Annotated in this window: 49 protein-coding genes; 25 read left to right on the top strand and 24 right to left on the bottom strand. The window is 44.2% G+C overall.

Going from position 1 to position 49,320, the window contains the following annotated elements; genetic code table 11:
• The first annotated feature begins 187 nt into the window (after positions 1 to 187).
• From proP to JK188_RS02585, 3 genes are all read left to right on the top strand, one after another.
• Positions 188 to 1,690, top strand: a complete 1,503-nt coding sequence (gene proP, locus JK188_RS02595; RefSeq protein WP_108478692.1) for a glycine betaine/L-proline transporter ProP — start codon at positions 188 to 190, stop codon at positions 1,688 to 1,690.
• A 25-nt stretch (positions 1,691 to 1,715) separates the two neighbouring features.
• Positions 1,716 to 3,140, top strand: coding sequence for a deoxyribodipyrimidine photo-lyase (phrB, locus tag JK188_RS02590; RefSeq protein ID WP_211887115.1), 1,425 nt, complete (start codon positions 1,716 to 1,718; stop codon positions 3,138 to 3,140).
• Positions 3,141 to 3,226: 86 nt separating this feature from the next.
• Positions 3,227 to 3,538, top strand: a complete 312-nt coding sequence (locus JK188_RS02585) for a monooxygenase (RefSeq protein ID WP_154638557.1) — start codon at positions 3,227 to 3,229, stop codon at positions 3,536 to 3,538.
• A gap of 45 nt (positions 3,539 to 3,583) precedes the next feature.
• Here JK188_RS02585 and JK188_RS02580 read toward each other — a convergent pair whose 3' ends face one another.
• From JK188_RS02580 to paaZ, 3 genes are all read right to left on the bottom strand, one after another.
• A complete protein-coding gene (locus JK188_RS02580) occupies positions 3,584 to 3,877 on the bottom strand; it encodes a type II toxin-antitoxin system RelE/ParE family toxin (protein WP_154638556.1) in 294 nt (97 codons plus the stop codon).
• On the bottom strand, positions 3,870 to 4,112 hold the full coding sequence (locus JK188_RS02575) for a type II toxin-antitoxin system ParD family antitoxin (protein WP_006663118.1): 243 nt from the start codon (positions 4,110 to 4,112) through the stop codon (positions 3,870 to 3,872). The genes JK188_RS02580 and JK188_RS02575 overlap by 8 nt, the downstream gene beginning before the upstream one ends.
• Before the next feature lie 128 nt (positions 4,113 to 4,240).
• Positions 4,241 to 6,301 (bottom strand): phenylacetic acid degradation bifunctional protein PaaZ, encoded by a 2,061-nt coding sequence (gene paaZ, locus JK188_RS02570; RefSeq protein WP_211887114.1) that lies wholly within the window; start codon positions 6,299 to 6,301, stop codon positions 4,241 to 4,243.
• Between the two features lie 326 nt (positions 6,302 to 6,627).
• On the opposite strand from paaZ, the gene paaA reads away from it, so the two are divergent.
• The 13 genes from paaA to paaY all read left to right on the top strand — a co-directional run bounded on the left by paaA (position 6,628) and on the right by paaY (position 18,128).
• Positions 6,628 to 7,566 carry a 1,2-phenylacetyl-CoA epoxidase subunit PaaA gene (paaA, locus tag JK188_RS02565; RefSeq protein WP_249215489.1) on the top strand — a complete coding sequence of 313 codons (939 nt, stop codon included), beginning with the start codon at positions 6,628 to 6,630 and terminating at the stop codon, positions 7,564 to 7,566.
• A 20-nt stretch (positions 7,567 to 7,586) separates the two neighbouring features.
• Positions 7,587 to 7,874, top strand: a complete 288-nt coding sequence (paaB, locus tag JK188_RS02560) for a 1,2-phenylacetyl-CoA epoxidase subunit PaaB (RefSeq protein WP_211887113.1) — start codon at positions 7,587 to 7,589, stop codon at positions 7,872 to 7,874.
• A 10-nt stretch (positions 7,875 to 7,884) separates the two neighbouring features.
• Positions 7,885 to 8,643 carry a 1,2-phenylacetyl-CoA epoxidase subunit PaaC gene (gene paaC, locus JK188_RS02555; protein WP_211887112.1) on the top strand — a complete coding sequence of 253 codons (759 nt, stop codon included), beginning with the start codon at positions 7,885 to 7,887 and terminating at the stop codon, positions 8,641 to 8,643.
• 5 nt (positions 8,644 to 8,648) lie between these two features.
• Positions 8,649 to 9,149, top strand: coding sequence for a 1,2-phenylacetyl-CoA epoxidase subunit PaaD (gene paaD, locus JK188_RS02550; protein WP_211887110.1), 501 nt, complete (start codon positions 8,649 to 8,651; stop codon positions 9,147 to 9,149).
• A gap of 10 nt (positions 9,150 to 9,159) precedes the next feature.
• Positions 9,160 to 10,215 (top strand): 1,2-phenylacetyl-CoA epoxidase subunit PaaE, encoded by a 1,056-nt coding sequence (gene paaE / locus JK188_RS02545; protein ID WP_211887108.1) that lies wholly within the window; start codon positions 9,160 to 9,162, stop codon positions 10,213 to 10,215.
• Positions 10,216 to 10,224: 9 nt separating this feature from the next.
• Positions 10,225 to 10,998: a 2,3-dehydroadipyl-CoA hydratase PaaF gene (gene paaF, locus JK188_RS02540; RefSeq protein ID WP_211887106.1), complete on the top strand. Its 774-nt coding sequence runs from the start codon at positions 10,225 to 10,227 to the stop codon at positions 10,996 to 10,998.
• A gap of 2 nt (positions 10,999 to 11,000) precedes the next feature.
• Positions 11,001 to 11,810 carry a 2-(1,2-epoxy-1,2-dihydrophenyl)acetyl-CoA isomerase PaaG gene (paaG, locus tag JK188_RS02535; protein WP_211887104.1) on the top strand — a complete coding sequence of 270 codons (810 nt, stop codon included), beginning with the start codon at positions 11,001 to 11,003 and terminating at the stop codon, positions 11,808 to 11,810.
• 2 nt (positions 11,811 to 11,812) lie between these two features.
• Positions 11,813 to 13,381: a 3-hydroxyacyl-CoA dehydrogenase gene (locus JK188_RS02530; protein WP_211887102.1), complete on the top strand. Its 1,569-nt coding sequence runs from the start codon at positions 11,813 to 11,815 to the stop codon at positions 13,379 to 13,381.
• Positions 13,378 to 13,836: a hydroxyphenylacetyl-CoA thioesterase PaaI gene (gene paaI, locus JK188_RS02525; protein WP_249215490.1), complete on the top strand. Its 459-nt coding sequence runs from the start codon at positions 13,378 to 13,380 to the stop codon at positions 13,834 to 13,836. The genes JK188_RS02530 and paaI overlap by 4 nt, the downstream gene beginning before the upstream one ends.
• A complete protein-coding gene (gene pcaF, locus JK188_RS02520; RefSeq protein ID WP_036948369.1) occupies positions 13,833 to 15,035 on the top strand; it encodes a 3-oxoadipyl-CoA thiolase in 1,203 nt (400 codons plus the stop codon). Before paaI ends, pcaF begins: the two co-directional genes overlap by 4 nt.
• A gap of 68 nt (positions 15,036 to 15,103) precedes the next feature.
• Positions 15,104 to 16,417, top strand: coding sequence for a phenylacetate--CoA ligase PaaK (gene paaK, locus JK188_RS02515; protein WP_211887100.1), 1,314 nt, complete (start codon positions 15,104 to 15,106; stop codon positions 16,415 to 16,417).
• Between the two features lie 153 nt (positions 16,418 to 16,570).
• Positions 16,571 to 17,512, top strand: coding sequence for a phenylacetic acid degradation operon negative regulatory protein PaaX (paaX, locus tag JK188_RS02510; RefSeq protein WP_036983814.1), 942 nt, complete (start codon positions 16,571 to 16,573; stop codon positions 17,510 to 17,512).
• A gap of 22 nt (positions 17,513 to 17,534) precedes the next feature.
• Positions 17,535 to 18,128 (top strand): phenylacetic acid degradation protein PaaY, encoded by a 594-nt coding sequence (paaY, locus tag JK188_RS02505; RefSeq protein WP_211887098.1) that lies wholly within the window; start codon positions 17,535 to 17,537, stop codon positions 18,126 to 18,128.
• Positions 18,129 to 18,225: 97 nt separating this feature from the next.
• Here paaY and JK188_RS02500 read toward each other — a convergent pair whose 3' ends face one another.
• Positions 18,226 to 19,755, bottom strand: a complete 1,530-nt coding sequence (locus tag JK188_RS02500; protein WP_036949968.1) for a DHA2 family efflux MFS transporter permease subunit — start codon at positions 19,753 to 19,755, stop codon at positions 18,226 to 18,228.
• A 4-nt stretch (positions 19,756 to 19,759) separates the two neighbouring features.
• A complete protein-coding gene (emrA, locus tag JK188_RS02495) occupies positions 19,760 to 20,932 on the bottom strand; it encodes a multidrug efflux MFS transporter periplasmic adaptor subunit EmrA (protein WP_132496857.1) in 1,173 nt (390 codons plus the stop codon).
• A gap of 476 nt (positions 20,933 to 21,408) precedes the next feature.
• Between emrA and JK188_RS02490 the strand changes: the two genes are divergently transcribed.
• Both JK188_RS02490 and JK188_RS02485 read left to right on the top strand, forming a co-directional pair.
• Entirely contained in the window at positions 21,409 to 23,460 is a 2,052-nt protein-coding gene (locus JK188_RS02490) for a TonB-dependent receptor domain-containing protein (RefSeq protein ID WP_211887096.1), read from the top strand.
• A gap of 15 nt (positions 23,461 to 23,475) precedes the next feature.
• Positions 23,476 to 24,411 carry an alpha/beta hydrolase gene (locus tag JK188_RS02485; RefSeq protein ID WP_211887094.1) on the top strand — a complete coding sequence of 312 codons (936 nt, stop codon included), beginning with the start codon at positions 23,476 to 23,478 and terminating at the stop codon, positions 24,409 to 24,411.
• Between the two features lie 64 nt (positions 24,412 to 24,475).
• On the opposite strand, the gene JK188_RS02480 is transcribed toward JK188_RS02485, so the two are convergent.
• The 19 genes from JK188_RS02480 to JK188_RS02390 form a co-directional block, all read right to left on the bottom strand.
• Positions 24,476 to 24,736, bottom strand: coding sequence for an acyl carrier protein (locus tag JK188_RS02480; RefSeq protein WP_187128592.1), 261 nt, complete (start codon positions 24,734 to 24,736; stop codon positions 24,476 to 24,478).
• A gap of 9 nt (positions 24,737 to 24,745) precedes the next feature.
• The gene (locus JK188_RS02475) at positions 24,746 to 26,431 is read right to left on the bottom strand and encodes a hypothetical protein (protein WP_211887092.1); all 1,686 of its coding nucleotides are present in this window, start codon (positions 26,429 to 26,431) and stop codon (positions 24,746 to 24,748) included.
• Between the two features lie 53 nt (positions 26,432 to 26,484).
• Positions 26,485 to 27,594 carry a hypothetical protein gene (locus JK188_RS02470; RefSeq protein WP_211887090.1) on the bottom strand — a complete coding sequence of 370 codons (1,110 nt, stop codon included), beginning with the start codon at positions 27,592 to 27,594 and terminating at the stop codon, positions 26,485 to 26,487.
• A gap of 5 nt (positions 27,595 to 27,599) precedes the next feature.
• Positions 27,600 to 28,907, bottom strand: coding sequence for an IpaC/SipC family type III secretion system effector (locus tag JK188_RS02465; protein ID WP_211887088.1), 1,308 nt, complete (start codon positions 28,905 to 28,907; stop codon positions 27,600 to 27,602).
• Between the two features lie 18 nt (positions 28,908 to 28,925).
• A complete protein-coding gene (gene sctE, locus JK188_RS02460; protein ID WP_211887086.1) occupies positions 28,926 to 31,070 on the bottom strand; it encodes a type III secretion system translocon subunit SctE in 2,145 nt (714 codons plus the stop codon).
• A gap of 13 nt (positions 31,071 to 31,083) precedes the next feature.
• Positions 31,084 to 31,617, bottom strand: a complete 534-nt coding sequence (sicA, locus tag JK188_RS02455; RefSeq protein ID WP_442959110.1) for a type III secretion system translocator chaperone SicA — start codon at positions 31,615 to 31,617, stop codon at positions 31,084 to 31,086.
• A 128-nt stretch (positions 31,618 to 31,745) separates the two neighbouring features.
• Positions 31,746 to 32,819: an EscU/YscU/HrcU family type III secretion system export apparatus switch protein gene (locus JK188_RS02450; protein WP_211887084.1), complete on the bottom strand. Its 1,074-nt coding sequence runs from the start codon at positions 32,817 to 32,819 to the stop codon at positions 31,746 to 31,748.
• 32 nt (positions 32,820 to 32,851) lie between these two features.
• Positions 32,852 to 33,646 (bottom strand): type III secretion system export apparatus subunit SctT, encoded by a 795-nt coding sequence (gene sctT / locus JK188_RS02445; protein ID WP_211887082.1) that lies wholly within the window; start codon positions 33,644 to 33,646, stop codon positions 32,852 to 32,854.
• Positions 33,643 to 33,915, bottom strand: a complete 273-nt coding sequence (gene sctS / locus JK188_RS02440; RefSeq protein WP_036949954.1) for a type III secretion system export apparatus subunit SctS — start codon at positions 33,913 to 33,915, stop codon at positions 33,643 to 33,645. Before sctS ends, sctT begins: the two co-directional genes overlap by 4 nt.
• Positions 33,916 to 33,931: 16 nt before the next feature.
• Positions 33,932 to 34,597 (bottom strand): EscR/YscR/HrcR family type III secretion system export apparatus protein, encoded by a 666-nt coding sequence (locus tag JK188_RS02435; protein ID WP_036949952.1) that lies wholly within the window; start codon positions 34,595 to 34,597, stop codon positions 33,932 to 33,934.
• 2 nt (positions 34,598 to 34,599) lie between these two features.
• Positions 34,600 to 35,529, bottom strand: a complete 930-nt coding sequence (locus JK188_RS02430; protein WP_211887080.1) for a FliM/FliN family flagellar motor switch protein — start codon at positions 35,527 to 35,529, stop codon at positions 34,600 to 34,602.
• Complete coding sequence (locus tag JK188_RS02425) at positions 35,529 to 36,779, bottom strand: SpaN/EivJ family type III secretion system needle length determinant (protein WP_211887078.1); 1,251 nt, start codon at positions 36,777 to 36,779, stop codon at positions 35,529 to 35,531. The genes JK188_RS02430 and JK188_RS02425 overlap by 1 nt, the downstream gene beginning before the upstream one ends.
• Positions 36,751 to 37,206, bottom strand: coding sequence for a hypothetical protein (locus JK188_RS02420; protein WP_211887076.1), 456 nt, complete (start codon positions 37,204 to 37,206; stop codon positions 36,751 to 36,753). Before JK188_RS02420 ends, JK188_RS02425 begins: the two co-directional genes overlap by 29 nt.
• Complete coding sequence (gene sctN / locus JK188_RS02415) at positions 37,206 to 38,498, bottom strand: type III secretion system ATPase SctN (RefSeq protein ID WP_211887278.1); 1,293 nt, start codon at positions 38,496 to 38,498, stop codon at positions 37,206 to 37,208. The genes JK188_RS02420 and sctN overlap by 1 nt, the downstream gene beginning before the upstream one ends.
• Before the next feature lie 6 nt (positions 38,499 to 38,504).
• Positions 38,505 to 38,909: a type III secretion system protein gene (locus JK188_RS02410; protein ID WP_211887074.1), complete on the bottom strand. Its 405-nt coding sequence runs from the start codon at positions 38,907 to 38,909 to the stop codon at positions 38,505 to 38,507.
• A gap of 11 nt (positions 38,910 to 38,920) precedes the next feature.
• Positions 38,921 to 40,987: an EscV/YscV/HrcV family type III secretion system export apparatus protein gene (locus JK188_RS02405; RefSeq protein ID WP_211887072.1), complete on the bottom strand. Its 2,067-nt coding sequence runs from the start codon at positions 40,985 to 40,987 to the stop codon at positions 38,921 to 38,923.
• Between the two features lie 23 nt (positions 40,988 to 41,010).
• Positions 41,011 to 42,138 (bottom strand): type III secretion system gatekeeper subunit SctW, encoded by a 1,128-nt coding sequence (gene sctW, locus JK188_RS02400; RefSeq protein WP_211887070.1) that lies wholly within the window; start codon positions 42,136 to 42,138, stop codon positions 41,011 to 41,013.
• The gene (sctC, locus tag JK188_RS02395; RefSeq protein ID WP_211887068.1) at positions 42,129 to 43,829 is read right to left on the bottom strand and encodes a type III secretion system outer membrane ring subunit SctC; all 1,701 of its coding nucleotides are present in this window, start codon (positions 43,827 to 43,829) and stop codon (positions 42,129 to 42,131) included. Before sctC ends, sctW begins: the two co-directional genes overlap by 10 nt.
• A complete protein-coding gene (locus JK188_RS02390; protein ID WP_211887066.1) occupies positions 43,819 to 44,634 on the bottom strand; it encodes an AraC family transcriptional regulator in 816 nt (271 codons plus the stop codon). Before JK188_RS02390 ends, sctC begins: the two co-directional genes overlap by 11 nt.
• A gap of 218 nt (positions 44,635 to 44,852) precedes the next feature.
• Here JK188_RS02390 and JK188_RS02385 point away from each other — a divergent pair, with 218 nt between their 5' ends.
• The 7 genes from JK188_RS02385 (at position 44,853) to JK188_RS02355 (ending at position 49,156) form a co-directional block, all read left to right on the top strand.
• Complete coding sequence (locus tag JK188_RS02385; RefSeq protein WP_211887064.1) at positions 44,853 to 46,046, top strand: PrgH/EprH family type III secretion apparatus protein; 1,194 nt, start codon at positions 44,853 to 44,855, stop codon at positions 46,044 to 46,046.
• A 13-nt stretch (positions 46,047 to 46,059) separates the two neighbouring features.
• Positions 46,060 to 46,371, top strand: coding sequence for an EscF/YscF/HrpA family type III secretion system needle major subunit (locus tag JK188_RS02380; RefSeq protein ID WP_211887063.1), 312 nt, complete (start codon positions 46,060 to 46,062; stop codon positions 46,369 to 46,371).
• Between the two features lie 67 nt (positions 46,372 to 46,438).
• Positions 46,439 to 46,735 (top strand): type III secretion system inner rod subunit SctI, encoded by a 297-nt coding sequence (gene sctI, locus JK188_RS02375; protein ID WP_211887061.1) that lies wholly within the window; start codon positions 46,439 to 46,441, stop codon positions 46,733 to 46,735.
• Between the two features lie 3 nt (positions 46,736 to 46,738).
• Entirely contained in the window at positions 46,739 to 47,488 is a 750-nt protein-coding gene (gene sctJ / locus JK188_RS02370) for a type III secretion system inner membrane ring lipoprotein SctJ (RefSeq protein WP_211887059.1), read from the top strand.
• Positions 47,472 to 48,023: a hypothetical protein gene (locus JK188_RS02365; protein WP_211887058.1), complete on the top strand. Its 552-nt coding sequence runs from the start codon at positions 47,472 to 47,474 to the stop codon at positions 48,021 to 48,023. The genes sctJ and JK188_RS02365 overlap by 17 nt, the downstream gene beginning before the upstream one ends.
• On the top strand, positions 48,001 to 48,681 hold the full coding sequence (locus tag JK188_RS02360) for a hypothetical protein (protein ID WP_211887056.1): 681 nt from the start codon (positions 48,001 to 48,003) through the stop codon (positions 48,679 to 48,681). Before JK188_RS02365 ends, JK188_RS02360 begins: the two co-directional genes overlap by 23 nt.
• The gene (locus tag JK188_RS02355; protein ID WP_036949915.1) at positions 48,671 to 49,156 is read left to right on the top strand and encodes a hypothetical protein; all 486 of its coding nucleotides are present in this window, start codon (positions 48,671 to 48,673) and stop codon (positions 49,154 to 49,156) included. Before JK188_RS02360 ends, JK188_RS02355 begins: the two co-directional genes overlap by 11 nt.
• Positions 49,157 to 49,320: the final 164 nt, after the last annotated feature.

Raw genomic sequence — 49,320 nt, 5'->3', positions numbered from 1 at the left:
CAATCTACCCCTGCATTATTGATATAGTTATTTTGCTGTAACATTAAATAGCTTATTCGTTACTCTCCATTCAATTAGTTTAGATACTGCATTTAATTATCCATACTAATTTTCATTATTTGCAGATTGTCCGAGCAAATCGGATCGGGAAACCCACATCTTAAAATTCAAATAAGAGGATGGTTCCATGAAGATCAGAAAGAAAAAAGAAAAACCATTAAATATCAACGACATTACAATTATTGATGATGGAAAATTGAAAAAAGCAATCACAGCGGCTTCGCTGGGTAATGCGATGGAATGGTTCGACTTCGGTGTTTACGGCTTCTTAGCCTATGTACTGGGTCAAGTCTTCTTTCCGGACGCATCACCGAGCGTTCAGATGATTGCGGCGTTAGCCACTTTCTCCGTGCCTTTCTTGGTTAGACCCCTTGGGGGCGTTGTCTTCGGTATTCTCGGAGATAAATACGGCCGACAAAAAGTGTTGTCCATGACCATTATTATTATGGCAATCAGTACCTTCTGTATCGGTCTGATCCCATCATACGAGAGAATTGGTATTTGGGCGCCTATCTTATTACTGCTCGCTAAACTGGCTCAAGGTTTCTCCGTGGGTGGTGAATACTCTGGTGCTGCTATCTTTGTTGCTGAGTATTCCCCAGACCGTAAACGTGGCTTTATGGGCAGCTGGTTAGACTTCGGTTCTATCGCAGGTTTTGTGATGGGTGCGGGTGTCGTCGTGCTGATTTCAAGCCTTGTCGGTGAAGCTAACTTCCACGATTGGGGATGGAGAATTCCGTTCTTCTTAGCCTTACCGCTAGGTATTATCGGTCTCTATTTACGTCATTCATTGGAAGAAACCCCTGCATTCCAGCAACATATTGAAAGTTTAGAGCAGCAAGACAAAGCCAATATCCAGAATCCACCGAAAGTCTCTTTCCGTGAAGTTGCATCTAAATATTGGAAAAGCTTGATGATTTGTGTCGGCTTAGTTATCGCCACTAACGTGACGTACTATATGCTGCTGACCTATATGCCGAGCTATTTGTCCCATAATTTGAACTACTCAACCGACCACGGCGTGTTGATTATTATCGCCATTATGATTGGTATGCTGTTTGTACAGCCAATCATTGGTTTAGCCAGTGACAAAATTGGTCGCCGACCTTTCGTTATCATGGGCAGCGTGGGGTTAATTGTGTTGGCTTACCCCGCATTTATGATGATTAATAGCGGCTCTGTTGGCTTAATTTTTGTCGGATTGTTGATTCTTGCGGTATTACTCAACTGCTTTACAGGGGTGATGGCATCGATTTTACCGGCTATTTTCCCTACCCATATTCGTTATAGCGCATTAGCCATCGCTTTTAATATCTCGGTATTAATTGCGGGTGCAACACCAACAGCGGCGGCATGGTTAGTTGAAGCGACTAATGACTTGTATATGCCTGCATATTATCTGATAGTCATTGCATTAATTGGTCTGTATACCGGTATTAGAATGCCAGAAACAGCTAATAAGCCACTACGTGGTGCAACGCCTGCAGCCTCAGATAAAGCGGAAGCAAAAGAAATTTTGAGTGAGCATTTTGACAATATCGAACAGAAAGTTGAAGATATCGAACAACAAATTGCTGAGCTGGAAAAACAGCGTCAATCGCTAATCAACCAGCACCCAAAATTAGATTAACCCTTAAAAAATAGCGAGGAAAGCGATGTCGGCTTGTCACTTAGTTTGGTTTCGCAACGATCTACGAGTCACCGATAATAAAGCGCTTACCTTTGCTTGTGAGGATCCTACTGCCACTGTGATTGGCGTCTATACTGCGACGCCAGAACAGTGGGCAACTCACAACGTATCACCAAGGCAAATTGCCTTCTTACATCAAAACCTTGTGGAACTACAACACGCTTTAGCGAAACGAGGTATTCCCCTGATTTGCCATACCACTGCGACCTTTGCGGATTCCGTGAAATGGTTGCTGGATTTTGCCCAACAGCAAAATGCCACAGGGTTATATTTCAATCACCAGTACGAGTTAAATGAACGCTTGCGAGATGAACAGTTACGCCAGCAAGCGCAACATCTGAATATTTTCACCTATGATGATGCGCTATTACTTCCGCCAGGTTCAGTGACGACGCAAAAAGGGGATATGTACCAAGTCTATACCCCGTTTCGCCGCGCCTTTTTGAGCCAATTGATGATGAGTGATTTTCGCTCGTTTCCCGCCCCCAAATCACGGGGGGCGGCATTAGCCGTTGAAAATACACCTCCACTTTTTGCTCACCAACCTGTTGAAATTTCACCGCAATTTATTGCCGGAGAACAAGCTGCATTAGCGAAGTTACGGCAATTTTGCAGCGAGCGCGTACAAGATTACCAACGCGACCGAGATATTCCCGCCATTGATGGTACTAGCCAATTATCCCCCTATTTAGCCCTTGGGGTGCTTTCGCCTCGACAATGTGTGAATCGCTTATTGGCAGAAAACCCGCAGGTTTTTGACTCACAAGAAAGTGGCGGTTTTAGCTGGCTAAATGAATTAATTTGGCGAGAATTTTATAATCATCTATTGGTCGCTTTTCCGCGCCTTTGTCGTCACCAACCATTTATTGAATGGACGCAGCATATTCAATGGAACCCCGATGAAACCGGATTTACCGCATGGAAAAACGGGCAAACAGGCTACCCGATAGTAGATGCAGCCATGCGCCAACTCAATCAAACGGGCTGGATGCATAACCGGCTACGGATGATTGTGGCAAGTTTTTTAGTCAAAGATTTGCTGGTCGATTGGCGTAAAGGCGAACGCTACTTTATGAGCCAGTTAATCGATGGCACTTTGGCGGCGAATAACGGCGGCTGGCAATGGTCAGCGTCAACGGGGGTTGATGCCTCGCCGTGGTTCCGAATTTTTAACCCAACCACCCAAGGGAAAAAATTCGACCCACAAGGCACGTTTATCCGCGAGTGGCTCCCCGAACTTCGCGATGTTCCCGAGAAGTTTATTCACGAACCCCACACATGGGCTGAATCTCACCAAGTCTCTCTGAATTATCCAACGCCCATTGTTGACCATAAGCAAGCAAGGTTGATGACGTTAGAAGCGTTTGAGGCAGGGAAGCAGAATAAATAAAATTCATTCCCCCAATCCCCAATTTGATCAATCCTAAATAAAAATTACTGGTTATGATAACCAGACAACAACAATAGGAGGCAATAATGCAGGTAATTTTACAGGTTGATTTCCCATACCAAGGCCCATGGGGTGAAGAGATGACGGCGGCAATGGAGGGATTAGCGCAATCCATTAACCAAGAGCCGGGGTTTATTTGGAAGATTTGGACTGAAAACCAACAGACCCAAAGGGCAGGGGGCATTTACTTATTTGCTAACCAAGCCGATGCGCAAGCGTATCTCGAAATGCACAGTGCGCGGCTCAAATCCTTTGGCGTACCAGAAGTGAGCGGGCAAATTTTTAGTGTGAATACCGCACTCAGCCAACTGAACCAAGCGCAATTTATTCAAAAATAGTTTCAATGGAGAGGGCATTTTTGCCTTCTCTTATCCCGTTAAAATTTACTCAGCAAAATCCAATTCATCGACATCCACAGATTGATGAATAACGCGGGAGATAAAAATAAATGGGGTCTGGGGCATGTAATATATGGAATGTTTTTTAAACTCAAATCGCCTCATCCCTTTACATACCCAATGACACTCTTTACCTATCCATGGCGAACTAGCCAGTAACTCAAACGTTTTTTTTAATTCATTGTGATATTTTTTCGCCTGATTAACACCGAACTGCCGTATTGTGTAACGAGCAATTTGATAAATATCTTCTTCCGCAATTTGAGAAATTTTATACATTTAAATCCTTTTCCGCTCTGGCAAAAATGTCATCCATGCTGCTTTCACTTTCCGGTGAATTCAGTCCATCCAATACCATTTTTCTCACATATTCAAGCCGTTGCTCTCTCTCTTCCATCATACGCAATGCGTCCCTTATCACTTCTGATGTATTGCCATAGCGACCAGACTGGATCATATCGCCAATAAAACGGTTGAAGTGCTCCCCCAATGTCACACTTGTTACTCTCGCCATAAACTCACCTGTCATCGCATTGTATTACTCAGTCATACAACTATAGCAATGAATTTCTGTTGCTTCCAGCCAACGAAAACAGAAAGGGCATTTTGCCCTCTCTGATAACTTTGCCCTCTACCACAGCATCAAAAATCCCCGTGGCGACGCTCCACCAGCGTTAAAATACTGTATAGCGCCACGATATCGTTGTGCTGATTAAACACTTGGACATCCCACTCGATAACCCCATTTGGCTTATCTTCGGCTTTTTTCTGGGCTTTTTTGATCTTTTTCTTGCACGTTAAGCGCACTTGGATGGTATCGCCAATTTTGACTGGCTCGATAAAACGCAAGTTTTCCATCCCATAATTAGCGATAACAGGCCCAACTCCCGCATCCACAAACAGCCCCGCCGCTGCTGATACCACAAAATAACCGTGGGCGATGCGCTCGCCAAACATCGATTGCTCGGCGCCAAGTTTATCCACATGCACATAGAAATTATCCCCGCTGAGACAGGCAAAATTCACAATATCCGCTTCAGTTACTGTGCGTCTCGCGGTCAGTAACGTGTCGCCAATCACTAACTCTTCGAAATATTTACGGAACGGGTGCACCACATCAGCAATAGCCTCAGCGCCGCGCATCCACTGCTTACTAATCGCAGTCAACATGGATGGGCTGCCTTGCAGTGCCGTGCGCTGCATATAATGTTTTACTGCTCGCAAGCCGCCCAGCTCTTCACCGCCCCCGGCACGCCCCGGTCCACCATGTACCAACATTGGCAAAGGTGAGCCGTGCCCTGTGGATTCTTTTGATGCCGCTTCATCCAGAATAAACATCCGCCCATGCGCCCGTGCCGTTGCGCGGATCGCCGTCTGCGCTACTTGGCTATCGGCAGTCACCAGCGAACCGACTAAGCTTCCGCCTCCTAGCGCCGCCAATTGCACCGCTTGATCTAACCCGTCATAACTCATTAATGTCGCCACGGGACCAAACGCTTCGGTTTCGTGTACCGCTTGATGCACAAATGGCTCGGCACAGTACAGCAATGTCGGTGGGAAAAATGCCCCTTTTTCGCTATCGCCACCTACCACCTGCATATTAGCAAAGCTACCACCACATAAGCGTTCGCAGCCATTTGCGAGCAGATAATTCACTTTGTCCTGCACGTCTCGGCGTTGTTCAAGGTTAATCAATGCCCCCATTCGAACCCCTTCCACGGCAGGATCGCCCACCGTGACGTTCGAGATGCGTTTTAGTAGGGCATTTTTCACATTTTCCAACTGAGTTTTCGGGACGATAATCCGGCGGATAGAAGTACATTTTTGCCCTGCTTTCATGGTCATTTCATTGACCACTTCTTTGATAAACAGCGCAAATTCTGGTTGTTCAGGCTGAACATCCAAACCTAAAATGGCGCAGTTTAATGAGTCCGCTTCCATGGTAAAAGGCACAGATTTTTGATTAATACGTGGGTGAGATTTGAGTTTTTGTCCAGTTCCTGCTGAGCCGGTAAAGGTCACCACATCTTCGAAATCCAAGTGGTCGAACATATCCCCAACGCCGCCACAAATTAATTGAATCGCCCCTTCGGGAACTAACCCGCTCTCCATCATCAACTTCACCATCGCGTGAGTCAGTTGCGCGGATGCAGTGGCGGGTTTGATAATGGCAGGCATTCCCGCTAGCCACGTTGGCGCCAGTTTTTCTAGCATACCCCAGCACGGAAAGTTGAACGCATTGATGTGCAAAGCCACGCCACGGCGCGACGTCAAAATATGGCGGGCAACAAACTGCCCCTGTTTTGATAGCGGGATCATCTCGTCTTCTGACCACACAGTATCATCCGGCAGCTCACGGCTTGCCAGACCCGCGTAGGAAAATAGGGTGCCGATTCCCCCTTCAATATCTACCCAACTGTCTGATTTAGTGGCGCCTGTCTGGGCAGAAATGACATATAACGCCTCTTTATGGGCAAGCAAATGTCGAGCAACTGCTTTAAGCATCTCTCCACGCTGTTGAAACGTTAATTTTCCTAGCGCCTCGCCACCGACATCACGCCCGTATTGTAGGCTTTGCGCTAATGGCAGCCCTTCAGAGGTCACTGCATAGAGTGCTTCATTGGTTAGTGCATGAAAAATCGGACGACCTTCCCCTGCTCCCGTTGCCCACTTCCCCATAATGTAACTTGTTAAATGTTGCATGTTCCATCTCCAGAAAAACGACAATAAACCATTTTTAGATGTTAAATATGTATCACATAAACAATCATAGATGCCAATCTAAATTTAACAAATAAAATACAAGTAGAGTTAATTTGAGTATTTAGGGAAAGAATCACACAAAAAACGATGACTTCATCACATTGATTTATATGAACATAGTTTAATTACTTGTGAGGTGAATCGCAAAAACCCTACAAACAGCATTGATCTTATTGTTAACCATTCCTAGCATTAATGTTAAATAAATGTGTTTCATATTTTTATATTAACTTAATTTTTATGAATCACTTTAACGGAAGATAACAATGAACGAGCAAAATAAAATCCACTTCGATGCCAAAATCGAAGCTGACATCGCCATCGAGCCCAAAGATTGGATGCCCGATGCTTACCGACAAAACCTCATTCGCCAGATTGGGCAGCACGCCCATTCAGAAGTGATTGGCATGCTGCCGGAAGCCAATTGGCTCACTCGCGCTCCAACCCTACGCCGTAAGGCCGTTCTGCTAGCAAAAATTCAAGATGAAGCGGGGCACGGTTTATACCTCTATAGCGCCGCAGAAACCTTGGGGTGCACTCGCCAAGACATCTACCAAAAGATGCTCGACGAAAAGATGAAATACTCCTCCATTTTCAATTATCCGACGCTCAATTGGGCGGATGTGGGCGTGATTGGCTGGCTGGTTGATGGCGCAGCAATTGTCAACCAAGTGGCACTGTGCCGTGCCTCTTATGGGCCTTATGCCCGTGCGATGGTGAAAATTTGCAAAGAGGAGAGTTTTCACCAACGCCAAGGTTATGAAGCTGTCATGGCATTGGCTGAAGGCACCGACGAGCAAAAAGCCATGTTGCAAGACTCTATCAACCGCTTTTGGTGGCCAGTATTAATGATGTTTGGTCCGAATGATTCTGACTCCCCTCATAGCGCGCAAAGTATGGCGTGGAAAATCAAGCGCTTCAGTAATGACGAGCTGCGCCAGAAATTTGTGGATAACACAGTACCGCAGGTGGAAGCCCTCGGCATGACCATCCCCGACCCTGACCTGCACTGGGATGACGCGCTAGGTCACTACCGTTTTGGTGAGATTGATTGGGAAGAGTTCTACCAAGTGATTAAAGGGCAAGGGATCTGCAACCAAGAACGCCTTGATGCGAAGCGCAAAGGTTGGGAAGAAGGAGCTTGGGTGCGCGAAGGCGCAATGGCTCACAGTCAAAAACAAAAAGCCATTAAATCTGCGGCTTAGCCACCAATAAGGAAAAGACAATGAACAATCAAGATTGGCCACTGTATGAAGTGTTTGTTCGCAGTAAACAAGGTTTAGCCCATCGCCATGTGGGAAGTTTGCACGCCGCCGATGACCAAATGGCGCTGGAAAATGCTCGCGATGCTTACACTCGCCGTAGTGAAGGTTGCTCCATTTGGGTCGTCAAAGCTGCCCATTTGATCGCCTCTCAACCTGATGAAAAAGAGCAATTTTTTGACCCTGCGGACAGCAAGGTTTACCGCCACCCAACTTTTTACACCATCCCTGATGGCATCAAAAACATGTAAGGAGCTTGAAATGACCGAAAAACAGCAGCTCCAACATTATGTGTTACGTCTCGGAGACACCCCACTGATTCTGGCACAGCGCCTATGTGAGTGGTGTGGTCATGCTCCAGAAATCGAAATCGACCTTGCGCTGTCGAACATCGGCTTAGATTTACTGGGACAAGCGCGCAATTTCCTCAGCTATGCCGCTGAACTGAAAGGCGCGGGTTACAACGAAGATAAGCTGGCTTACCTGCGTGATGAGCGTGAATTCAGCAATTTGTTGCTTGTTGAGCAACCCAATGATGGCTTCAACGATACCCTCGTGCGCCAGTTTTTTATCGATGCCTACCATGTGCCGCTTTACAGCGCACTGACCCATAGCCGCGACCCGCAGCTCGCCGCCATTGCCGCAAAATCCCTTAAAGAAGCCCTATACCACCTGCGTTTTAGCCGTGGCTGGATGATTCGATTAGGGGATGGCACCGCACTGAGCCAGCAGAAATTGCAGCAATCTATCAACCGATTATGGCGCTTTACGGGCGAATTGTTCCATGCGGATGAAATTGAAATTACGTTAAGCGAGGCGGGTATTGCCGTTGATCCGCGCACACTGCGCAATGCTTGGCTACAAACTGTGAACGAAATCTTTGAAGAAGCCACTCTCAGCCTACCTGAGCAAGCTGCTTATCGATTAGGTGGCAAACAAGGCAGCCACACTGAGCACCTCGGTTTAATTCTCACGCAGCTGCAATTTGTGCAACGCGCTTACCCCAACAGCCAGTGGTGATAGTGATGGAACAGAGAATGCAACTTCAATCCCCCGATATTCATCAGATCTGGCAGCAGCTTCAGCAGATCCCTGACCCTGAATTGCCGGCTCTGTCTATTACTGATCTTGGTATGGTGCGCCATGTGAAGCCGACCGAACAAGGCTGGCAAATTGGGTTTACCCCAACCTATTCAGGCTGCCCTGCCACCGAATTTTTAATCAATGAAATCAAAATGGTTCTCGATAGCGCGGGTTTCTCACCTGTGGATGTAGAAGTGGTATTAACCCCCGCATGGACGACGGACTGGATGAACCAAGATGCCAAACGGCGCTTACGTGAATTTGGTATTGCCCCCCCACAAGGCACCGCCTGTGAGCATCCTGAACATACGGGGGCAATTTGTTGCCCTCGTTGTGACAGCGAAAAGACGGAAAAAATTAGCGAGTTTGGCTCTACCGCCTGCAAAGCGCTGTATCGCTGCAATGAATGCTTAGAACCGTTTGATTACTTTAAATGTATTTAAGGGCACACTCATGACTGTCTTTCACCGTTTAAGTATTGCCGCTATTGACCGTGACACGCCCGATGCCGTGGCGGTCACTTTTCATATTCCTGAATCTCTGCAAGCGCAGTATCGTTACCGCCCAGGTCAACATTTGACGCTAAAAGCCGCGATTAATGGCGAAAATCTTCGTCGCTGCTACTCCATTTGTAGCGCCCCCGATGAAAACGGGCTAAAAATTGGCGTTAAGGCTATCTACGAAGGGCGATTTTCTAACTTTATCAACCAACAGCTGAATGTTGGGGATAGCTTAGAAGTGATGATCCCCCAAGGGCAATTTGGCTACCAGCCCGATAGCCAGCAACAAGGGCGCTATTTAGCCGTGGCGGCAGGTTCGGGTATTACCCCGCTGTTATCCATCATCAAAACTACGTTGCAAACCGAGCCAAATAGCCGCTTTGTGCTGATTTACGGTAATCGCAATAGCCGCTCAGTGATGTTCAAAGAAGCCATTGCTGACTTAAAAAACCGCTTTGCCACCCGTTTTCAAGTGCTGTATCTGTTTAGCCAAGAGCCGCAAGAAAGCGCGTTACTTAGTGGGCGTATTGATGCGCAACAACTTAGTGCCTTAGGGAAATCCCTGCTCAATTTTAGCCAATTCGACCGCGCTTTCATTTGTGGTCCAGAGTCCATGATGGATGAGGTTCAAGAAACCTTAATTCATCACGGTATGGCGCAAGAGCGTGTTCACACTGAGCGCTTTAATACCTCTGGCGCGAAATTCAAACCGACCCTTGCCACCAGCGAAAACCGTCAAGTCACCCTTCAATTAGATGGGCGCACCTTAAATATCAATATGGATGGGCAAGATGACAGCATCCTCGATGCCGCACTGCGCCAAGGAGCAGACCTGCCTTACGCCTGCAAAGGCGGCGTATGCGCCACCTGCAAATGCAAACTGCGCTCAGGGGAAGTGGAAATGGGGGTGAACTACAGCCTCGAACCTGACCAAATCGCCGCCGGTTATATCCTCAGCTGCCAAGCATGGCCAAAAGGGGATGGCGTGGTATTGGACTTTGATGTGTAGGGATGAGCAATGGAAAATAATTGGATTTTATCTCAACAACATCATCGCGTTCTGACGCTGACGCTTAATCGCCCCGATGTGCGCAACGCGCTGAGCACACCGTGCCTTGAATTACTGGTTAAGCATCTTGAACATGCGCAAACCGACGACAATATCGGCGCTATCGTCATCACCGGCAACCCGCGTTTCTTTGCCGCAGGGGCTGATCTTAAAGAGCTTCAGCAGCAAACCGTTGCCAGCGCTATCACCGATAAACGTCCGCAAGTTTGGCGCCGCTTTGCGCAAATCAGCAAACCGATTATTTGTGCCGCCAATGGCTACGCGTTAGGGGCTGGGTTCGAGTTACTGCTCGTCAGCGACATCATTATTGCGGGGGAATCCGCCCGCTTTGGTCTACCGGAAATTACCCTTGGAATGATCCCCGGTGCGGGCGGTACTCAGCGCCTAATTCGCGCAGTGGGCAAATCCCTTGCCATGCAGATGGTACTCACCGGAGAAACCCTCAGTGCTGAGCAAGCCAAACAAGCCGGATTAGTCAGTGAAGTGTGCGTGGACGCACTCACCCTTGAACGCGCTCAAGCCATCGCCAAACGCATTGCAGGACATGCGCCTTTAGCCGTGAATGCCGCCAAAGCTGCGCTAGTAAGCGCCCAAGAAACTCACCTGACCGAAGGCTTAAAACTGGAGCGCCAGTATTTTGCCAGCCTTGCGGGTACGGACGATCGCCAAGAGGGGATCGCCGCCTTTTTCGAAAAACGATCCCCCCAATTTACAGGACGCTAATCATGATAAATGACACCGTGATCACCGAAGAGATGATCCTTACAACGCTGGAAGATGGGGTGCTCACGATTACCTTAAACCGCCCTGACCGTCTAAATAGCTTTAACGATGAGATGCATCGCCAGCTAAGCGCGGCCATTAAAATCGCCGAACGAGACGAAACCGTCCGTTGCTTAGTGATCACCGGCGCGGGTCGTGGATTCTGTGCGGGGCAAGATCTGAACGATCGTAATGTCGCTGTCGGATCCGAAGCCCCTGATCTGGGCTTTTCCGTCGAAACTTACTACAACCCGCTGATCCGCCGTTTAGTCGCATTACCAAAACCGATTATTTGTGCCGTGAACGGCGTTGCCGCAGGCGCGGGGGCGGCGATTGCCCTTGCGGGAGATATTGTCATCGCCGCGAAAAGTGCCAGTTTTATTCAATCATTTTGCCGCCTCGGGCTGGTGCCTGATTCCGGTGGAAGCTGGTTTTTACCGCAATTAGTCGGTCGTGCCCGTGCTATGGGCATGGCGATGCTAGGGGATAAAATTAGCGCAGAGCAAGCATTGCAGTGGGGCATGATTTGGCAAGTCACGGAAAATAACCAACTCGCCACCACCGTCAACAACCTCGCGAAGCACCTTGCAACTCAACCGACCTATGGGTTGGGGCTGATCAAAAAAGCGATTCACAGTGCCGCCACCAATACCCTTGATGAGCAGCTCAATTTAGAGCGAGATTTACAGCGCTTAGGCGGGCGCAGCCATGATTACCGTGAAGGCGTCGATGCTTTTTTAAATAAACGTGAGCCGACGTTTCAAGGGAAATAACCATGAAGACTTCACTAAGCTCATCAATACAAAATGTCGCAGTGATTGGCGCAGGCACTATGGGCATTGGGATTGCGCAAGTCGCTGCGAGTGCGGGTCTACAAGTGCACATTTTTGACGTGAACGCCCCAGTGTTGCAGCAATCTTTAGCGGCACTCACCACCCGTTTACGCAAACGGGTTGAACAAGGCAAAGCCGACGCCAAAAGCACGGAAGAAACTCTTGCTCGCCTCCATGTTGCCGACAGCCTTGCCGCCCTTGCTGACGCCGATTTAGTGATTGAAGCCGTCGCAGAGAAACTTGCCATTAAGCAGGCTATTTTCAGTGAACTTGAAGACATTTGCCGCGAAAATACTATTTTTTCCAGCAACACCTCGTCATTATCTATCACGGCGATTGCCAGCGTACTCAAGCACCCTGAACGTCTGGCTGGATTGCACTTTTTTAACCCTGCCCCCGTGATGAAGTTGGTAGAAGTGATCCGCGGGCTCGAAACCGCGGAAAACGTGATTGAAACCCTAAAAGCCCTGACACTGTCATTCAATAAAATTCCGGTGATTTGCCACTCCACGCCAGGCTTTATTGTTAATCGTGTAGCAAGACCTTTTTATGCAGAAGCCTTACGCGCATTAGAAGAGCAAGTGGGCAACCCCGCCACATTAGACAGTGTCATGCGTGATGCTGGAGGCTTTTCCATGGGTCCTTTGCAGCTCACCGATTTAATCGGGCATGATGTTAATTACGCCGTGACAGAATCCATGTTCCAAGCATTTGGCTATGACCCGCGTTTCCAAACCGCCTTTGCGCAATTGGCATTAGTACAAGCAGGGCACCTAGGACGTAAATCAGGTCGCGGATTTTATGATTACACCGCCGATAATCATGATGATCATAATAAATCCGCATCTCGGGTCGATATTGCGCCTGCCGTGACACAGCCTCGCCAGCTCGACATCAAAGCCTATGGAAATTGGCAAATATTTCCTGAACTTAAGCAACTCTTACAGCAAAACGGGATCTGCCTCGAAGAAGTTGAACAAAAAACGCGCCCGTCACCCTCACTGGTTGTTAACGGAGTTATTATTATGTTAACAAATGGTGAAATGACATCCACCCTTGCGCAAAAACTTGATAAGCCCGTAGTGCAATTTGATTTATCCGCCAACTACGTTGCGGCAACCACTATCGCTATCAGTTGCGCAGTACAAAATAGCCACCAGCAAAACCAAGATGCGATTGCCTTTTTTCAGTCCCTCGGTAAGCAAGTGATTGTGCTGCCGGACTACCCTGCGCTGTTAACCCTACGCACCGTTGCCATGTTGTGTAATGAGGCTTTGGATGTTGTGAATAAGGGTGTCGCAAGCGCCCAAGATACTGATCTGGCGATGCGTTTCGGCGTGAATTACCCAAAAGGGCCATTAGCATGGGGCGCGCAAATCGGTTGGTCGCATATTTTGCATACCCTTGAACATTTAACTGATTTCTATGGGGACACGCGTTATCGCCCCAACCCATTACTCCGCCAGCTTGCCGCCGGTTTTCAGTCACTCTCATTGGAGGCATTGCCATGAATTCACTGCCCAACATTAATTCACTGCCCAACGTCACCCTCGCTCAGCAAGCGGCACATGCTATGTACCGCGATGACACTTGCGCCAAAGCCATGGGAATGGTGATTGAAGATGTGGCCGAAGGCTATGCGCAACTCACCATGGTGGTTACGCCCAACATGTTGAACGGGCACAAAACTTGCCACGGCGGGCAGTTGTTTAGTCTGGCAGATACCGCGTTTGCCTATGCCTGCAACAGCCAAGGTTATGCCGCCGTCGCCTCTATGTGCTCTATCGATTTTTTGCGCCCCGGTTTTGAAGGGGATGTACTGACTGCCACCGCAAAAATGCAGCACCAAGGTAAGCGCAGCGGGCTGTATGAAGTAGAGATCATCAACCAAGATGGCAAGCCACTGGCGCTGTTTCAAGGCCGTTCCCACCGTTTAGGTCACCGTTTAGTTGGAGAAGCCTCATGAATGACGCCTATATTTGCGATGGTATTCGCACCCCGATTGGTCGCTATGGCGGCGCATTATCCTCACTGCGTCCCGATGACCTTTCTGCCGTCACTCTTAAAGCATTGATGGCACGTAACCCACAACTGGACTGGACCCTGACCGATGACATTATCCTCGGTTGCGCCAACCAAGCGGGGGAAGATAACCGCAATGTCGCGCGAATGGCGGGGCTACTGTCTGGCTTACCAATTTCAGTTTCCGGCACCACCATCAATCGCCTGTGTGGCTCTGGCTTAGATGCCATAGCTCTTGCCGCTCGCAGTATCAAAGCAGGGGAATCGGGATTGATGATTGCCGGTGGTGTAGAATCCATGAGCCGCGCGCCGTTCGTGATGGGAAAACAAGATTCTGCCTTTTCTCGCCAAGCGCAAATTTTTGATACCACTATTGGCTGGCGGTTTATCAACCCATTAATGGAGCAGCAATTCTCCACCGACTCCATGCCAGAAACCGCGGAAAACGTGGCGCACACCTACAATATCAGCCGCGAAGACCAAGATGCCTTTGCCCTGCGCAGCCAACAGCGCACCGAAGCGGCTCGCCTTAAAGGTATCTTTGCCGAAGAGATTGTTCCCGTCACCGTGACATTGCGCAAAGCACAGAAGCAAGTCACTGAAGATGAGCACCCACGCCCTGAAACCACACACGAACAGCTGCAAAAACTAAAAACACCGTTTCGTGAAAATGGCAGCGTCACCGCAGGCAATGCTTCTGGAGTCAATGATGGCGCCGCAGCCTTGATTATCGCCTCCGAAGCGGTTGCCAAGCAGCAAGGATTAACCCCACGAGCGCGAGTGATTGCCACTGCCACCTGTGGCGTCGAACCGCGTTTAATGGGTATCGGCCCTCTGCCTGCCACTCAAAAAGTGTTGAAAATGGCAGGGCTGACTATCGAACAAATGGATGTGATTGAACTTAACGAAGCCTTTGCCGCTCAAGCACTGGCTGTATTACGGGGCTTAGGTCTGCCAGATGACGCCCCACAGGTTAACCCCAATGGTGGGGCTATCTCCTTAGGGCATCCGCTGGGTATGAGCGGGTCTCGCTTGGTGATTTCCGCCATGAATGAACTGCACCGCAAGCAAGGTCGCTACGGGTTATGCACCATGTGCATCGGTGTGGGTCAAGGTATTGCAATGATTATTGAACGCGTCTGAATAACAAAACTGCCTGACTCCCCTACACCTGTTCAGGCAAGTATCAATAATAATAAGGATTGGCAATTATGAGCATGACACAACACGATAATATCGACCCGATCGAGTTTGCTTCCCGCGATGAGATCGAGGCGTTGCAGTTCTCACGAATGAAGTGGACACTTACTCACGCATACGAAAATGTGCCAATGTACCGCAAAAAATTCGATGCCGCGGGCGTACACCCTGACGATTTTAAACAGCTTAGCGACATCGAAAAATTTCCCTATACCACTAAGCAAGATTTACGTGAAAATTACCCATTCGACACCTTTGCTGTGCCAATGGAACAAATTACCCGCATTCACGCCTCTTCCGGTACCACAGGGCGTCCGACGGTTGTCGGTTATACCCAACAAGATATTGATAACTGGGCGGATTTAATCGCTCGTAGCCTGCGCTCTGCGGGTGCCACTCGCGGGGATAAAGTCCACGTTGCTTACGGTTACGGGCTATTTACTGGCGGACTCGGGGCGCACTATGGTGCTGAGCGCCTTGGCGCGGCAGTTATTCCTATGTCCGGCGGGCAAACCGAGAAACAAGCGCAGCTAATTGTCGATTTTAAACCCGATATCATCATGGTAACGCCATCTTACTGCCTTAGTATTATCGACGAACTTGAGAAAATCATGGGCGGAGACGCTAGTAAGTGCTCACTAAGAATTGGTGTCTTTGGTGCAGAACCGTGGACAGAATCCCTCAGAGCTGAAATTGAAACTCGCTTGGGGATCAAAGCCTTAGATATTTATGGCTTATCTGAAGTGATGGGACCTGGCGTTGCCATGGAGTGCGCAGACTCCGGCGAAAGCGGTCCAACTATCTGGGAAGACCACTTTTACCCTGAAATTATCTGCCCAAATAGCCTAAAAACCCTCGGTCATGGGGAGCATGGTGAGTTAGTGTTCACTACCCTTACAAAAGAAGCCATGCCAGTGATCCGCTACCGAACCCGCGACCTTACTCACCTAAAATCTGGTGGAAATCGCCAGATGCGCAGTATCGGAAAAATCACGGGGCGCTCCGATGATATGATGATTATCCGTGGCGTGAACGTTTTCCCGTCTCAAATTGAAGAGCAAATTATGCAATTCAAAGAGTTATCTCCACACTACCAGTTGGAAATCGGTCGCCAAGGCAATATGGATAACCTCTCCGTTCGTGTTGAGCTCAAACACCCTGAGCAACTCACATTCGATGAGCGCTGTAATATCTGCCACAACCTCAAACACCGTATTAAATCCATGGTAGGGATCAGCACCCGCGTGAGCATCGTCAACTGTGGGGATATCCCCCGTTCACAAGGTAAAGCTCAACGAGTGATTGATACACGAATTGCCATTTAATCTCCGAGAATGAGGTGTATTCATAATGAATACGCCTCTCGGCAGGTTTCCTCACGGTGCTCACACTCTTTGGTATGAAAACAAGACAACCTTCTGGTTTTTGTCTAAGATTTGCCAAGTACCTGATACATAAATTTTAGGGATAAAAGCATAATGGAAACCAAACTCAGCCAATTTATACACTACGCCATCGAGAGCCAACCTATCAGCGGAACATCGCTTATCAGCTCCCTATATGGGGATGCCCTGCACCACCGCGGGGGCGAGGTTTGGCTAGGTAGCCTGACCAAATTGCTTGAGCCAATGGGTTTTTCCGACCGCTTTGTGCGTACTTCCGTATTTCGTCTACAAAAAGAAAACTGGCTGGATGTCGAAAAAATAGGACGCCGTAGCTATTACCGTATTTCAGAGCGTGGGCAAAATCGCTTTCGTCGAGCGGAAAGCAAGATTTACCTCAGCGAACAACCTGAATGGGATGGAACATGGGATTTATTGCTGCTGGAAAGCGCAGATAAAGATGAAAAGATTCGCCTTAAAAAAGAGTTTGGTTGGCTCGGGTTTGGGCAATTTAATAGCGGCTTGATGGCAGCGCCAAGCCGGACACAAAGCGACATTCCCGCCTTACTGGGGGAGTTAAACGCGGCTGATCAAGTCATTTACTTCCGTGCCGATTATCCCTTCAACCGCTCCGAGAAAAAATTAAAAGAGTTAGTGTTTGATGCCTGGTCTCTCCCTGAAATTTCAGAGCATTATCATCAATTTATCAGCTTATTCCGCCCAGTCGCATTATTACTGAAAGAGCATGGAGAACAGGCGATTTCCCCTGAATTATGCTTCCAGCTACGCCTATTACTGATCCATTTTTATCGCCGCGTGATATTAAAAGACCCGTTGCTGCCCGATGAGCTGCTTCCAGCACAGTGGGAAGGGCATATTGCGCGCCATTTGTGCACCAATATTTACCAGCGTATCGACCAAGGTGCCACCCAGTACGTCACTGGCTTGTGTGAAACCACCGTTGGGGAACTTCCACAACCCTCCAGCGCCTATTATCGACGTTTTGGCGGTATTCTTCGGGAGCTAGCAGCCGCATAATCATTATGCTAAAGGAACCTTTATGCCATTTTATCAAATTGACGGTATTACCCCTGTAGTCAGCCCTGAAAGTTTTGTTCACCCTACCGCCGTGATCATTGGCGATGTCGTGATTGGAAAACGTGTTTATATTGGACCTAACGCCAGTTTACGTGGGGACTTTGGGCGACTGATTATTAAAGATGGGGCGAATGTGCAGGATAACTGCGTGATGCACGGTTTTCCGCAATTCGATACTATCATTGAAGAAGATGGACATATCGGTCATGGGGCTATTTTGCATGGCTGCCATATTAAACGTAATGCACTGATAGGCATGAACAGCGTGGTGATGGATGGCGCGGTAGTGGGCGAAAATTCTATTGTTGGCGCCTGTGCATTTATCAAAGCGGATGCACAATTCCCCGATAACAGTTTGATTGTTGGAACACCCGCTAAAGTACTGCGTAGCCTGTCAGAACAAGAAATTGAATGGAAAAGCAAGGGAACACTGGATTACCAAACCTTAGTGACCCGCTGCCTCAATACGTTCCAAGAAGTGACGCCGCTGACGGAGGAAGAGCCTAACCGCCCGAAACTGGTCTTTGACGATGTTGTTCCAAAGTCCAGACTGTAAAAAACCATTCTGTAAAAACTACTGTGTAAAAACCTGCCATAAAAAAGCGCGTGCCAATCACTCACGCGCCCTTATTTCCATCAATGACTCGCCGTATTTATGATTTATTAGCTTTGCTGCCAAACGGCGGCTTCGCAAACCACACCGTCACAATCAACGCGATAAACACCCAGCCACATAACCAGAAAATCTCATTCGCCGCGATAATCAGCCCTTGGCTAGTGATCTGCTGAGCAATAAAGCCGGAGGTTTGCTCCGTGGTCATGCCATGCGCCGCCATCCCTTGGTACATATCGAGGGATTCTGGGTTGTAATCCGTAATAAATTCAGTGAGCTGGCTATGATGCACTGCCTCCCTATCACTCCACAGTGTGGTGGTGATCGATGTCCCAATTGAGCCCGCCAACGTACGGAAAAAGTTCGCCAAGCTGGAAGCTGAGGCTAATTTTTCAGGAGGCAGCCCCGACAGCGTCAAGGTGGTCAACGGCATAAAGAAACAGGCTACCGCCATCCCCTGCACCAACTGCGGCCAGACAACGGCATCGAACCCCATGGATGGCTCAAAAGTATAAGCGCGCCAGAAGAAGCAAATGGCATAAAACACGAAGCTAAAGGTGACTATCCAGCGAATATCTAAAAAGTCAGAGAGTTTTGCGACAGGTGCTGAGAACAAGACTGGCAAAAGACCGATTGGCGCGAGTGCTAACCCCGCCCATGTTGCGGTATAGCCGTACACTTCTTGCAGTAACTGCGGCAACAGTACGATCGCCCCAAAATATGCCATATACGCCAAACTGACCGAAATCGTCCCGATGGTAAAATTGCGGGATTTAAACAGTGATAATTCGACAATTGGGTTTTTGGAGGTCAGTTCCCAAATAACCATAAACACCAGCGCAATCGTGGAAATCACGGCAAGAATCACAATCTCATTGGACGCTAACCAACCGAGCTCTTTCCCTTTATCCAGCAATACCTGCAAGCAGCCAACACCGACAGATAACAACGCTAAACCGATCACATTGAATGGCACTTTAACCACTGTCGATTCCATTCCCTTGAGGATGATCGAGCCAACAATGATCACGAAGATCCCAAGAGGGATATTCATAAAGAAGATCCAGCTCCAATGGAAGTTATCGCTAATATAGCCGCCAAAAATAGGTCCAAAAACAGGGGCTAAAATAATGGTCATCGACCAAAATGCCAATGCCATATTCTGCATTTTAGGCGGATAACACCGCATGATGAGACTTTGCGAGAGCGGAATAACAGGCCCAGCAACCGCCCCTTGTAGCACACGGAATAAAATCAACATGCCAAGGCTATCGGAAAATCCACACAGTAATGAAAACAGCGTAAACAGTGCCGTTGCCCACAGGAAGACTCTTATTTCCCCAAACCGTTTGGCTAGAAAACCGGAAATCGCGATAGAGATGGCGTTCGATACCCCAAACGAGGTGATCACCCACGTCCCTTGAGAGACAGACACCCCAAGATTTCCCGCAATTGTCGGGATAGCCACGTTAGCAATCGTGGAGTCCAACACCTGCATAAATGTTGCCAGAGACAGGGCGATAGTCGCCCAGACGAGTTTAGCCCCTTTTAGCGGTTGAATATCAGCCATGGGACTAATCCGCGTTATCGCTGATAATGGTGTCGATCACCTGATCCACATCGTTTAACTTCAGCACCAAAACATCACTTTCAAACGCAGGGGTAGTTCGTTGAACTTCTGACAACACGGGGCCATTTTGGTCTTTAATATCGATGGTCACATTCATGGATAAACCGATGCGCAGCGGGTATTTCGCCACTTGCTCAGGGTCTAACTCCACACGAACGGGTAGGCGCTGCACCACTTTGATCCAGTTCCCCGTGGCATTTTGCGCAGGTAGCAATGAGAACGCACTTCCCGTCCCCATATCCAGCCCTACCACGGTGCCTTTGTAACTTACATTGCTACCATAAAAGTCACTGTTAATCGTGACTGGCTGACCGATACGCACATTTTCAAGTTGCGTCTCTTTAAAGTTAGCATCGACCCAAACAGGCTGAACCGGCACAATCGCCATTAACGAGCTTTGTGGGCTGACTTGGGAACCCACTTGCACATTACGGCGAGAAACATACCCCGTCATCGGGCTTTTGATTTCTGTCCGCTGTAGATTGATCCACGCACTGCGCACGCTATCGGCCGCTTGTTGCACCGCTGGCTGGTTTTTCAGTGCCGTATTACGCAACAATGCGCGGTTGGCGTTATATTGTTGAATCGAAATATCCAGCGCTGCTTGCGCCAGTTGCACCGCTTCTTGAGAGTGCTGTAAATCCTCTTTTGAAATCGTCCCACTGCGACCTAATGCGGCACGGCGCTGATAATCTTTTTGCGCTTGTGCAAGTGAAACGCGATTTTGTTGGATTTGGGCTTGGTACTGATCTCCATTGATATACAACTCTTTAGTTTTGCGCACCGTAGATGCTAAATCATGTTTGGCCTGTTCATAAGCCAGTTGCGCATTGGTTTTATCTAATACCACCAGCACATCACCTGCTTTCACCAAGTCGGTATTCTCAAAGTTCACTTGAGTGACATTTCCAGTGGTTTGCGCAACGATAGGGATCTGCAAACCCGACACATAGGCATCATCGGTATATTCTTGAAAACGCAGAACCAAAAACCAATACACGCCATAGGCGACAAACAACAAAACAAAAATAACCGTGGCGATGATCATCCACAGTGTTCTTTTATTTTCTTGTTTCGTTTTTTGATGCTCTTCAATTGAATTTGTCGGTTGTTCCATAATAACTCTCAAGGGAAATAGGCTTTATTTTAGCAATAAAGCTATCTTTACGAACTCATCGTGATAATGCAATAGCCAACTGTTTTATATTAACTAAATATCCATTTTAATTTTTATTTTCTGTTTTAAATCAATATTCAACCTTGTTTTTAAATTAGAAAATTTAAATACAATCAAAAAAAGATGAGATTATTTAAAAATAATAAAAAATATTCTAAATAAGATAACTGTGAATAGTTAAATAATAGTTGGCGTTTATTTCTTTCATTCCCAAATAGTCACTCTCTCGTTTTTCAGCCTATTTCCTACCTTTTGTACGGTTTTTTACTCGCTCTCGTTCCCTCGCACAAAATGTTAACCGTGATCAAACTTTGCCCAAAAAATAGCTCGCTAATTATTTATTTCCTATCGGTATCGGTGCTAATATTCGCAAACATTATGATTATCATTATCATTTCGTTTCGCTAGGGAAAAACATGAAAACGCACTATCACTACTCTTTAATCGCTGCAGGTGTTTGCGCAGCGTTGGCTTCATTTAGCGCCACAGCAGAAGAAAATTCAGACAAAATGATCGTTACGGCATCGGGTTATTCCCAGCAATTACGCGATGCTCCTGCCAGTGTTACCGTTATTACCGCCGAGCAGCTACAAAACAAACCTGTGCGCGACTTAGCCGATGCAGTCAAAGATGTTGAAGGTGTCAGCGTCGTCGGAAGCGCCAATAAACAAGATATTAATATTCGCGGGTTATCCGGCGAATACACCCTGATTTTGGTGGATGGTCGTCGTCAAAATAGCCGTGAATCTCGCCCAAATGGTAGCGGCGGCTTTGAAGCGGGCTTTATGCCGCCTGTTGAAGCTATCGAGCGTATCGAGGTGATCCGTGGTCCTATGTCCTCCCTGTATGGCTCTGATGCTATGGGCGGCGTCATTAACATTATCACCAAAAAAGTGACCAATGAATGGCATGGTAGTGTCACTACGGGCGCAATTATTCAAGAAAATAGCGAAAGCGGCGATTCCATGGACGGTAACTTCTACCTGTCTGGTCCGCTGATCAAAGATAAACTTGGTTTACAACTGTACGGTGGCGGGGATTACCGTAAAGAAGACAAAATTCCAGATGGCCATGATAAAAGGGACAATAAAAGCCTGACCGCGAAATTAACCTTCACGCCGATGGAAAATCAAACCTTCTTATTTGAAGCGGGTAGAACCACCCAAGAACGCTATGCGGAACCGGGTAAATCACTGGCGGAATACTCCATGTTCAATGGTGTAAAACGTGATAATACCAAGTCTGAAACTCACAATAACCGTAACCATATGGCGCTGACCTACAAAGGCGATTGGGATGTTATCCAAACGGAAGTGAGTGTTTATCAAGAACAAACCAAACGTAAGACTAAAGCCGAAACCAAAGACGCAAAAACGGGGCTATATAATTACGCTTATGAAGCGCGCGTACCAGAAATTACTAACACGGTAGTGGATGGTAAAGTCACCGCCTTCTTGCCGGATAATATCTTAACGGCGGGGACTCAGTACCAACATGCCAAACTGAAAGATACCTCCGCAACTGGTGCGAAAACCACGGAAAATGTCTCGTTAACCGCAGATCAATACGCGCTGTTCTTAGAAGATGAATTTACTGCCACTGAAAACCTGATTTTAACCGGTGGCATTCGTTTAGATCACCACGAATTCTATGGCGACCACTGGAACCCACGTGGCTACGCGATTTATCATTTAACCGATGAAATCACCATCAAAGGTGGGGTATCGCAAGCATTCCGTGCACCAACCCTGCGTGAAATTAGCCCTAACTACAAAACCTCGACAGAAAAAGGTAAAGGGATCATTTACGGTAATGACAACCTGAAACCTGAAAAAAGCTTTAACCAAGAAATTGGTATCGCCTATGACCATGAATCTGGCTTCAACGCGAGCCTGATGTTCTTTAATACTGACTTTAAAAATAAGCTCACCAGCTACTACACCGGTGATAAAGACCCTGTGACAGGCTTAAACCTGTATACCTACGACAACGTCGGTGAAGCTAACATTAAAGGGGTAGAAATCGCAGTGGGTATTCCATTTGCCGAAGATTGGAACCTTAGCCTGAACTACACTTACACCGATTCAGAACGTAAAAGTAATGATGAAAAACTGACCAGCGGCGAATCCCTCAAAGGCTACCCATTGGATAAAACGCCGAAACACTTAGCGAATGCAAAGTTAGATTGGCAATATAGCCCTGACCTCAACTTATACACCCGAGCGCATTATGAAGGTGAGCAAGTGTGGGCAGCTCAACGTAACGGTTCTTCCGTTCCACGTTACCGTAAAGGCTATACCACTATGGATGTGGGCGCGACTTATCAACTGCTGAAAAATACCAAGCTGAATTTCGCGGTGTTAAATATTGCCAACGAAAAAGGCTCTAAGATTGACGCTGAGAATGGCGGTAACTGGGATGTTGAAGATGGTCGCCGTTACTGGGCGAATGTCAACGTGACATTCTAATCCCTGATTGCGGGTATGATGCTTATCGCTGATTACCCGCTGATCCTTTTTAGTTCGATGGCAATCCCAATGATAAAAAAACGGTTTATAGCGAGCCTATTGATGTGTATCGCAAGTATGTGTATCGCAAGCAATACTTGGGCGCGTCCCAACCCGAATATTCCTGAATTCGATGCGCGTGTGGCGGACGTATATACGGTGCAGCATCATGACATGCGCAATGGTCAGCGCGAGCTGCGTATCTACAGCGCCGTTCCACAGCATATTTCAGGAAAACGTCCAGTGCTGTTTATGTTAGACGGGAACGGCCTGTACCCGCTCGCGGTCAATCAGGCTGCGCAGCAATTTTCCCCTGAAAAATTACCGATTATTATTGGTATCGGCTATCCCAGCCCTGAGGCATTCCCCAAGAAAGAACGCACATACGACTACACACCGAAAGTTGCTGGCGACGCATTCCAACACGGTGGTGGTTCGGAATCTCTGTACCAGTTTCTCACCTTCACCATTCGCCCATGGGCTGAGCAGCAGTTCCCGATAGATATCCAGCGTGAAACCTTATTTGGGCACTCATTTGGTGGCTTATTCACCCTGATGGCGTACCAAGACCACCCTGCGGATTTCCAGCATTTTGTCGCGGCAAGCCCGTCATTATGGTGGGGGGAAGGGAAAATGGTGAATTTAGATAAGTTAACGCGCCCATCGAAAGCATCGCCGCTGGATATCACCCTCGGGGAGTTAGAAGAGACGCCGGATTTAAGCCGTTTAACCGATGAGCAGAAGCAAAATTATCAAACGCGCAAAAGTTGGATTTCCCCCCGTGAAGTGTGTGAAGCCATAAACAGCCCTCAACGGGTGTGTGATTTCACCTTATTTGCGGGCAAAACTCATGGTAGCGTCATTCCTGATGCCATCAAGAAAGCGTTGGAAATTGCCACATCCGAGCCATAAAAAACTCGGTCTCCTGCCCAAAGCACGAAACCGAGTTGTTATTGATGAAAACTGACAAGACAACTTAACTGTCTATGGTGGCGCTAACGAGGTAATCCACAATATCTTGTAAGCGTCGCCACTTCATCCACACCTCATCCTTTAATGGCTGTTCGGTATATTCCTCTATCGCCGCAATCAATTCCAACAGCTCTAAAGAATCGATATGCACATCGGCAATCAGCTCTGCATCCATGGAATAGGTTTTGTTGATACCTGAATACTCACGAATTTGCTGAAGATGGCGTTCTAGCCATTGCTGCGCAATATCTTGTTGTGTGGTCATGTCATTACCTTATGGAAAACGTTTGGCGTTATCGTTATACCGCTCGACTTCCGCTTGGTTTGCTCTTAACGCACCACGCTCCGTACCCGTGAAAAGCTCATCGGCTTTCGCGATAGAATCTGCAAACATTTGCTCCGCAGGTACCACTTGTGGCGCCGTTCGCAACCCTTGATAAATTTCTTTATCTGCTTGGCTACGGTTTAGTCCTCCTACTGTCGTTACGACGGGTTTAACTTCACTTTCCGATGCATTACTCGATTTCCAGCCAGATTCAGTTCGAATATAGCGATTCTGGAAACCTGTATTTTTTGGCAATAGCCATTGAATATCCGCAATATGTTTTCGAGGTTGCTCAACTTGCTTGGTGGTTTCTAACTCAATGACTGACTGAGTTTCTTGTTCAATTACTGGAGTAGCTTCTTTCTTAACTGTTTTCTCACTCACTGGCGGCTTACTTTCTAAAAATGGTTTTTCGGCAACTTGCGGTTGATATTGGTTAATGTTCGGGATTTCAAGTGTGGTTTTCACACGTCCCGATGTTTGAACAACAGGTACAGCTAATTCTATATTCAAGACAGATTTAAATGATGTCGGTAATAATGGCTTTTCATTTTCTTCATCATTGGACTGAATAGAATTGATGCTCGTCGTTTCATAAGGAGAGGTATAATAATTATTTGTTGTATTATACGTAGTATAAGTATTATACATATTTTCATTATGGCTAGTGCTGCTAGGCAATAATGGTGTTGACGGTGTTAAAGGCGTTGATGGAGAGGCTCTGAAATGAGGTCTTCCAGCGTCAACATCATCCCCCACAAAATTTTGTGGATTTGATGCAGATCCTTGATGTGTCGATTCACTTGTATTATTCATATCTTTAGCTGAACGAATGTGCTCAATTTTGCTTTCTAATTCTAAAAATACGTTATGTAACTGAAGCGCTTTATCCGCAAAAGATGTTTCTCCATGCTGCTGATACTCTTGAATATAGCCTTCTATTTTCAGCTGGCTTTGATGTTCTAGCGTGCTCACGAGGCTATCATTCACATTACAGCTATCAACATCGGCTCTATCAAAAACTTCCGCTAACTTATCTTTAATTGCAGGGTTCACATACTTCTCAACAAAACGGTCAGAAATAGTTTTCCATTTGTTATCACCAAGGCTTTTAAATACAGATTCCATCTTTTTATCAAAAGCACGTTCTTCATTATTTAAAGTACGCTTAAGTTTCGAATGTTTATTCCCTTGCGTATTGAGTGATTTAATTAAATCTGCCGCAGACTTCAACAACTCGGGCTCACGATTAATTTCATCCTGCGTTAATAAACTTAAAAGAATTAAACTATTCTCTGGGCGATAATTAATCTCTTGTTGAATCAAATTACCACTTGCACCCGCACAGAGTGCCGATGAAATCATGTCCTCTGATATTTTTGGAAATGTTTTGCTTAGCATTTGATGAATAACCGCAGCTTGTTTACTATGATTAGCTCGGTGTAATTCATTACGATCTCCGACAGCCGAAACCTGATTATTCGTTTCCGAATGCACAGGAAAATTAATTTGACTCCCTGTTGAGTTAACAGCCGTAATTTGTGTGCTAATAGCATTATTGCCTGCTAAAAATGTTGCAGGTAACACTGTTTGCGCTGGGCGTCCAACGCCAGTAGTTAAGTTTATATTAGGCATAAAAACTCCTCATAATTGCTTATGATTAAAATTAAAAATATAGATAACTTAAATTACATATTGATCAGGCTATTATTATTTTGATTTAAGTCTTTAATTAATTGAATTAATAACTGAACTAGTGTTTCAAAATGACTATTATCTTGACGAAAAGTCTCTAATAAACGAGAAACACTGCTGTTAACCGAATTCTTTTGTGCATCAAGAGCAGTTTGTAAGCTTTGAAATGACTGAGACATCATATCACCACCATCCCAATCAACTGGAGATCCTTTAATACTTGAGTAAATTTCTCTGATTGGTTTGAAATCGGGATAAATAAGTATTTCATTTCCGCTTTTTTTAACAACAAACCCTTGCCCTGATAATTTTTTTTCCCAAAAACTAAACTCTACATCCACATTTGATCTAGCTTGAATTGTATATAAAGGAGGGGTTTTCATACCATATTCACTGGAATCTAAAGTTCTAAGGTACTCCCTCATTATATTTTTATCGTTGGTATTTGCATCCGTTTCATTTTTCTTACCCAGGTCTTGACCCCACATTTCACAATATTCAGTTAATAATTCTGCTTCCGTATATGAAGAGGAAGAGTAAAAACTTTCATAATCAGAATATGAAATCCCTGAATATTTTGACATTGCTGAATCAAAAGCTATCAGAAAATCTTTGGGTTTAAATTTTATTTTCCCATCTTTCCCTGCACTGACATGCTCACTCATTTTACCTAACTGCGTATTCACTTCTTGCATATATTCTGTCGAAGCTTTAACGATTTCACCGTAGGTTTTTTGATAATCCCCGTGGATTTCTCCAATTAAGTCTTGTGTTGCCGCAATATGACTACGACCATCTGCAACAGGTTGGGAAATCCGCTGGTACTTATCAGATGAATGTTTCATCGCCATCATCATGGAGCGATATTGATCTTTGACTTTATCAAGGTTGCCCGAAACCGCACTCTCACGAAATTGAGTTTCAATCACTTCAGAACCCAATTGTGCGGCAAGTTGAAGACCTTGTTGGTAGGCATCTAAAGAAGGGTCTAGTACTAACCCTTCCCCCATAACAAGGGAAGAGTCCTGAGCATCTAGATGCTTGGCCGCTGATCCATTGACTGGTGTCTGCGGGTTTAAATGTCTTTGTGTGATGATTTCCATCGTACTTAACCTCTCACCACGCTTTGGAAGGTACGTAATTGACCTTCACGGATCTCGCGCAGGTGCTCATTCATCTGTTTAACCAAATCCATGCTTTTATCAATTTGCTTATCTTTATCCGCAGAGACGCTACGTGCTACATCCGCAACAGATTGCTGCATCATTTTATTCGCTTCTTCCCCTTTGACATTAACCTGATTCGCTGATGTTGCCATTTGCCCTGCGTTGTCAGATAAGCGCCCACCTTGCTCAGCAATCCCCATCTTCGTGCGAGTTTTGTTCATGATACGCTCATGTTCATCGCGCTCAGACAGACCCAGCTTATTGGTACGTTGCGCGGCTTCTGCGCCACGCTGGTTAGCCAGTGCTTGCTGTGCTGGTGTTGCTTGGTCAACTAATTCCACACTCACACCCTCTTTATTTTTCAGTGTCAGTGAACTGTTTTTTGAAGACGAAGACAGTGAATTTGCATTCAGTTCATTTAAACGATCCGCTGCTGAACCATTTTGGTTAGCTTTAACCAAATTGTTTTTAATCGATTGATTCTGTTGATGGAGAGATTTCGCTTGGAAAGCTGCGCCAGCTGTACTAATTGCCAAGGCAGTAAAGAACCCCGTCAATGCACCTGTGAACATCTCTTTACCTTCTTTGATGGTCGATTCCGCTGCCGCTTCCACCATTTTCGCGTTGAGCATTAAAAATTCGGCACTAATTCTACGATCCGAAATGTTCAGCTCTTTAACCACTTTACGAACCAGCTTAATCATGATATCGCTGCTAATAATGCCAACAAATTGCTGAGCTTTTGCACCTTCTAATGATTTGGTGGATTTTTTATCCGACTCAATCACGTCCAAATTTTTCGGTGCCCCATCGAAGAAACTACTGCCAATCATCACTTGAATGGCAAGCGCAATTTGCTTGTAATCGGTTTCATCTAGCTGCTGGTTATTGGCCAATACCTGATTAAGCACTTTGCTTTCCGCTGCAAAAACTTTTTCTACTGCTTGTTGCGTTTGCTCTGGCGTGACGCGAATAAAGCCGTATACATCATTCAATAACGCATTCTTCTCTACTCCACTTAGCTCAGATAATGCCTCTTGTATTTGTGTTGCTGCCATCATTGATGCAGGTACAGATAATGTAGGTCTATCGATGGCACTATCAGAGAAATCACCAGAAATATCATTCAACTGAATATTTTGGCGCGCATTATTTATTGTAGAAGACTGTGTTTTAGGCATAAGTGAAAACCCAATGCCATTTTGTTGGATCTGTGCAGGTAAATTTAATGATTGAGCGATAGTTGTCATATAAAAATTCTCCAAAGTTTAAGCGAAGCGAGCCGTTTTCAGCATATCGACTTTATTGTTATTTGATTGGTGAAGAGTGGTCATCATGCCGCTGAACATTTCCTCAAATTGCTCATGGCTTTTAGACATAGATTTGATTAATGAATTAATGAGCTCAGTCAGCATTTGGATGCTTTCATTATTGAGCATCATGCCTGCGAGCATCTCTTTCATATCACGCATCTGAGCTGCGGCTTCTAGACGTAACCCGCCTGAAGTTGCCGCATTAGCAACAGAAAGACCTGCGCCGGTTCCTTTCATACCCACTTCCAAACGCGCCATATTGACGCTTTGCGTTTTTCCTGAAGAAGAGACTTTTTCTACTGTTTTACCAATATCTTTTACGTCATCGAGCTTATCAGCGGCTTTCGCAAGTTTTGTTGTATCACTCACTTTCACCATTTGCCCACCAAGGGAAACATAGTCCGAAGATTGATCCGTCGCCTTGGCAAAGTTTTGAACATCATCGAATTTATCGGCTAGCTTGGTGAATTTTGTCAGTTTCACCATTTCATCCGTATTATCTGCAACGGCCTGCCCCATTTTGGTACTTTTCGTTGCCATATTGCCCAGTGCATTCGTAAAACTTTTCGGCATCGCTTTCACAGCACTTTTCAATAAAGTCCCCACATTCTTCGCCAACATCTTGGTGACGTTGGTTACTGTATTGGCAATGTTTTTAACGAATGAAGACATAGAAAGTAGTGAGATTGCCAAGAATGCTACTGCGGCCAGAACCATTCCCACGATGCTGCCAATTTTTTTGGCTTCCTCTTCTGGCACACCAAAAGTGATCAGCATATCCGTGACGACACTGGAAATTTCCGTCGCCAACATTTGCATCAAGCTCCCTTGTCCGGTCTCTTCCAAGACAATATCCGCGACAGACATCGCAATACCAATCGCAGCAACTGCCAACGTTAAAGGCGCGGCTGCACCAAACGTAGCAACCGTGGCAATCACAGAAACTGCGAGCATCACATAACTGAAAATCTTACTGGCGCAAGATGCCGCTTTATTGGCGTCTGCCGCTTTACGTTCTGCTTCGGCAGCTTCTTTGGCTTTTTTATCAGAGTCTTTACGAGAGGCTTCATTGATTTTCATCATCACCTCTTCTTGCTCTTTCATGTTGCGAATTGAATCTTCATTCATCGCTTTTTTCAATTGAGCCGTCAGCATGGTTAACAGCGCAATGGTGTTTTCCCATTTTTCACCATCAACATTCGTTTGCAGTGGTGCAGTCTCTATAAATCGATTTAATTTTTGACGATCTTTATCCGCAATTGCCGCTAGCTTTGTGGAATCGCTCAGCAATGAATCTAATGATGAATTTAGCTGGTCAATCTCATTTTTGAGTACGCTGAGCTCGCTATCGAAGGCTGTAATGTTTGAATTTAACGTTTTTTGCTGTTGGGTAACTTGCTCAATTTCACTCGAAAGTTGCGCAATGTTCGCTTCCAACATCACCTCTCGCTGATACACTTCTTCGGTATAAGGTTTCGGGAGTGAATCTAATTGGGCTAATGCTGTTTGGTTTTCGGCTAACTTGGTGCTTAGCTTGGTCAGCTTTTGCTCATTACTTGTGAATAAAGACTCATTTTTCGAGCGCTGGTTAATGAGATCGTTAGATTTAAGATTCAGCGGCTTTAACTGAGCCTTTTTTTCAGCAATTTTGTCATGAGTATCTTTCAGCTGGTCAGTGGAACCAGCAAATGAGTCCAATAACTCCGCACCTTTTTGGCGTAGTGCAGCCGACTCAATATTTAATAACTGCAATCGGTTATTTAACTCACCAATATTGCCTTCATGCAATAACTGGCGGATGGTTGAGAATGTTTCAATCAGTACCGCATTGGCATTGAATCCTTTAGCTTGCTGAGCTTCTGGTGACATTTTCATTGCCGACATTTTAGGCTTTACTAGCTTTGGAAGATGCTCTGAACGCTGACGTTTCATTTGCTCTGAAGACATCAGTTCACCACATGCCTCTTCTAAGGCTAATACCGCTTTTGCGCTCGCCTCACCTAGCCCCAAAGGGTTATTCCCTTGCAAGAAAGTGTGAATATTATTAATTCGATCATTACCTGAAGCGTGACTTACGCCTGGCATGGTGACTTGACTCATGGTGTTTCCTTCTCTAGGTATTAGAGTTCGATGATTCTGATGACTCTGCCTTTTCGATGTTTGCCTTCAAAGCACTCAAATAAGCTTCTGATTTTTTCTGTAAATCTGCATCAAGACTGTTTTCAATTACGCTTTCAAAACAATGAATTGCCGCACTGCTTTTCTTCAGCATCAAGTTGCACTGCCCAGCGTGGAATAATGGTCGGTAATCATTTTTCGCCAAAACAAAGGCGAGTGCGTATAATTCCGTTGCTTTCTCATAACGTTTGGTTAATTGATAAACAGCCGCCAATCCCATGACATAGTCAGTGTTATAAAAATCGTAAATACTTAAAAATCGGAAAAAGGTTTCCGCTTCTTCTAATTTGCCTTGCTGATAAAATTCATAAGCGTAGGCATAAATGCCATCCATCGTGGTTTGTGGAATACCATGAATATCTTTATACGTTGCCCCATCCATGAGTGCCGTGGTAATTCCGTCGAGTAATGCTTCCATTTCGATTTGAGTGCTGTCGGTTTGGGTACTGCTTGTTTCAGTGTGGTTCATATAGTCACCTCGTTATTAATACGTGATATATGATGCAAACTGCTCTGTTGCATCATAATTAATAAAATTTCCCATTTCTTATAAAAAACGATTCAATGTGTGAATAATTAATTCATAGCTCCATTAATTTATGATGAAATTAACTTTTCCAATGCTTCATCAACATCTATTCCTAATTTTTCTAATTCAACACGGATCAGCCAAGTAATTATTTGCATAACATCCTGCAATCCATTCTCATCAATAAAGCTGTTCTTTTTATAATTTCGCCATATTTGGCGAGCCAAAATAATATCTCGTACTACAGGTACATTCTGTTGCTCTGCATATTTAATAACGGCTTTCGCTTGTACCCCGCGAGTTTTTAACATTAAGAAAGGCAGTGGTGCGACATTCGAATCATAATAAATTAACATGGCAATATGTGTCGGGTTTGCCATAACGAATGTCGAGTTTTTAATGTTTGACTTCACTTCCTCTGATAATATTTCTTGGTGTAGCCCTTTACGTGCGCTTTTAATATGGGGGTCACCTTCATTATCTTTGTACTCTTTTTTGACTTCCTGCTTTTCCATTTTTAGGTTTTTAATAAATAAGAAAAACTCTGCAATTGCATCCACTAGAACAATAATGAGCGCCACTGCAAGAAAGACAAATACAAATAAAATACAAAGGCTTATCCACTGCGTGGTCATGCCATTTATCGTGGTGCGATATAACATGAAAATTTCGTGCCGCCACACCACAAAAAAAGTGGCAGCGGAAACACTAAAAACCAATAAGTACAAAATGGCTTTAATCAGCTCTTTAAGCGAATTTAAAGAGAATATTTTTTTAAATCCGGCAATTGGATTTAATTTTGTAAAATCGAGTTTGATTGCCTCGGTCGCTAATCTAAATCGGCTCTGTAATAGCGAAATAATGGTGCCTGATAAAAAACAGGCAATCAAAATAGGCACCACTATGCTCAAAAATATTTTTGAGAATTGCCAAAGTAAATTGTCGATATGAATATCATATGGGTTTAATAATAATTTTTTCATTAACCCACCCAGTTCATATAAACTGGACATTCCGCCAATAACAAATGCACCAGTGACTAAAACAATTGCTGCTATGGTGTCCTTACTTTTATAACTTTGTCCTTTTTTGGCCGAATCTTTTATTTTCTTGTCAGTAGGCTTTTCTGTTTTTTCAGCCATAACACAGTCTCATAATCCTGTATCAATATTCATTAAGATGAATAAAAAATAGTTTTTAATGGCGATATCGAAATCATATTAACCAATATATCTGGAACTTCATTTTGGAAATAAAGTAAAAACACAATAAAGGCAATAATCGACTTAATTGCCAGAGACAATGAAAATGCATTTAATTGTGGACAAAAACGGGAATATAACCCAAGTGCTACTTCCGAAATAAAGAGTGTCACAATAATCGGCGCCGTTAATATCACACCGTTCACTACTGCCTTATTTATCCATTCCCCTAACGGTAAACTATTGAATGACGTAAACCCATGAGCAAAGGGCAATAATTGGTAGCTTTGTGCAAATACGTTGGCGAGTTGGTACATGCCCCCTTGCGCCAAAAACACCATACACACGATATAACTGATAAATACTGCTAATTCAGAAGCTTCCGTACCACTCGCAGGGTCTACAATACTACTAATGGTTTCTCCCCGCTGGGTATCTATCAACTCGCCGATAACATTGGCAATCATAAATGGCAGCCCTAAAATCAGCGCCAATACAATGCCAATACTGACCTCGTAAATAAAAACCTCACTGAGGCTAATTTCATCCCAATTTATTTCGCGGGCAGTAAGATAAGGCCACATCCCTAACGCCAAATACGCAACAACACAGTTTTTAATGATCCCGCCATTAAGTAATTTGTTACTCAAAAAAGGCAGGAAGAACATCACAGGGGCAATGCGCAACCATGCAAACGCAATTTTCACTAGCCCTTGTTGGAAATTAAAATACAAGGACGACGCTAATGAGAACATCTCCTGGTTCATCCAAATAACCCTATCGCTGGCAGAGCGGTTGTCATGACTTCAATAGCGTAATTCATCACTTTATCCGCCAGCCAACCTGAAATCATAAACAAGGAACCAAATACGGCTAATAGTTTGATACCAAAAGGTAATGTCTGTTCCTGAAGTTGGGTCACAGTTTGTAAAAGCCCCACTAACAGCCCCACGACCGTCGCCACAATTACGGGGATCGCTGACAATATGACGATCAACAACATCGCTTTATTACTGACATAAATGATTGAATCCATTTTCTATTCCCTTACGTCAATGCTGTGCGAGTTCGAAATACTGCATCACCAGCCCTTTCGAAATCAGTGACCATCCATCAATTGCCACAAACAAAATCAATTTCACTGGCACTGAGATAGTCACGGGACTCATCATCATCATACCGAGTGCCAACAGAATGCTTGAGATCACCAAGTCGATAACCACAAACGGTAAATAGATATAGAAACCAATTTCAAACGCGGATTTAATTTCACTCAATGCGTAGGCTGGCAGTAATGAAAATAACGTTGGCGCCGCTTGCTCTTCTTGTACCTCGGCTTCCGTTTTACCCTGCTGAATAGACTCGAAGAAATTCACTAATTGAGGATCGGAATATTTCACTAAGTAATCTTTATAACGCCCTAGTCCGTTATCAACGAAGTTGTCGATGGATTCCACATTGCTAAAATCCACGCTTTCGTGGCGCATGTAATTGTTCACATCTTGCAGCACAGGCATCATCACAAAAATGGACAGTAATAAGGCGATACCATTAAGTGCCATCGTCGAAGGGACTTGTTGTACGCCCATCGCATTGCGCACCATAATCAGCACAATCGAGATTTTTAGGTAACAAGTTCCCGCTGCAATAATAAAAGGTAGCAGTGTGGAAAAGGCGATAAGGACTAATAAAGGTATTTCATTCGGAACCGTTGGCATGCTTATAACCTTTTATCGCCTAAGCTTACCAATCGCTTAATTTCTAAGCCTAATTCGTCACTATCACCAATATAGGTCAGCTCGCCTTCTGCGATCAGTTGTTTGTTTGCATACACTTTCACTTCACGTTCTTTATTTTCACCAATTGAGTAAACTGCTCCTGGCTGGAGTGAATCCAATTCCTCTACACTGATGTCTGAATGACCCAATACAAAGGTCAGTTTGACCGTGAGGTCGTGCAAATTAAAAGGACGAACAGTTTCATCAACAAACTCCTCTTCCACCGCAGAATCTATCTGTTCGTCATCTGCTGTCATTAACTGTTCAATCATAAAAATGCCTTCTTGTTGTTTTTGAAAATGGGCTAATACACGCCCTGCAACGGTCATATCTAATTGCAATTGCTGAATACGCAGCACGTCGCCAAGCGCGATTGACTGCAAAATTTTGCAACTGATATGGCTATAACCTAAAATCCAGTCGGTTTGCAGCTTAAGCTGCTCAGCTATCCCGTATTGCGCCTTACGCTCGGTTAGCCCTTCAATAGGCTCTGCTAACAGCACAATGCCAAGTTTCTTTTCTTTCACTGTGAACCTTGGTTGCAGGAGCTGTTCATCATCAATAATCTCGACGCTATGACAACGGAATTGCTCGGAGAAAAACGCCTTTCCGGTATTTTCATAAGTAAAAACTTTGCATAAGCTTTTGGTATCTAAAAGATTCCATGCGTAATGAGCCAACTTAGGCCAACGGTGACGGCACCACTCTTCAGCATTCACCAGCACTTGAGTTTTCTGCTTTTTACTGTGCAGGGTGACTTGAAAATAGCGCTCTCCAACTTTGGGGATATGCATGTCTAAGTCCCATTGAAAACGCTGCTGCCACTCTCTCACCTGCTTTTCTCGGTGGCTAATTCGATGAATGTTTAGCATTAGGACTCCTCGTCTTGCTGATGCTGTTGCTGCCGTTGACGCTGTTGACCTTCCTGCTCTTCACGTCGGATTACCATTTTTTGTTCACCTGTCCATAAATGCTGGTTGTCTTGCAAAGCCTGCTGAACCTCATCGCTTTGCGTTGATGCCACCACCTGATCTTTGTTGGTACTCGCTAAAGCAAAAGAGACCGTTGGTGCATTTTGCCATTGGCTAAAGGTGTAACTCAGTGTGCGAGAAGGCACCGTTTTGAAACTTTCAACTTCGGAAGCTGCTATCAATTCAGCGACTTTGCTGACCATTGAAGAGGCTTGCTGTGTGTGTGTTGAAGTTTGAGAAGCCGAGGTTTGAAAAGTAGAAATTTGAGGCGTCACCGCCAGTGGCTTATCTCCCATCTCTGCACGCACTTGCGTTAAAATATTTTTGGTAATATCTATTTCATCCGGTTGAATGACTTCTGATTTTTCAATATTGAAGCTTTTCATATCAGGAAAATGTTGAGGTGCAGGACGCTCATTTGGCACAGGGCGGCCTTCATGGCTTGCAGAGGCATTCGGCTCTTTGACCTCATGTTGAATTTGCATGCCAGGTTCAAAAGAAGCTTGAGCTTCACTCACTAAATTTGATTGACCATCACGCAAAGGTGATTTCAATACAGCGATATCCACAACTTCAGTCTGCTGCGCTAATGGGATGCTCATCCATTGGGTCTGCTTGACACTTGTCGGGTTATCTGACAAAAAGCGAGCCGCTTTTTGTTCCATAGTTTTTGTTTTAACGATCTTCGTGTCAGCCAATTGACCGATTGATACCGCCGCAACATTGGCGTTAAACGTGATCTGAGGAGCATCGTCTTCACTCACCGTTTGCCCTAATAAGTCATTAGGTTGTGTACTTAGCGAATGATTCGCTTCGCTATTGTTTTTATCTGAGCCATATCCTGCAGAGAGAAATGCCATTTTCCCGCCAGAGTGCATGTGCTGGATTTGAGTCGGTAAGTTCAACAGAACGGGGACCGCCAACTCTTCTACTGGTTTTTTGGGCTTTTTATTATTATCAGTTACTTGAGTCAGCTTTTTTTGAACAATATCCTGAGCCGCTTTTTTGACTGAATGCTGCTGACTGCCCTGCTTTTGAAAACCCGGTTTTTGCTGGTTATATTTTTGATGATTAAAACCAAGTGATGAACTTTTAGCTTCCATTACGGAATTAAATGTATTGTCACTGGGCAGTGATTTTATTGTCGACATGAACAAACAGCTCCTCGATTTCATTTTGTTGCTGACGCTCTAATTTTAACCACTGCGCCCTACGTTGTTGCTTGAGATATTTTCGGAATTTCTCGCACTTATTACGCAAAATGAACGTCCGTTCAGTCATTTGCTGCTTCAATAAATGGTACTTAGATAATTCAGCGTTGATGTTTTCTATCTGAAATTCACATTGGGCGATTTCTGATAAAACCACGGCTTTTTGCCGTTGACGTTCCCAAAAATCCATTTGGGTTAATTCTTCCGATTTTTCATACACCCCAACTTGTAGAGTTAATATGGCGATCCGTTGGTGGATATCTTGGCGCTGTTGCTGCAACTGCAAAATGGCGCTTTTCAGCTTGCTTTGCTCTAACTGCACTCTTTCGAGGCGCTTTTCAGTCAGCGCTAATAATTGATTAATCATCAGGATGCCAAATGGTGTAATTGGGCTAACATCTCCTCAAAGCCCTCGGATTCATCCATGTTTTGTTGTAAGAAATGATTGATATCCTGCTGTTTATCTAAAGCACGGTCATTTTCTTGGCTTTCACCTCGCTGGTATTCCCCCAATTCGAGGTACAGCTTGATCTGCTCTAAGCGAGATAAATTTTCACGAATATCGACAGCAAATTGGCGATGTTCCGGCGTTGTTACCTTCTGAAAAACACGGCTAATACTGTGCAAAATATCAATCGCAGGGTAATGTCCTCGCCCTGCAAGTTTATGACTGAGATAAATGTGCCCATCCAAAATAGAGCGAATTTCATCGCCAATAGGGTCGGCTTCTTCCTCACTTTCTAATAACACGGTGTAAAACGCGGTAATAGAACCCTGTTTTACGCGCCCTGGACGTTCGAGTAATAACGGAAGTTGCTCGAAAACCGAGGCAGGATAACCACGACGTGCAGGAAGCTCTCCTGCCGCAAGAGCCACATCGCGCAACGCCCTCGCATAACGGGTCATCGAATCGACATACAATAAAACCTGTTTTCCTAAATCACGGAAATATTCCGCCATCGCTGTCGCCAATAAAGCGGCATTACAACGCTCAATCGGCGGGCTGTCGGAGGTGGCATACACTAAAATGGTTTTATCCGCATGGGGGGACTGCTTAAGTTCTTCAATAAACTCAATCACTTCTCGCCCGCGCTCACCAATCAATGCCACGATATGAATATCCCCATGAGCGTGATTGATCAGCATGTTCATTAATGACGTTTTACCGCTACCTGCCGCTGCAAAAATACCGATACGCTGACCTAACCCGCACGTCAGCAATCCATCGATAGCGCGAATTCCTGTGACCATCGGTTCATTCACTGGACGGCGTTTATTCACACTCACCGGAGGATTATCAATGCGTTGCAGCTTGGTTTTTAACTGGGTAATTTCGCTGTTTTTCTGACTTAATGCGCCTTCTAGTTCCCCTGCGGCATTAAAAATATTCCCAACAAGGTGCTCCCCCATTTGGAATACAAATGGGTAACCACTTGGACGAATAACCACTTCACGAGTGAAGCCCTGAGCGCGACCAATGAGGCTTAGAACTGTTAGCCCCTCTTTGAAGCCTATCACTTGCGCTTTGGCGATAACTTTTGGCTGTGCCAATGACTGCTCAATAAAGCAGATCTCGCCAATAAATACGCCATTCAATGGAGCTTCAATCAGGCATCCATGAATGCGCACAGGATGTGCGCAAACGTCAAAAAGTTTCATCATCAATTACGATAATTGCAGACGCAATTCGTTAACGCGTTCAAAGAATTCTTCAAAAGAATCAGCAAATAATTGCATGTCATCCAATGAAGCCTCCTTTAATACCGCGGACAGCACCAAGTTATTTTCCATAATGTTGAGTGCAGGTTGCCCTGGATAAAAATTACGTGGTACATATTCCAAAATGCTTTTTAATAATGAAGTGTGGGATGCATCGAGTCGGCTGTAATTACATTCCATTAAGCTGCACCAAATAATTAAATCATCGGATGACAAATCAATATTAATCGCAGGTGTATCATTCATTTCGAGTTGAATATTGGAATGGCAATCAAGCCGCGGGTTTACTAAATCACCGCGCCCCATGGCATTTAAAAATTCATTCAATTTCTCGACAAAACGGTATTTCATTTATGTGTTCCTTATATCGTTTTAATAACGTTGACCTTCACCATTTCGGAAACCTCATTAAATGAGAGCACCTCAAGTTCAGGAAAACGACCTTCTAAGATTTTTTTCACAAACCGGCGGATATCCACAGGTACCAGTACATTGACATCCCTAACAGATAAGTAACTGTTTTCTAATGCAAATTCAGCAGCTTGAATAAGCTCATTGCTTTTTTCAGGTTCTAAATGCAAATAAACACCACCGGATGATTGGCGAATACCTTGGCGAATGGTGTCCTCCAGTTCGGTATTCACCATTAAGACATTCAAACGCCCTTCCACCGAGAAACGGGATGAGATATAACGCGCCATTGAGCTGCGAATGTGCTCTACCAGCATCATGCTGTCTTTCTCTTTGGGCACCCATTGCACTAAGGTTTCAATAATTAGCTTCATATTGCGCACCGAAATTTTTTCCATTAATAAACGTTGAAAAACTTCCGTGACTTTTTGTACGGTGGCGTGGCGATAACATTCTTTCAGCAATTCGGGATACTTTCTTTCAAGATCATCCAGTAAATTTTTAGTTTCTTGGATCCCGAAGAATTCATTGATGTGGCGTAAAAGCAACGTACTGACGCAATCAATCATTTCCGTTACGTCATCGCGCACTAATAGGCCGAGTTGCTCGACGTTTTCGCTGTATTGGTTGTCAAACCAGGTGCTGACTGAACCATATTCATCGGTATATTTAATAAGTTCCATACCAAGGTATTCCAGCTCATCATTCGCCGTAAGTAAGCGCTGACCATGAAAATAGACATCGTATTCACCTGCTTTTACTTCGTTTATTAGCACCACAATTTTGTTTTCTGGCACGATAGGCGAATAGTTAATGGCAATATCGGGGATGCGATATCCATAACGAATAAACACATCTTTTTTCATGCGAGATAGAAAATTATTATCTTCTAGGTGCTGCTTATATTGCTGATTAACCGAGATAATGACGGGTAAGGTTTCTGGAATATACTCATCGTCGAAATCATCATTCGCACGCTGAGTTTCCCCTTCAGTGGCTTCAGTTTGCAGATTTTCCTCACCCAATTGCTGCTCTTTTCGCTGTGCTTTACGCTTTTTAAAATAGCGAGTGGCAAATAACCCCATCAGCAAGGCTGCAAGGAACAAGAAAATGGCCGTTGGAAATCCGGGTAAAAAGCCCATAAATAGCACGATAAATGCGGTGATCAGGATGGTGAAATCATTGTCAAAAAGTTCAGAAACAATGTTTTCACCCAAGTTTTTATCATTGCCACCCACGCGGGTCACAATAAAGCCCGCACTGATAGAGATAAGCAGCGCAGGAATTTGCGCGACCAACCCATCACCGATAGTTAATAACGTGAAGGTGTTTAATGCCGTGGAAAGATCCATACCTTGCTGAGCCGTACCCACGGATATTCCGCCGATTAAGTTGACGAAAATAATTACGATACCAGCAATGGCATCCCCTTTGATAAACTTCATCGCACCGTCAAAAGAACCGAATAATTGGCTCTCTTTTTCCAGTTCGCCACGTTTAATTTTCACGGTCGCTTCATCGATAACCCCAGCGCGTAAATCCGCATCGATGCTCATCTGCTTTCCGGGCATCGCATCCAAGGAGAAGCGAGCTGCCACTTCAGCAATACGTTCTGAACCCTTGGTGATAACAATAAATTGCACGATAGTCACGATGGCGAATACCACCATTCCTACCACTAAGTTGTCCTGAATAACGAACTCACCGAAGGTATCGATAATGTCGCCAGCATCCGCTTCAAGCAGAATAAGTCGGCTGGTACTAATAGAGAGAGCCAATCTAAACAGCGTGCTAATCAGCAGAATAGACGGGAAGGATTGGAAGTTAAGAACTCGCGTAATATAAAACGAGCTCATAAAGATCAGCACCGAAATCATAATGTTCAGTGCAATCAATAAATCGACCAAGACGGTAGGCAACGGAATAATCAGCATCGCAATAACCATCACCATGATGACTAGCACCATCAGCTCAGGACGATTACGGATCTGCAATAAAAATCCGGTTAAGTTTTTCATGAAATCGTGTATTTCCTGTCAAATTAGGGTTGTCGACGTAAGCGCTGTTCTTGCGCCAACAGTTGATCCATCTGTATTTTTAATTGGTCGAGTAATTCATCACGCGCTTCCAATGAGTAAAAAATGGCAACGGGGATAATTGAAAACGCAATAATTAGAAGCTGAACAAAACGGGCGCGTAGATCCGTGGTCATGGCACTTAATTGTTCCTGAATAAAATTCACCAGCTTGTCATTGAAACTTTCTTGGCTACGGATCCCACTGGTAAATAGTTGGCTTAGCACCTTCTCCAATTGGTTCTGCGGCAAGAGGTTTTGTGACAACTGTTTTTGTGACAAACTCGCTTGCTGGCGAAACAGGCCCGATTGGAGAAATTGCTGACTAAATGTGCGGTCTAGTGACTGCAATTCACGCAGACGACCAATTCGTGTGAAGAAGCTGCCAAACTCACTAATATTCAGGTCTCCAAGTGGCAGTGCTTGTAAGTCACACGCCAAGGCTCTTGCGAGATAGCGCATCATGTTTTCGCGTTGAGCCAGCTCCATTTCTTCTACCCACTGTTCGTATAAATAGACCACTGGACCGTCATAACCGATAAATTCACGGTATAAGGTGCGTAAGTTCCCAGCACTTTCACGCAGAGTTTGGGCAAACGCTTTGGCAATTAGCGCGATATTTGCCCCTGCCTGCGCCGTACGGTTGGTGTCTTCCGTTAGCAGTAACCGCTCTAACTCTTGCAAATGATCAATCTGCTCCTGCTTGAGTTTTTTACGGTTGATAAGCGCGGCAAGCACCATCAGCAAATCGCTAGGATCAGAGAAAAACTGCAATAAAAAGGCTCGTAACTGCTGAGGCGTCATCAACTGACGATTGAGTATTCCTTCAATTCTCAGCACTTTTTCGTCTGCATTGTTTTCTAAGATGCGCTCAGCAAAGCGCATCCACTCCTCTTCTTGCCCTTTTTTCGAAGCGCCTCGACGAACATGACTCGCGGCCAGCATCGCCATCGAAGCGTATTCGCTGGAACTGTCAATCACCCCCGCACCACGCGCAGCTTCATCGGAGTCATCACTGCTTTTCGTGGCTGTACGACTCTTATCTTGTGCGTTCAGTAGCGTGCGATTGCTATAGCTCAGCGGGGTTATTGCCATGAATCCCTCATGTATTGCTGGAGAAACTGTACAGTTCCATGCAGTTGGCTATCTTTTTGTGTAATACGGGCTTTCTCGGAAAATTGTCTCCCATCCCACACTTCGTTTTCATCCAATAAACGCGGCTGGATTAAAAAGATGCGCACCATTTTTTGTTGATTGGTCGAACTATGACGGAATAAGCCCCCCACCCAAGGAATATCACCAAGAAGAGGAATTTTGCTTTCATTTTCAATATATTGGTCGCGGGTATAACCACCGATTAATAAACTGCTATCTTTGGCGATACGTGCCACGGTATTAATGCTGGTACGGTTAACCGTCGGAAGCCCTTCAACGCTGGACGTTTTACCGCTGCTATCGCGGTTCTCTGCACCGTCTTCGATATTCACTTCCATTTCAACACTTTGGCCGGCTGAAATGCGTGGCATGACACTGATCATCGTGCCGTAAGTGACAGATTCGAGGGTTGCGGTACGTTCACCTTGTAGCTTGGCGTAGAAACTGGTGTTGTTATCAAACAGCGCAGGAACGTTTTCTTGGGTCAGTAGCACCGGACGCGAGACAATTTGGCTATTACCATTTTTGCTTAGCGCATCAATTTGTACTAAAAACTTGCTACTATCGGGTAAGGTACTTCGATTGAAAGAAACAGAGCCACCGCCTACGTTAAAAGAACCCACTTCCCAATTGACCCCTAAGTTATCTAACTCAGAACGTGTGATATCGATGATCCACAAGGAAAGCTCCACTTGGCGACGGCGGTTATCTAATGTTTTAACCAAATCACGGACGTAACGGATCTGCTCAGGGCTACCTTTCACAATCAGGCTGTTACTGTCAGGATGGGCAACCAAAGAAAAGCTACTATTTGATGCGCCACCACGTTTGACGGTAACTTGGCGATTTTCAGGACGAGGGCCACCAATGGGTGCATCCATCAAGGCATCAATTTCATCCCCATCGGTATTGAGCTTTGCAGGTAAAATTTCGAGGGTTTCTTCGACGCTACTGCCCCCATTTTTAAACAGGGAACTGATCACCGATAACATGCCGGGAACCGTGATCGATTGACCACGTAATGAGTAACTTCGATCGCTTACAGAGGCATGCTTCAGCGGGAGTACCGCAACATTACCACTGGTTTTTTCTTCTTGTTTGCGTTGTTCGCCAAGATACAGTGCGGCACCTTTAATCAACTCAACATAGAGTGGCGGTCCCGACACAAATAACATCGTGTCGCCACCTTGGGAACGAACAGGAAAACGCGCATCATAGATGCCATTACGTTGAATATAGCTGAGAACTTGCTGGCTACTGACTTTATGAGTCGGAATAATCAGACTACGCATTTCACTATTATCATAGACATAGATACCTGCACCATCGTCATACCAGACTAACGCGATACGACGCGTTAAGGCTTTAAACATTTCATCGGCATTCGCGAGGTTAAAATTTCCCGTCACTTTTTTCTGGGATGCCAATTTACTTAAAATAATTGGCTTATTAATTTGTTCTGCTACAGCATCAAACACTTTACCTACCGCGATATTATTCGCGACAAACGTGTCTGCACTTCTTTCTTGTGTTACCGGCTCTGCAATCATCATTTCTGATTGAGCGGTATTGATATTTACACTCAGTAAAAACAGCGAGATAAAAACCGCTATTAATTTTTTACTGTTCATATAACGTTGCTCCAAGGTGCCTTATTTCTGATGGGGTTAATCCCAATTCTTTTTTCAAATCATTCGTGAAGTGAGAGGCCGAGCAGTAACCTGCTTCTAACCCAACATCTAAAATAGAACTTTCACTTTCAATTAATTGCAAAATGGCCGCCCCCATACGTACGCCCATAATTTTGCGTTTAGCGGTTTTATTAAAGTTTTCTCGGTAGAGTTGTCTAAAATAAGAAGCTGAAATGCCGTAACGGGCACACAGTTGATTAATATTGGCGTTTTTGTCTTGCTGAGCGGCTGAAATTAAAAAGCGCATCATTCCATACGCTTCATAGCGTCTTAATACATCACACCAATCATCAAATAACGGCTGCTTTTTAATGATCAAATCAATTACGATATTTTTAATTAAAACAGGTGCGGATATTTCATCGTTAAATAGAATGAATTCACCTAGTTGGTTTTCATCACTCTCTCTGGTAGCTTTTTTTGCAAGAAAGGATTGCCCCATTGCAGTATCAATAATAGCCAGCGTTTCAACGAGTTCTGATAATTCCATTGTATAGATATCCCATAAGGTTTTATCTTCAATCGTTAATTCATCCAGACCGCAAACAAAGATAGCCGGTTCTTGTACTTTAATATTTAAATTTGTATATCGAGATTTATAACAAAGCGTCGCTTTCGCTTTTACTGTGGTTACAGTTTCTATTGAGGTTATAGTTTCTTTTGGTATTGACAAGACCAATACGTCTTGTAAAGAAAAGCAACTATTTCTACTCGCCAATAATTTAGCAATATCTTCATTCGACATTATAAATAGACCTTATCCATTGATTTTTACTTGATGTAGGTTCATTGATTAAATATAAAAAAACAAATGAATACTCTGGAATAGTTTGGAATTAACCATAAAAATACAGGGTGTGAATGAATAAGATAAATTCAGCTGACTATATTATTTTCTTATATTTAAATGCTGAGCATTGAAGTCAATATGATTCGCTATTTTTTATTAATTGAGATTATCTTATGATAGAAACAAAATACCACACCTGCATAATGAAAATTATTAGTGGTTCGATGAATAGTCAAGAGCTAATGATTAACATCGATAAAAATCTTATTATCGTTGGGCAATATACCAAATACAAAACTGAAATAGATGAAAACGGTTTTACAACCTATTATATTCCTAGCGAACATACCCAGTGCGAGTTTTCTATTGTTTCTCATCACGAACATAGTAATAATTTTGCAATTAATCTTAAACAAGATGGAAAAAGTCGTCACCTCACTGTCACACTGCAAGAAATCTTGCTCATTGACACCTTCCCAATCGTCATTAAGCTATTGAATACTGAATGGAATTACCCCGAAAAAAACCAAAAACCATTGTCATCTAAATCACTATCGCTTACAGAAAATAGATCCACTGCCATAAAACAGAAACCAAAGCTTAATAAAAAATGGCTTTTTGTTTTATTATTAACATTTGTCGTTATTTTTATATTATTCGTTGAATTCCAAATTAATCCAAAAAATAACACTGCAAAACAGATTAAAAATATAGATAATATATTAAAAGGAAGCTATTACCCTATTGTCTATACGCAGAATAAAAATGGCGAAATACTTATTCTCGTCAAATCTCAAAGAGATGAAGACTGGAGCCGTCAAGTTTTACTAAAATCAGATTATCAAGAAAAATACACCATAAAGAAAACAAACCTTCTTGAAAAAGAAATTGAAGACAAGTTAATAGATACTGTACCCAATTTATTAAAGGTTGACATTAGCAACCCTTGTCAACCCGTCATTCGAGTTGTGAAAAACCCACTACCGAATAATGACAATAAAAATATTAATCGCATTTTATCTAATTACTTCAGTTGTTATAACCAAAGCCAACTTGTACAGGTTCCTCTTGAGGAACTCATCAAGAAAGCCGAGTTAGGATTGACTGAAAGTAATGTGAAATGGCAAAAAATAACCAAAGGTAATTACGTTATCTTTGTTATAAGAGATAGTTTAAATGATAAACAGACTCTCTCTTTAATTAGCTTCACCAATTCATTTAGTCAAAAGTGGGGAACCAAGCAAATTCAATTTTCCGTCTCCCTTGCCAATAATGAAATGGCTGGAAAATCGTTTATCACTAATTCCAATGGCATTACGTTATTAGGTAATAATCATTGGTTATTTAACTCAAAACAACCTAATTAATGAGGTAATAAATATGGCAACTCCTGGCATTAGTAATGCAAATGGTAATTGGGATGCATCTGCATTAGAACAAGAATCTACCACAGCAACAGATAATAAATGGGGCATGATGTATCGTAGCTCCGCAGGTATTAGCGAAAGAACTAAAACTATCGCTGATGAATTAAAGTCTATGATTGACAACCCAAATCTGGAAGTCGATAACCCGCTCGTTCTGGGTAAAATCACAGCATTAAGTGGTAACTATAATATGGCACGTCAATTACAAAGTAACGTAATGAAGTCCATTAAAGATGCTGCACAAGCCATTATCCGTAACGTGTAAGCCCATAACGTTTAATTTAAATCAGAGCATCACTGATCCTGATGCTCTATTTTTATAGGAGATACTTATGTTACCTATTAATCCTGTCTCAGTATTATCAAATATCGCTGAAATTGCACCTGTTACTCCAGCGGCTATCCCATTGGAAGATAAAGTGAAACAGTTATTTGCTGAGTACACGACCTCTGTGAGCCAAGAAAAAGCGGATCTTCTGGAGAAAATGAATACCGTTGACCCAAGCGACCCCGCTAAATTATTGGAATTACAAAACCAAGTCGGTAATTACAGCCTCGCCTTGAATATGGTCAGTACACTCACACATAAAAGTGTTTCTGCCATCGATACGGTATTAAAAGCACAATAGACCATGAATATATTAAAGAAATTCCTATTGATCGGGTTTATTGGCTTACTACTCGGCTGTGATAACCAGCTATTACTGAGCAATTTAAGCCAGCGCCAAAGCAACGAAGTGCTTGCGATTTTGCAAGAGCACGGGGTTGATGCTAAGCGTAAACAGGATTCTAAAAATGGAGACTCGATTCGTGTAGCACCTGACGATTTTGTTATTGCGGTGGATCTTTTACGTCAATACAACCTGCCATCCAAAAATCCAGTAGAAATTATTGATGCCTTTCCTGGAGATTCATTGGTTGCCTCACCGCAAGCTGAACGAACGCGATTATTATCTTTGATTGAACAACGGCTTGAGCAGTCTTTACTAACCATTCCTAATGTGGTCAATGCGAGAGTCCATGTGAGCTACCCTATCTCAGGTAATGGCCCCGTAAAACAGGCGCAAAAAGTTTCCAGTCTCGTGACTTACTCAGGTAATGAAGACCCGAAAGTGATGATGAATAAGATTAAGTTATTCCTCAATAATAGCTTTGCCGAAACCACCTATGACAATGTTTCTGTCGTGATAGTCAGTCGCCCTCCGCTGCTGTATCAAACAAAAAATGGCCCAACACCAGCATTTAATCCCGTGATTGCCTCTGCTTTAATCACTGCATTAATCGGCATGCTAATTGCACTTGGGTTGTATCTATACCATCGCAACAATAAACCAAGTGATGAAGAAGAGGTGGAGAAATCAAGCCATGCCCCAGTTGAGTAAGCTACTGATTGACCAAAAAAATATTTTCTTAGCACCGGGGGATTATTTTCACTCGGAGTTTGTTGATGAGCATTATCATCAGCTACCCGTTCCGCTACAACAGCTGCAAAACTTGCAGCTTATTGAGCAATATCAATTAGATTTACCCGATGAAAAAACGTTGATATTACCCGAAATACTTGCCGAAAATTGGTCATTATTACCTTCTGTCGCATGGGGTTTGGGGGTTATTCAGCACCCAAGTCCTCTGCCTTGGTGGGGAGAGCTATCTCAATATCGACAATTGCATCAGAAATTTAGCCATCCCTTATGGCAAGACATAACACATTCCATCGATACGCCTCAGCATTTACTTGCGCTGGGCGCTGAGCAGCTTTTGATGTGTTTAAACACCTTTAGTCACGGCTATGCTATCCGCGCAAAATATATGTTTAGCCGCAGCACACAGCAGATGATCCCTCACACGGCTTCCACTCTGCTACCTTGGAATATTATTGAAGAAACTTGCCGCTATGTCAGAGAACACACAACCTAATATTCAGCAGACTTTAATTGAAAATGTGCTGATTAAGTCTCCGGTTTTAGACTCCAATAGATATGCCCAGTCGGTTGTTAAACAGGCACATCAAAAAGCCAAAGCACATATTCAACAAGCTCAACAGTCTGAGAAAAGTATTCATGCTATCGCCTATCAACAAGGCTACCAAGATGGATTAACACAGCTTTTGAATGATTTTATTGGTGCCCTCAATGACAGTGAAGCCCAATACCAAAATCAGGTGAGCCAAACAGAAAGCCAATTAACTCAATTACTCATCGGTTTGTTTACTGACGCGCGTCTACAGGAAATTGTGGTAGAACACTTTGCTCAATTACAATCCGAAGCTCGCCATGTTCAATTACACATACCGGCATCATTGCAAGCCAAGATAAGCACCCTATCTAACGGCGTCAAAATATGTGCCAGCCCCGATAATTCAATCACGCTAGAAGTGAATAATGAAATTACACAATTCACGCCAAAACTGGCAGCAGAGAAAATATTACCGCATATTTTTCCGATTTCGACCCGTTGTTTAACGTTGCAACAACATAAACAAGCTTATGCACTGTTAATTCAAGAAAAACAGCTAATTCAACAAAAACGGCTAATTCAGCAAGAAAAAACACGGAGGGAAAAAGATGAAAATTGACTCTAATTTGCTAAATACTTTGTCAGCTTCGCGTACTCATGGCAATACGCCATCGAGTCTATCCGACCTACACACTAAAATGAGTACCCTTTGGAATTCCCATATCAACATGAAAGAGATACAGAACTATCAGGCAAAAAATATCCCCCACATTTCTGAGGATAAAAACACTAAAATACAAAGTTTTATTAGTGAATTTAAACACCAGGATAGTGATAAAACACGATTCGCATTAGTGTTTAAAACCATGGTGAATTTAAACCGTAATGATAAAGAATCATTCATTACTCAAATTGTCCAAACATTAAAGTCTTCATCTGAATCTGACCCTGCTTTATATAAATATTTCACTAAAGCCATTCAACGTTATATGTCGATAAGTTTAATGAATACTCCATTTACTGAGCAATTAAATAAAAACATGACTAGCTTCAATCTTGATGGCGATGAAGATGAAGATTCATCAATCATATAACGCCAATGATTAGATAACATTGTACTATTAGATTAGTTAATTACTTAACGCCTCACCGACGAATATTTATAAGCTTAGAGTGCATTTTTTATAATCTAAGCTTTTTAACTCCCTTCTTTTTAAAAAACATAAAAAAAATAAATTTGAAATTGATATATACACTC

Origin of the sequence: Providencia sp. JGM181, from assembly GCF_018257375.1 — a bacterium.
GTDB classification, from domain to species: domain Bacteria; phylum Pseudomonadota; class Gammaproteobacteria; order Enterobacterales; family Enterobacteriaceae; genus Providencia; species Providencia lanzhouensis.
This window is presented reverse-complemented; position numbering and strand designations above follow the sequence as displayed.

Coding starts and splice junctions, on each gene's coding strand:
- JK188_RS02405 (WP_211887072.1), bottom strand. CDS start 40,987: ATGAAAAACTTAACCGGATTTTTATTGCAGATCCGTAATCGTCCTGAG.
- sctI (WP_211887061.1), top strand. CDS start 46,439: ATGTTACCTATTAATCCTGTCTCAGTATTATCAAATATCGCTGAAATT.
- paaB (WP_211887113.1), top strand. CDS start 7,587: ATGAACAATCAAGATTGGCCACTGTATGAAGTGTTTGTTCGCAGTAAA.
- sctC (WP_211887068.1), bottom strand. CDS start 43,829: ATGAACAGTAAAAAATTAATAGCGGTTTTTATCTCGCTGTTTTTACTG.
- paaY (WP_211887098.1), top strand. CDS start 17,535: ATGCCATTTTATCAAATTGACGGTATTACCCCTGTAGTCAGCCCTGAA.
- paaF (WP_211887106.1), top strand. CDS start 10,225: ATGGAAAATAATTGGATTTTATCTCAACAACATCATCGCGTTCTGACG.
- JK188_RS02500 (WP_036949968.1), bottom strand. CDS start 19,755: ATGGCTGATATTCAACCGCTAAAAGGGGCTAAACTCGTCTGGGCGACT.
- sctW (WP_211887070.1), bottom strand. CDS start 42,138: ATGGCAATAACCCCGCTGAGCTATAGCAATCGCACGCTACTGAACGCA.
- JK188_RS02425 (WP_211887078.1), bottom strand. CDS start 36,779: ATGTCGACAATAAAATCACTGCCCAGTGACAATACATTTAATTCCGTA.
- sicA (WP_442959110.1), bottom strand. CDS start 31,617: ATGAACCACACTGAAACAAGCAGTACCCAAACCGACAGCACTCAAATC.
- JK188_RS02580 (WP_154638556.1), bottom strand. CDS start 3,877: ATGTATAAAATTTCTCAAATTGCGGAAGAAGATATTTATCAAATTGCT.
- JK188_RS02490 (WP_211887096.1), top strand. CDS start 21,409: ATGAAAACGCACTATCACTACTCTTTAATCGCTGCAGGTGTTTGCGCA.
- JK188_RS02410 (WP_211887074.1), bottom strand. CDS start 38,909: ATGAAATACCGTTTTGTCGAGAAATTGAATGAATTTTTAAATGCCATG.
- JK188_RS02380 (WP_211887063.1), top strand. CDS start 46,060: ATGGCAACTCCTGGCATTAGTAATGCAAATGGTAATTGGGATGCATCT.
- paaC (WP_211887112.1), top strand. CDS start 7,885: ATGACCGAAAAACAGCAGCTCCAACATTATGTGTTACGTCTCGGAGAC.
- JK188_RS02470 (WP_211887090.1), bottom strand. CDS start 27,594: ATGGAAATCATCACACAAAGACATTTAAACCCGCAGACACCAGTCAAT.
- paaD (WP_211887110.1), top strand. CDS start 8,649: ATGGAACAGAGAATGCAACTTCAATCCCCCGATATTCATCAGATCTGG.
- JK188_RS02485 (WP_211887094.1), top strand. CDS start 23,476: ATGATGCTTATCGCTGATTACCCGCTGATCCTTTTTAGTTCGATGGCA.
- JK188_RS02575 (WP_006663118.1), bottom strand. CDS start 4,112: ATGGCGAGAGTAACAAGTGTGACATTGGGGGAGCACTTCAACCGTTTT.
- JK188_RS02450 (WP_211887084.1), bottom strand. CDS start 32,819: ATGGCTGAAAAAACAGAAAAGCCTACTGACAAGAAAATAAAAGATTCG.
- JK188_RS02355 (WP_036949915.1), top strand. CDS start 48,671: ATGAAAATTGACTCTAATTTGCTAAATACTTTGTCAGCTTCGCGTACT.
- paaE (WP_211887108.1), top strand. CDS start 9,160: ATGACTGTCTTTCACCGTTTAAGTATTGCCGCTATTGACCGTGACACG.
- sctS (WP_036949954.1), bottom strand. CDS start 33,915: ATGGATTCAATCATTTATGTCAGTAATAAAGCGATGTTGTTGATCGTC.
- emrA (WP_132496857.1), bottom strand. CDS start 20,932: ATGGAACAACCGACAAATTCAATTGAAGAGCATCAAAAAACGAAACAA.
- paaZ (WP_211887114.1), bottom strand. CDS start 6,301: ATGCAACATTTAACAAGTTACATTATGGGGAAGTGGGCAACGGGAGCA.
- JK188_RS02390 (WP_211887066.1), bottom strand. CDS start 44,634: ATGTCGAATGAAGATATTGCTAAATTATTGGCGAGTAGAAATAGTTGC.
- sctN (WP_211887278.1), bottom strand. CDS start 38,498: ATGAAACTTTTTGACGTTTGCGCACATCCTGTGCGCATTCATGGATGC.
- sctJ (WP_211887059.1), top strand. CDS start 46,739: ATGAATATATTAAAGAAATTCCTATTGATCGGGTTTATTGGCTTACTA.
- proP (WP_108478692.1), top strand. CDS start 188: ATGAAGATCAGAAAGAAAAAAGAAAAACCATTAAATATCAACGACATT.
- paaX (WP_036983814.1), top strand. CDS start 16,571: ATGGAAACCAAACTCAGCCAATTTATACACTACGCCATCGAGAGCCAA.
- sctE (WP_211887086.1), bottom strand. CDS start 31,070: ATGAGTCAAGTCACCATGCCAGGCGTAAGTCACGCTTCAGGTAATGAT.
- JK188_RS02365 (WP_211887058.1), top strand. CDS start 47,472: ATGCCCCAGTTGAGTAAGCTACTGATTGACCAAAAAAATATTTTCTTA.
- paaK (WP_211887100.1), top strand. CDS start 15,104: ATGAGCATGACACAACACGATAATATCGACCCGATCGAGTTTGCTTCC.
- phrB (WP_211887115.1), top strand. CDS start 1,716: ATGTCGGCTTGTCACTTAGTTTGGTTTCGCAACGATCTACGAGTCACC.
- paaA (WP_249215489.1), top strand. CDS start 6,628: ATGAACGAGCAAAATAAAATCCACTTCGATGCCAAAATCGAAGCTGAC.
- sctT (WP_211887082.1), bottom strand. CDS start 33,646: ATGAACCAGGAGATGTTCTCATTAGCGTCGTCCTTGTATTTTAATTTC.
- paaI (WP_249215490.1), top strand. CDS start 13,378: ATGAATTCACTGCCCAACATTAATTCACTGCCCAACGTCACCCTCGCT.
- JK188_RS02475 (WP_211887092.1), bottom strand. CDS start 26,431: ATGCCTAATATAAACTTAACTACTGGCGTTGGACGCCCAGCGCAAACA.
- JK188_RS02465 (WP_211887088.1), bottom strand. CDS start 28,907: ATGACAACTATCGCTCAATCATTAAATTTACCTGCACAGATCCAACAA.
- JK188_RS02435 (WP_036949952.1), bottom strand. CDS start 34,597: ATGCCAACGGTTCCGAATGAAATACCTTTATTAGTCCTTATCGCCTTT.
- JK188_RS02385 (WP_211887064.1), top strand. CDS start 44,853: ATGATAGAAACAAAATACCACACCTGCATAATGAAAATTATTAGTGGT.
- JK188_RS02360 (WP_211887056.1), top strand. CDS start 48,001: ATGTCAGAGAACACACAACCTAATATTCAGCAGACTTTAATTGAAAAT.
- JK188_RS02420 (WP_211887076.1), bottom strand. CDS start 37,206: ATGATTAATCAATTATTAGCGCTGACTGAAAAGCGCCTCGAAAGAGTG.
- pcaF (WP_036948369.1), top strand. CDS start 13,833: ATGAATGACGCCTATATTTGCGATGGTATTCGCACCCCGATTGGTCGC.
- JK188_RS02530 (WP_211887102.1), top strand. CDS start 11,813: ATGAAGACTTCACTAAGCTCATCAATACAAAATGTCGCAGTGATTGGC.
- JK188_RS02480 (WP_187128592.1), bottom strand. CDS start 24,736: ATGACCACACAACAAGATATTGCGCAGCAATGGCTAGAACGCCATCTT.
- JK188_RS02585 (WP_154638557.1), top strand. CDS start 3,227: ATGCAGGTAATTTTACAGGTTGATTTCCCATACCAAGGCCCATGGGGT.
- paaG (WP_211887104.1), top strand. CDS start 11,001: ATGATAAATGACACCGTGATCACCGAAGAGATGATCCTTACAACGCTG.
- JK188_RS02430 (WP_211887080.1), bottom strand. CDS start 35,529: ATGCTAAACATTCATCGAATTAGCCACCGAGAAAAGCAGGTGAGAGAG.